The organism is Myxococcus qinghaiensis (genome assembly GCF_024198215.1).
GTDB lineage: Bacteria > Myxococcota > Myxococcia > Myxococcales > Myxococcaceae > Myxococcus > Myxococcus qinghaiensis.
This window is the reverse complement of sequence record NZ_JAKCFA010000017.1, coordinates 170,368-227,322: the sequence shown is the minus strand read 5'-3', so window position 1 is coordinate 227,322 and position 56,955 is coordinate 170,368. Positions and strand designations below refer to the sequence as shown.

Below are 56,955 nucleotides of genomic sequence, written 5' to 3'. Positions count from 1 at the left end.
GGTCAATCTGGTCCGCGCGGCGCAGGGCGTTGTTGATCTTCTTCACCACGGTGGGGACGCTGTCCACCGGGTAGAGGCTCTGGTCCGGGTACATCTGCCCGGCGGAGTTGGCGTCCGCGGCGACCTGCCAGCCGGAGAGGTAGATGGCCTTCAGTCCCGCGCGGACCATCTGCACGGCCTGGTTGCCGGTGAGCGAGCCGAGCGCGTTGATGTAGTCCTCGGTGTGGAGCAGCTCCCACAGCCGCTTCGCGCCGACTTCCGCCAGCGTGTAGCTGATGGGCAGGGTGCCGCGCAGCTTCAGCACGTCCTTGTCGGTGTAGTTGCGGATGATGCCCTCGAAGCGTCGAGCGTGGAGCTTGGCGTGGGGAGTGGCATCCGGGGTCGTCGTGGTGGCGTCGTACATCGCAGGCTCCTCGGTGCGGCGGTGAAGGGTTGAAGAAAGACGAAGGTTCAGCGAGTGGAATCCAGCGCCGCGTAGGCGGGCAGGGTGAGGAAGTCCTCGAAGGTGGAGGCGGTGGACAGGCGCTCGAAGAGCTCGCGGGCGCGCGTGACGTGCTCTGCGCCGTACTTCGCGTTGACGCCTTCCTGGTCCAGGTGGGCCATCTCTTCGCGAAGCAGCGTCTGGAACAGCTCGGGCGTCACCTTGCGGCCGTCGTCGAGCGAGGCGCCATGGTGAATCCACTGCCACACCTGGGCGCGAGAGATTTCGGCGGTGGCCGCGTCCTCCATCAGGTTGTAGAGGGGCACGCAGCCCAGGCCGCCCAGCCACGCGGCGGTGTACTGAATCCCGACGCGGAGATTGTGGCGCAGGCCCTCTTCGGTGCGCGTGCCGGAGGGGACCTTGAGCAGGTCGGCCTCGGTGATGCGGACGTCGTCGCGCTTGTTGGAGAGCTGGTTTGCGCCCTTCATGTTCGCGTCGAAGATGTCGCGTGCGAGCGAGACGAGGCCGGGGTGGGCGACCCACGTCCCGTCGTGGCCGTTCTTCACCTCGCGCAGCTTGTCGGCGCGGACCTTCTCCAGCACGGCCTCGTTGGCGGCGGCGTCACCCTTGATGGGGATGAACGCGGCCATGCCGCCCATGGCGTGGACGTTTCGGCGGTGGCAGGTCTGGATGAGCAGCTGCGAGTAGGCGTTGAGGAACGCCTTGTCCATGGTGACCTGGCCGCGGTCCGGGAGGACGACGCTGGTGTCGGACTGGAGCGTCTTGATGAAGCTGAAGATGTAGTCCCAGCGGCCGCAGTTGAGGCCGGCGGAGTGCTCGCGCAGTTCGTGGAGGATTTCGTCCATCTCGAAGGCGGCGGGGAGCGTCTCGATGAGGACGGTGGCCTTGATGGTGCCGCGCGGGATTCCGAGCGTGTCCTGGGCGAGCAGGAACACGTCGTTCCAGAGGCGGGCCTCCAGGTGGCTCTGCATCTTCGGCAGGTAGAAGTAGGGGCCGGTGCCGCGCGCGAGCTGCTCGCGGACGTTGTGGAAGAAGAAGAGGCCGAAGTCGAAGAGGGAGCCGGAGATGGGCTTGCCGTCGATTTCGACGTGGCGCTCGGGCAGGTGCCAGCCGCGAGGACGCACGAAGAGGACGGCGGGCTTGTCGTTGAGCGCGTAGTGCTTGCCGCCGTCGGCGGTGAAGGAGATGCGGCGGCGGACGGCGTCGCGGAGGTTGAGCTGGCCGCGGACGACGTTGTCCCAGGTGGGGCTGTTGGCGTCCTCGAAGTCCGCCATGAAGACGTTCGCGCCGGAGTTGAGCGCGTTGATGATCATCTTCCGGTCCACGGGGCCGGTGATTTCGACGCGGCGGTCCTGGAGGTCCGGCGGCAGGGGAGCCACCGTCCAGTGGCCGTCCCGGATGGCCTTCGTTTCGGGGAGGAAGTGGGGACGCTCGCCCTTGCGCCAGGATGCCTGGACCGTCTTGCGGCGCTCCAGGAGCGCCTCACGGCGTTCGCCGAAGGCGCGCGCGAGGCGGGCGACGAAGTCGAGGGCGTCCGGGGTGAGGACCTCGGCGTAATCGGGGTGCCACGGACCCTTCACGGCCACGCCAGCGCTGAAGGCCGGGGTCTTCGAAGAGGGGGCATCCGAGGTCATCAAAAACTCCTTGGCATGCTGCGTTGTAAATCACCTTCAACGGGTCGGAAAATGGATCTTCCGAGGGAGGAAGGGAAGTGTCGGTCAATTTGTGCCTGCTCGGCTGTAATGCTGTCAACACCCGCCGGATTAAATCTGTAAATCAACAGACGTGGCGCGGGTTTGGAGGGGAGGGGGCGACGGCCGGGCGGCAGGCAATCAGCGACGCCAGATTGCGTAGGTAGGGATGCGGGCGCCTGGCGCCAAGGGGTTGCCCGCTCTGGGGAGGCAGGACATGGACGCGATGAAGCGGTGCTCGGGATGCGCGGAGGAGATGAGGGCGGAGGCCGCGAAGTGCCCTCGCTGTGGGACGCGGGCGGAGCGGCTTCACCGGGGCGTGGAAGGGCGGGCGTTGACGGGCGTGTGCGCGATGCTGGCTCGCGAGCTGGGCATCGACGTGGCGTGGATCCGCGTGGCGCTCGTCGTCGCCACCTTGTTCTCCGGCGGCACGCTGCCCCTCGTCTATCTGCTGCTCTGGGGCTTCACTCCTTCGTCCCCCGTGGGCCGGGCTCCCTTGCAGCGCTCGATGGAGTGGCTGTCGGGACTCGGGCAGTCCTCTGATGCTCCTCGCATGGAGCGCCGGGTCTGAGGCACGGGACCACGGTGGCGGCGCGGACACGGTGGGCACGGCTCGCGGGCCCCTCGGCTCGGCGCGGGTCCCCCCGTCAGCGGACGGGGCCCCCCACGCCGGCCGTCCCGCTCCCTTGCGTCACGCGGCCTGCGTGCACACCGTCTCGCTCATTTCGGTGAGCACCGAAACGTTCGTCCTCGGCGACCCGTAGAAGCGCCTCACCGCCTCGCACTCCATCCCGGTGTGCACGGCGGCTTGAGGACTCCGGAATGATCGCCGTCATCTTCGAGGCCCGGCTCAACGCGGATGGACAGCGCGAGTACCTGGACCTGGCCGCCGAGCTCCGTCCCCTGCTGGCTCGCATCGAGGGCTTCATCTCCATCGAGCGGTTCCAGAGCCTGTCCTCTCCGGATCGGCTGCTCTCCTTGTCGTTCTGGCGCGACGAGGCCGCCGTCCAGCAATGGCGTGAGCTGGAGGCACACCGCGCCGCCCAGAGCCGGGGCCGGGACTCCGTCTTCGCCGACTACCGCCTTCGTGTGGCCACCGTCGTTCGCGACTATGGACCTCACTCGCGCGAGCAGGCTCCCGACGACAGCCGGCGGGTTCACGGCTGACTCCCGGACTGCTCACGGACCGACGGTCCTCGCTCCTTCCAGGTGCAGAGGGCTCCGGCCTGTTATTCGTGGGCTCACGGACACTTTCCACCAGGAGCCCCGCGCGTGAGCACCCAGAACGTTCGCATCGAGAAGGACACCTTCGGCCCCATCGAAGTCCCCGCCGACCGCCTCTGGGGCGCGCAGACCCAGCGCAGCCTCCAGAACTTCGCCATCTCCACCGAGCGCATGCCCCCCGGCCTCATCCGCGCGCTCGTCCTCGTCAAGAAGGCCGCGGCCCTCGTCAACGTGGAGAACGGCAGCCTGCCTCGCGAGAAGGGCGACGCCATCGTCCGCGCCGCCGATGAAGTCCTCGCCGGCAAGCACGACGCCGAGTTCCCCCTGTCCGTCTGGCAGACCGGCAGCGGCACCCAGACGAACATGAACACCAACGAGGTGCTCGCCAATCGCGCCTCGGAGCTGCTCGGCGGAGAGCGCGGCGAAGGCCGCAAGGTCCACGCCAACGACGACGTCAACAAGGGGCAGAGCTCCAACGACGTCTTCCCCACCGCCATGAGCGTGGCCGCCGCCACCGCCCTCGTCGAGCACGTCATCCCCGAGGTGAAGGCCCTGCGCGACGTCCTCGCCGACAAGTCCCGCGCCTTCATGGACGTGGTGAAGATTGGCCGCACCCACCTCCAGGACGCCACGCCCCTCACCCTGGGCCAGGAGCTGAGCGGCTATGTCGCGCAGCTGGACCTGGCGCGCTCCCACCTGGAGCGGACGCTTCCGCACCTGCATGAGCTCGCGCTGGGCGGCACCGCCGTCGGCACCGGCCTCAATGCTCCCAAGGGCTATGCCGAGCGCGTCGCGAAGGAGATTGCCCGCCTCACCGGCCTTGGCTTCGTCACCGCCCCCAACAAGTTCGAGGCGCTGGCCGCCAACGACGCGCTCGTCCAGGCCCACGGCGCCCTCAAGGGCCTGGCCGCCGTGCTCTTCAAGGTCGCCAACGACATCCGCTGGCTGTCCTCCGGCCCCCGCTCCGGCCTGGGCGAAATCACCATCCCCGAGAACGAGCCCGGCAGCTCCATCATGCCGGGCAAGGTGAACCCCACCCAGAGCGAGGCCCTCACCATGCTCTGCGCCCAGGTCATGGGCAACGACGTCGCCGTCTCCATCGGCGGAGCCTCCGGCAACTTCGAGCTCAACGTCTTCAAGCCCCTCATCATCCACAACCTCCTGCAGAGCTGCCGCCTCCTCGCGGACGGCATGCGCAGCTTCCGGCTCAACTGCGCCGTCGGCATCGAACCCAACCGCGCCCGCATCCAGGAGAACCTGGAGCGCAGCCTCATGCTCGTCACCGCCCTCAACCCCCACATCGGCTACGACAACGCGGCGAAAATCGCGAAGCTGGCCCACAAGGAGGGCAAGACGCTCAAGGAGGTCGCCGTGGCGCTGGGCCTGCTCACCTCCGAGCAGTTCGACCAGTGGGTCCGCCCGGAGAAGATGACCGGCCTGTAGGCACCCCCTGTCCTACACCCCGCCCGGACGCCCCACCGAGGGGCATCCGGGGGGCCTTCCCCCGTCCCAACCGTGGGCCAGCGCACGCTGGGGCAAGAACGAGCGGGCGCGAGCGCGACAGGACGATTAGGGTAGGGGAGCCATGAACGTCCCCTTCGTCATTGAGACCACGCACCGCGGCGAGCGGGCGTATGACCTGTACAGCCGGCTCCTCAAGGACCGCATCATCATGCTGGGCACGCCCGTCAACGACGACGTGGCCAACATCATCGTCGCCCAGCTGCTGTTCCTCGAGTCCGAGGACCCCGACAAGGGCATCAACCTCTACATCAACTCGCCCGGCGGCTCCGTCACGGCCGGCCTCGCCATCTACGACACCATGCAGTACGTGAAGTGTCCGGTGTCCACCATCTGCGTGGGACAGGCCGCCTCCATGGGCGCCCTCCTCCTGCTGGCCGGTGCCAAGGGCAAGCGCTACGCCCTGCCCAACAGCCGCATCATGATTCACCAGCCGCTCGGCGGCGCCCAGGGCCAGGCCACGGACATCGACATCCAGGCCAAGGAAATCCTTCGCCTGCGCAGCTACATCAACGGCCTCATCGTCAAGCACACGGGCCACACCATCGAGCGCATCGAGAAGGACACCGAGCGCGACTACTTCATGAGCGCCGAGGATGCCCGGCAGTACGGCCTCATCGACGAAGTGGTGGAGAAGCAGCGCCTCATCTCGCCGCCGTCGTCCACCCCCGCGAAGTAACAGCGCGTCGCACCTCCCCCCGCTCTCATGGCGGAGCGGGGGCCGGGTGGGCACTTCGAGCCCGCCCGTTGATTCCCGCCACCCGCCGCGCGCAAGTCCCAAGCTGGTGCACCGAGCAGGCGCGAATTCCGCGCGCCGCCGTGCCCGGCCTCTCGGCTGCGGGTGGCATGGCCGATGCCCAAACTTGGACACATGTCCTGGCCTCGCTCGCGCACCCTCCGTCGCCTCCTGCTGCCCTCCGCCCTCCTGGTTGGAGCGGGTTGCGCGGGGCCCACTGGTCGCCCGCCCGTTCCCCCCTCCTCGGCCTCCGTGCAGGCGGAGCTGGGCGAGCGCGACGTCATCCAGGCTGGTGAGGAATACGCCCGCAACAACAGCTTCGTCCTGGCCCAGGCCGGCGAGGCCGTGGAGATCCGCCCCAACCTCTGGCGCATCCGCTTCGGCTTGAAGGACAAGCCTGGCCGGGGCGTGGAGCTGGAGTTCGACGAGATTGCCCGCAGGGTGACGCGCGCCCAGGAGATTGAAATCCTCCCGGGCTCCACCACGACTCCTGAGAACGTCCCCGGCCAGGGCGAGGATGTGCCCGCCGGCGGTCAGGGGCGCGGACCCATCCCCTGACACAGCCGGAGGCCGCCGCTACGGCAGCACGGTGACGCGATTGAGCGCGGGGGCGGGCAAGGGGCTCGCCGCGCTGCTGTGCGCCTTCAGGTAGGCCTCCATCGCGTCGCTGTCCAGGTCGCCACCCAGCCGGTTCGTCCCCTCGGCGAGCAGCTCGAAGCCATCACCCCCACTCGCGAGGTAGTTGTTCGCGGTGACGCGGTAGTTCGCCGCCGGGTCCACCGTCACGCCGTTGATCCGGATGGACGCCGGGTTGACGCGGTTTCCGATGGGCGCCGACGCGCTGAACGCATAGGTGAAGCCCGCCGACGGCAACAGCATGAGGGTGGCTCCCGACGGCCGCCACTGCCACTCCAGCAGTTGCTCGATTTGCGCGCCCGTCAGCGTCAGGGTGACCAGGCTGTTGCCGAACGGCTGTGTGGCGAAGGCCTCGCCGTAGGTGACCTCGCCCTGGGCGATGTCCGCGCGCAGGCCGCCCGGGTTCATGAAGGCCACATGCGCCCCACCCATGTTCGCGGGCTTCGTCGCCTCCAACTGCGAGTCCGCGATGACTGAACCCAGGGTGGACTGGCCCGCGGAATCCGACTGCGATCTGAGCGCCTGTGCCACCCAGCCGATGACCCGGTTGGCCCGCGCCGTGACGAGCCCCTGGTACTTCGTCACCAGCTCCTTCACCGCGCCGACCTCCTGCACGTCGCGAGTGACGATGACGTTGTTCGCTCGCGCCCCCACGACGTCGCCCGTCGCCTTGCTCAACGTCAGGTCGATGTCCGTGACGAGCCGCCCCAACGACGAGGCGCTCGTGACGACCTTGCCATCGATGACGCAGTTGTAGGCTTGATGCGTGTGGCCGCTGACGATGACATCCACCGCGTCGTTGAGGCCCTTGGCGATGCCAACGATGGCACCTGAGATGAGGCCGTCCGCGCCCGAACCCTTGCATTCGTTCACCAGCGCGTTCGGGCTCGGATTGCCGCCCTGGTGCACCACCACGATGATGGCTTCGATGCCCTGCTGCCGCAGCTCTGGCACCAGCGCGTTCACCGTCTGCACTTCGTCCTTGAAGGTGAGCCCCGCCACGCCCGTGGGCGTGACGATTTCCGGCGTGTCCTCCAACGTCATGCCGATGAAGGCCACCTTCACGCCCTCGAACTCGCGCACGTCGTAGCGGGGGAACAGCGTGCGGTCCACGCCCGTGGCCACGTTGGCCGCCAGGAACTTGAACTTCGCGCCCGGGAAGCCATCCCCGTCCAGGCAGCCATCCACCGGGTGGCAGCCGCCCGACTGCATGCGCAACAGCTCCGTGCTGCCCTCGTCGAACTCGTGGTTGCCCACCGCGACCAGGTCCAGGCCGATTAGATTCATCGCCTCGATGGTGGGCTCGTCGTGGAAGAGCGCCGACACCAGCGGCGAGGCGCCGATGAGGTCTCCCGCCGCCACCACCACCGTGTTCGGATTGGTGGCCCGCAGGGCCGCGATGTGCCGGGCGAAGTACGTCACGCCGCCCGCGTTCACCCGCACCGGCCCACCGTCGGGGGCCACGCCCATCAGAATCTGACCTCCGGGTTCCTCGAGCTGTCCGTGGAAGTCATTGAACGCCAGCACCTGCACGCTCACTGTGGTGGGACCCGAGTCGGTCGTCCCCGAGTCGCGCGTCCCCGCGTCGGTCGTCCCAGCGTCGCGCGTCCCAGCGTCGGTTGTCCCCGCGTCGGTCGTCCCCGCGTCGGTCGTCCCCGCGTCGGTCGTCCCAGCGTCCGGGGGCGGCGGCTGGACGGGGTGCTGCTGGCAGCGCTTGTCCTCGCAGACCCACTCCTTGCCCTCGGCCGGTGCGCTGTTGTCGAAGCGGCAGTCGGCGGCGTCCTGGCACTCGTCACCTCCGCAGCCTCCATGGGCGAAGAGGAACATGCCGGTGACAAACGCTCCGGCGAGAAGGAAGACGCTAGGGCGCGCTCCCGTAGGTGGCGAGCGCGGTGTGGCTTGAGGCATCGATGGAACTCCGACGAGCAGGGAGTCGGAACCTACCCTGGTTCGTGGACGATGGCTCGAGTTCATGGCGACACGGTGAAGCTCACGCCCCGACTTCGTCTAGACAGGGGGGCGCGACTGTCGCCCCGCTTCAAGGAACGGGCGGCGGTGCTTCGTTGCCGCACGGCAGCAGCTCCGCGGGGCCGCCGGTGCGCCCCACCAGGATGGCCACCTGTCCGTGCGCGCGACCGAAGCGCTCCGCCTCCGCGCGGGGCAGGCCCGGGACGAAGAGGCTCTGCTCGGACCAGCTGCCGTCCTCCGCCTCGCCGATGGCGGGCGCCACCACCCAGCCCCCCGCGATGAGCTGGGACACCAGCCGCTCCTGCGCGCGCTGGTTCTCGTCCTTGCCGCGAGGGCGGGAACCCGGATTCCAGGCCGTCAGGAAGGCCCACTCCCGATGTCCTCGTGCCGCCAGGGCGGCGTCGAGCGCGGGGTGCAGCCGTCCCACTCGCAGCACCTGCTCCACGCCTTCCGTGGAGCCATGCGGGCGAATGACATACCGCGTCGCCCGGTAGGCTCCCAGCAACCGCTCCTGGTCGAGCTGTCTCATTCGCGCATTCTCGCGTCGCCGACACCCCGCTGTCAGCCCCGGGGGCCGCGGGTTGTGACGAAAAGGTGTCTGGATTGGATATTCCCAGTGAATGTTCAGAACCCCCCAACGTCTGGAGCCCTCGCAACGTTCCAATGAGGGGGCGTTTGGACGTGGGGCAAATCCAGATGATGCGTCGTGCCGTGGTGGCTGTCGCGCTGTGCGCGGGCTTTGTGGGGACCGGCTGTGTTTCGGTGAGTCATGTGCAGACGGCGGACACGCTGGGCGCAGGCAAGTTCCAGTTCGCCATTGAACCGGGTGTCGGAGGCGCCGCTGTCATCGGGGACAGCGAGACGGGTTCGGGGGGCATCTACTATCCACACATCGACCTGGCGGCGCGCTTCGGTGTGACGGAGCGCGTGGACCTGGGCGTGCGCTTCGGCTCGTCGCTGGCCGAGCTCCAGTCGAAGTTCCTGCTCACCAGCCCCGATGACCCGAACCTGGCCATCTCCCTGGCGCCCTCGGTGATGGGTGTCTTCCTGGGCAGCGACGACGACGCGGTGGGCAGCTATGTCAACGTGGCGGTGCCCCTGCTGGTGGGCTTCAAGACGGCGGGTGGGTCGGAGCTGGTGCTGGGGCCTCGGGTGTCCGCGACGCGCATCTCGGGCGGCAGCTCCACCGACAGCGCGGCCGCGAACCTGCTGAGCGTGGGCGCCTCCGTGGGCTACGCGCTGCGGGTCACCGAGGGCTTCCGGCTGATGCCCGAGGTCGGCGTCTCCATTCCTGTCATTGGCGAGTTCAACACCACGGACTCCGAGTCGGAGCTGGGAGCGGGCTTCAACGGAGGCTTCGTCCAGTTCAAGCTGGGCTTCCTCTTCGGCCGCGGTCGTCCCATCAACCGCGACACGCGGGACTACGTCAACGCCAACTCGAACGACGTCGACATCTGACGTCACCGGTGGCCGGTCCATCCGAGCCTTTTCCGCTAGGCTGTGGGGGTCCAGGGGCCGTTGGCCCTGGCGGGAGGCTCGAGATGGATTCGGTGGATGCGCGGCTGGAGCGACTGGAGCGCCGCTGTCGGCGGTTGCAGGGACTCACCTTCGCGGCGCTCGCGCTGGCGGGGGTGGGGCTGGGCACCGCGGCGCTGAAGCCCGCGCCGACGCTGGGTGGAGAGCTGGTGGCCTCGCGCCTGGTGCTCAACGACGCCCAGGGAATGCGTCGGGCCTCGCTGGGGCTGGATGACTCGGGCGCCGCGGGGCTGGTGCTGCATGACGGCCTGGGGCGTCCGCGCGCCTTGCTGGGCGTGGCGGTGGATGGCTCACCCCGGCTGCGCTTCTCCACGGCCGGGGGCGAGTCCCTGGCCGAGCTCACCGTGTACTCGGACGAAGCGCCGCGCCTGACGTTGTCCAAGCCCGGCGGCATCGACCTGTTCGCGGTGGGGCTCCAGGTGGACGGCTCCTCGCGACTGGAGCTGGCGGACGCGGATGGCCGGCCCCGCGCGATTCTGGGCGCGGACGAGCACGGCTCTCCGGGACTGATGCTGGTGGACCGCCGGGGTCAGCCGCGCGTGGAGCTGAAGGTGGGCCCGTCCGACGGGGCCAGCCTGCGCGTGGAGGGCCGCGACGGCGAGGTCTTCCAGGCGCCCGCCGTCCTCCAGTGACGCCGCGTCACTGCCGGGGCGGGACGATTTTGTAACCGCGTTGCAGCAGCGGGTCGAGGCGGTCGGAGATGTCCCACGACTCCACCACCTTGCCGTCGCGCATCCGGTAGAGCGAGTGGCCATTGAGCGCGAGCTGACGGGGCTTGCCCGCCTCGTCCGGGTGCTGCGCATCCGTGCCCTGGGCCTTCCAGTGCACCAGCACCAGGTCTCCGTCCGCCACCACGTGGAGGACGTCGAAGCGCAGGTCCGGGAAGGCCTGGAACGTCGCCTCGGCCTGCTGGCGCACGGCGGCGGGGCCCACGACATTCGTGGGCGCGCCCTGCGAGTGGTCCACGTAGTCCTCGGAGAACAGCTCCGCGACGCGGTCCAGCTTGCGCAGGTTGTAGAGCTCCTCGGTGAGGAGCCGCGCCTGCTGGCGGTTCTGCTCCTCCAGCGCGGCCGCACGCTCCACCGGAGACACGGACGCACACGCGGACAGCAGTCCGAGCATGCAGAGCCACATCGTCGTCGCGAGGCTTTTCATGGCCTGGGAAGCTGCGCAGCCTTGCCCAGGCCGTCAGCCCCCCAGGGCCCGCGAGTGTTCACCTCACGTCACGCCGACAGGTGCCCCAGGCCGATGGGCGAGGCGAGGCAGGCGTCCGGGATGCCAAAGGCATCCACCAGCGCCACCGCGTCCGGCCGCAGCTCCGTGCAGAGCTTCACGACCTCCTTGCGGATGGCCAGGGCCTTGTTGCCTTCCATCAGTCCGTTCTCCTGGAACCAGCCGCTGGAGGACTCCAGGCACGACAGGCCATAGAGGTCGCACAGCCGGCCCAGCACCACCTTGAGCCCCTCGTCCTTCACCGTCGCCACGCCGTGGAGGAACTGCTCCAGCACCACGCGCTCGATGTGCGCGTGCGCCACCGCGACCAGGTGCGCCTGGACCTGGTTGAAGGCGGCGAAGGCCTCCATGCCCGCGGATATCCGCTTGCGCAGCCGCTTCGCCACCGAGGCCAGCAGGTCCTCCTCGCGGTAGCGCAGGAGCCGGAGCTGGTACTCGCTGTCGCGCAGGTGCTCGCTGCCAGTGCGCCGCGCCGCGATGGGGTTGCGGTCCGCCACCGCCGTTGCCCTTTCGGCGATGAGCTTGAGCACCGCGAAGACGCGGTCGTCCTCGAAGCGCTGCCGGTAGTCCGTCAGCAGGCTCTTGGCGACCAGCTGCATCAGCACCGTGTTGTCGCCCTCGAACGTCGTGAAGATGTCCGTGTCCGCCTTCAGCCCCGACAGCCGGTTGGCCTCCAGGTAGCCCTGGCCGCCACACGCCTCGCGCGCCTCCTGGAGCACCGACGTCACGTTCCACGAGGCATACGCCTTGAGGCCCGCCGCCAGCGCCTCCACCTCCATGGAGTCCTCCTCGGTGCGCTTCACGTAGCGCTCCACCAGGTACTCCAGCGCGAAGTCGAGCGCGTACGTCTTCGCCAGGGGCCGGAGCAGGCGCAGTTGGTGCGTCTGGTGGTCCAACAGCCGCACCTCCGGCGCGCCCGGAGGGCCGAACTGCCGGCGCAAATCTCCGTAGCGCACCGCGATGGTGAGCCCGCTCTTGGCCCCGCTCAACGACGCGCACGCCACGCTCACCCGGCCCGCCACCAGCGTGCCCAGCATGGTGAAGAAGCGCCGGCCGTCGCTGGGGATGGAGCTGGTGTACTCGCCCTCGGCGCTCACCTGGCCGAAGCGGTCCAGGAGGTTCTCCCGAGGCACCCGCACGTGGTCGAACCAGATGCGGCCGTTGTCCACGCCGTTGAGCCCCATCTTCCGGCCGCAGTCCTCGATGCGCACCCCGGGCATCAGCTGGCCCCGCGCGTCGCGCAGCGGGACGAGGATGGCGTGCACGCCCAGGCCCTTGCCGCCGACCTCCAACTGCGCGAACACCGTGGCGATGCGGCCGTGGACCGCGGCGTTGCCAATCCACTCCTTGCGCGCGGACTCGGTCGGCGTGTGGACGATGAAGTCGCCGGCCTCCGCGTCGTAGCGCGCCACCGTCTCCACGTCGCGCACGTTGGAGCCGTGGCCCAGCTCGCTCATCGCGAAGCAGCCGGGCAGCTCCAGCGTGGCGACCTTCGGCAGGTACTCGCGGTGGTGCCGCTCCGTGCCGAGGAAGAGGATGCTCGCGCCGAACAGGCCGAAGTGGACGCCCGCCTTCACCACGAGGCTCATGTCGAAGAGCGCCAGCGTCTCGAACGCGGCGATGAAGGCGCCCAGGTCCGCGCCGGCCTCGTCACCCTCCGGGAAGGCGATGTGGCCCAGGCCCTCGTCCGCGAGCTGCTTGAGCCAGGTGAAGGTCTGCTCGCGCTGCTTCGCCGTGTCCAGCGTGGGCTGCTGACGGAAGGCCGGGTCCTCCAGCCACGCGCGCACCTTGGCGCGGACGTCCGGGTACTTGCGGTCCAGCACCGCGCGCAGCGCCTCGGGCGCGAAGGACGTGGGCTCCGTGGGGCCGATGCGGCGCGGCTCGTGCGCGGCGGAGGGGACGAGGGCGCGCACGGCATCCCGGCTGGAGACGCCCAGCACCGCCTCCACCGACGCCAGCGCGCGCACCAGCTCGGGGACGGACGGCGGCAGCTCCTTCGTGCCGGAGACCAGCTCGGCCAGCTTCGCGCCCAGCTCCGCGAGGCTGTCCTGGGCGCTGAGCGACAGGCGCGCGGCGGCGGAGCGGATGTGCTCGCGCACCACCGCCAGCTCGTTCGACGTGGGCGGCAGGAGCGGATCCAACCAGCGCGCGAGCACGGTGGTGGAGCGCAGGTCCAGCCAGGGCTGGGCGCGTGCGGCGGTGCCGAGCATCCGAATCTCCGCGTGCGTCAGCTCCCCGTCCGTCCAGGCCACGTACAGCATGGGCACCAGGGGCGCGAGGCGCGGCAGCGACAGCAGCTCCTTCGCGGTTGGACGAATCTCTTCCACCATGGTCGGTACTCCATCAGGCGAGGGAACGGGCGCAGTGTGGCCAGCATGGCGCCGGGCGGCAATGGAAGAGAGCACTCGGCTGTCGGGCAGGCGGGCAGGCCCCGCATGCCAGGGCAGGAAAGTGTTCCTAGCTTGCCACGTCATGGACGCGTCCCAGGACCAGTCGGAGATCGAGATTCTTCCCCAGCCCGGAGCCCACGGCTTCGACGGCGAGCGGGAGCGCAGCGAGCACGAGATGCACGGCCCCTATGTGTTGCCGCCCGGGCCCCAGGGCTTCTCGTTCTCCCTCTATCAGTCCACGGGCGCCGCGCTGATGCCGGGGCACAAGCTGGAGCTCCTGGACAACGGCGCGGTCTTCGACCGGATGTTGGAGGACATCCGCTCGGCGCGGGAGAGCGTCCACATCATGGTCTACATCTGGCGACCGTGTGACGTGTCGGACCGAATCGTCGCGGCGCTGGTGGAGCGCGCCCGAGCGGGTGTGGCGTGCCGCGTGGTGGTGGACCCGGTGGGCAGCGAGGAGCTCCGCGGCGACAAGGACTTCGACCAGAAGGTGGAGAAGGTCCTCTGCGAGGCCGGCGTGGAGGTGCACTACTACCGGCTGCTCGCGGGCAAGGTGATGGGGCGGCTGTTGGGGCGCACGCACCAGAAGCTGGTCGTCGTCGACGGGCGCATCGCCTACACGGGCGGCTTCGGCTTCTGGAGGGTCTGGGAGGGCAACGGCCAGGCCCCCGAGGAGTGGCGCGACACGAGCGTCCGCGTCGAAGGTCCCTCCGCGCGCGAGATGCAGCTCACCTTCTCGCGGTACTGGCAGGAGGCGGGCGGAGGGCTGCTGCCGCCGAGCACCTTCCCGGAGCCCATGCTCGTGGGCGACGCCGAGGCGTGCTTCGTGGAGAGCTCGGGCAAGCTGGGCATCACCGACGCGGAGCGCATGGTGCGCATGGTCATCGCCGCCGCGCGCGAGCGACTGTGGATTGCCAACGCGTACTTCTCTCCGCCCAACGAGATTCTGGAGCAGCTGGAGGAGAAGTGCCGGCAGGGCGTGGAGATTCGCGTCCTGGGGCCCGGGCCCATCCACGACGTGAAGGTCATCCGCGCCTCGCAGCGCTCCACGTACGAGCGCCTCCTGGACGCGGGCGTGCGCATCTACGAGTACCAGCCGTCGATGATGCACGCGAAGACGATGCTTGTGGATGACTGGCTCGCGGTGGTGGGCTCCACCAACCTGGACTCGCTGTCGCTCAACAAGCTGGGCGAGGGCTCGCTCGTCATCAACGACCCGGAGTTCGTGCGGAAGATGGAGCGCTGCTGGGCCAAGGACCTGCGTGTCTCCAAGGAAATCTCCCTGGAGAACGGCGGCCGCACCAACCCGTGGCGACGGCTGGCGCGCAGGGCCACGCAGCTGGTGGGCCATGACCGCTGACGGTCAGCGTGGGTTCGTCACGCCGACCTGACGGCAGGAGTCGAGCACGGGGCACGTGGAGCACTTGGGCCGCGAGCCCGTGCACACGTGCTTGCCGAAGGGCACCAGCAGGCGATTGAGCTCCACCCAGTACCTGCGCGGGAGCTGCGTCTCCAGGGCCGCCATCGTCGCCTCGGGGGAGCGGGCCTTCACGTAGCCCCAGCGGTTCGTCACGCGGTGCACGTGGATGTCCACGCTGATGGCCTCGTGGCCGCACGCGATGCCGAGCGCCAGGTGCGCGCACTTGGGGCCCACGCCCTTGAAGGACTGGAGCACCTGGGCGTCGCAGGGCAGGGTGCCTCCGAATTCGTCCCGGGTCCGCACGGCGATGGCGTGGAGCTGGTGCGCCTTGGCCTCGTGGAAGGTGACGGGGCGGATGAGCGCGTCGATGTCGCCGGGGCTCATGCGCGCGAGTGCTTCCGGCGTGGAGGCGCGCTCAAGCAATGCGAGCGCCGCGGGCAGGCTCACTTCGTCCAAGGTTCGGATGGAGAGGATGCAGGCGACGAGCTGCTCGAAGAGGCTGTCGTGGCCTCGTGCGGAGAGCGCGAACATCGCCGCGTCCGCGAAGTCGCGCACCGACTCGCGCACGCGCGCCAGCACATCGTCGATGTCGAACGGGATTTTGTCTGGACGCGGCTCGGGCTCGGTGACGACGCCCTGGGGGGGCTTCTCGCGTGCGGTCCGCGAGCTCGTGCTGGACGGGGCCCTGCGATTTCTTCGAGGTGCCGTCGACATCCCTCGCCTCCCTGGGGTTCGAGGGAAGGTGAGGGCCAGATGCCGCGAGGGCTTGTCGGTGCTTCCTGCCCGGTGGTGGGGCGGGGGACGCGTCAGGCGCTCGGCTTCGTGAGGTCCAGCGCGTACCAGTGGTCGCAGCCGAAGTGCCCGGTGCTTCCCATGGGGGCGCAGAGCTTTTCGAAGCCCAGGCGTCGGTAGAGCTTCTGGGCCTGGGTCATCGAAGCGAAGGTCTCCAGGTAGCAGCGCTGGAAGCCCGCCTCCCGGGCGAAGTCGAGGCAGCGGCGCACCATGCGTTCGCCTGCTCCCAGTCCTCGGACCTCGGGCAGGAAGTACATCTTGCGCAGCTCGCACACGCTGGGGTCGCCGCCTTGCAGTGGCGCGATGCCTCCGCCTCCCAGCACCTTGCCCGCGCGCTCCACCACGAAATAGGCGTGGCGAGGGCGCGCGTAGGCGGCGGTCATGGTGTCGACCTCGGCGTCATGCAGCGCGAAGCCAGGGCCATCCGCGCCGAACTCCGGCATCACCGCGCGGATGATGGCGGCGACGTGAGGGTCGTCTTCAGTCTGGATGGGGCGCAGTCGCAGTTCGTCCGTGCTCATGCGGGGATGACGTTTTCATGGAAGGGGGGCCGAGGGCCAGCGGGACCCAGGGGCCTGACGGGTGCGTCGGGGTGCACGCACCTGTTGTGCACCCGGCTGCACAGGTGGCACACGACCGACGCACCCGACGTCGCTGACCCGGTTTCCTCTCGTCGGAGAACCCGGGCATTCTGCGTGGCATGTCCGTTGTAGAGGGGGAACCCCATGTACTGCCCTGACTGCCGACAGGAGCGCCTGGGTCATTTCAGCCAGTGCGCCTTGTGCGGCACGGCGATGACCTCGCGCCCCCGTTCCGAGTTGGAAGCGGAGCTTGCTCACGTCCACTTCCTCCTGTCCGAGCTGACCCGCTGGGATACCTCGGAGGTTCCCCCCAACGTCCGACGCTTCCTCTCGGAGCGCTACGAGCGTCAGTCTCGAATCCTCCTGTCCGTGCTCGCTGAGTCGCCCGCGCCTGTCGCGGGGACGGAGGCGTTGAGTGCCGCGATGGCTTCGCCGGAGATGGCGGGCTCGGCCGAGGCGGCCGCTCGGGCAGGAGCGATGCGCCACGCGGCTTCGGATGTGGCGCGGACGGGCGTCAGCGTTTCGGATGAGGACGTGGCCCGGGCGAGTGTGGCGAGCATCGCGGCTTCGGGCGCGGACGCGGCGCGGGCGACTGCGCTGGGTTTCTCGGCTTCGGGCGCCTCGGTGGAACGCGCGGGCGTGGGGCATCACTCAGTTTCAGGCGCTTCGGGTGTGGATGCGGTGCACGCGGGTGCGACGGGCTTCTCGGCTTCGGGTGCGGACGAGGCTCGGGTCGGTGCGGCGGGCTTCTCTGATTCAGATGCAGACGTGGCCAGGGCGAGTGCTGCTGGCTACCTGGCTTCGGGTGCGGATGTGGCTCGGGCTGAGGCGACGGGCTTCTCCGCCTCGGGTGAGGACGTGGCTCAGGCGGATGCCGCGGGCTATCTGGCCTCGGGTGAGAACGTAACTCGGGCGGATGCGGCGCACCTCTCGGCCTCGGTGCTCTCGGATGAAGAGCTGGCGCGTGCGGATGCGACGACTCGCGCGGCTTCGGATGCCGTGGAGTCCTCCGTCGCCTCACCGCAGGGCGGGGGGCTGAAGGGGTTGGTGGTTTCTCGGGAGGCCGCGGCTCGGGAAGCCGCCGCGGCAGCGAGCGCGGCGCGTGCGGCCTCGGGCGCCTCGGTGGTCAAGGGCGAGGAAGCGGCACGACTGCTGGCGGCCTCCGTGGAGGCGGCCCGGTCCTCACAAGGTGGTGCCGCGTCGGGTGCTCGTGGTCCGGCCTCCGACTCGCGGAAGAGCGCGGAGTCTCAGCAGGCCCGTCAGGGTGCCCAGAACCGGGTCCGGCCTCCGGCGCGGCCCGAGTCCGGAGCGGATGCGCATCCGTTGCCGGAGAATCCCGCGCAGCCTTCGTTCGAGGCACCTCCGCCCCGGAACGCGACGGCGCGACTCGTCGAGGAAGTCTCCACGTGGAGCACGGTGTGGAAGCCGTTCCTCTACGAGCGCATTCCGTGGTTCATCGGTGCCTTCCTCATCCTCTCCAGCACCGTCTATCTGGTCTTCGAGAGCTGGGCGGGAATCTCCTCCGTGCACCGCTCGCTCATCGTCTTCCTCATGACGACGGTCTCCTCCGCCGGCTTCTCCCTCCTGGGCGCGTACCTCGCTCGCAAAGAGGAGCTGCGCGGCGCCGGGCGCATGCTGGGACTCATCGGCTCCGCGTCCGCGCCGCTCGTCGGCATCGCGCTGGGGCCCTTGGAGTTCGGAGAGGCGCTGAATCTCGGGGGCGTCAACACGATGACGCTCATCCCGCTGCTGCTCGGCTGGTCCGTGGGCGCGGCCTTCCTCGTGCGCAAGCCAGCGGATGCGTACGACGCGCCTTCCCGTCCCTTCGTCCAGGTGGCCCTCATCGCGAGCACGCTGATGATGGGGCTGGCGCCGCTGGCCGCGAAGCTCGGGAGCGCCGCGCTGTGGCTGAACATCCTGCCCTGCGTCCTCTTCTTCCTCCTGTCCACCCGGCCCGTGCCGAAGCCGCGCGAGGGCACCGCGCTCACCTTCGCCCTGGGCGCGTCGCTCTACCTGCTCGTCATCTACGCCGTTCGCCTCCACGTGGCGCTCGCCGCGGCCGGGACCCCGCCGGCTGTGAGCGTCTACGCTCCCTTCATCGCGTTCGTCCTCGCCGCCGCGCAGCGCTTCCGCTCGCTGCCTCCCGAGCGCGCGGCGGACCCGCTCGCCCTGGGTGTGGCCTCGCTTCAGGTGATGTGTCTGGTGGCCGCCATCGGCGCGCCGCCGCCCACCTTCTTCATCACCGCCGCCATCCTCACCTGGACGCTGGTGTCCCTGGCGCGCGGAGCCATCGGTCGCCTCCCGTGGGTGTACCCCGCCTATGCGGCGTCCTACTTCGCCTATGCCACCAGCGGGCAGCTCGTTCCGGGGCCCCTGAAGCGCCTGCTCGAGGCGTTCAAGGCCTCCCTGGGCTATCCCGTCGCGGACAAGCTGCCCGTGCAGTATGGCGCCCTGACGGCGCTCCCGTTCGTGCTCGCGGGCGTCGTGCTCGCGGTGTCGCGCCTGTGGCGCGGTGAGCGCACGGGCAATGCGCGGGACATCGCCTTCGCGGAGGTGCTGTTCCGCTCCACCGCCGTGGCGAGCGTCGTCTTCTGCTTCTACGGCATGGCGGGGCCCGACATGCGCCCGGCCTTCTGGAGCGCGCTCGGACTGTCCATCGTGTGTCTGGCCACCGGTCTGCTGGTGGAGCGCTTCTACCTGACGGTCGTCGGGGCGCTGCTGTCGCTGCTGGTGCCGGTGTTGGGCCTCAGCGTGCTCTCGAATCCGGCCACCTCTGTCGTGTCCGGTCTGCTGGCGCTCGCACTCGCGGGTGTCTGCACGGTGTGCACGGCACGGACGCGCGCGTTGCTTTCGCCCATCGTGGGCTTGATGGCCACCGCGGGCTTCTGCCTGGGCCTCTTCAGCGACTTCGGTTTCCTGGGCATGACGGGCGCGGTGCTGTGCTCAGTGAGCATGCTCCTCGTCGCGTGGACGCTCCGGAACGAGTACGCCCTGGCCTATGCCGCCTTGCTGGTGGCGGCCCTCGTTCCGAAGTTCGCGGTCCAGGTGTCCTCCACCGCGATGGCGTTCTCGCTGGTCTTCGTGGCGCTGGCCCTGGCGGTGCTCGCCGAGCGCGGAAGGCTGCTGCGGCAGCTGAGCACGGTGGCCGTCTTCTACGCGCTGTTCGGTTTCGTGGCGGGCGCCATCGGTCAGGTGAGCGGACTGGGCTTGGTAGTGCTCCTCTCCTCGGCGGCCGTCGCCGTGGCGTCGCGCACGCTGCGTGGCGTCCGGCCCCTGGCGGTGGTCCTCGCCGCCTTCGCGCTGCTGCCCGACATCTCGAACTTCTACGCGCCCTGGAACGGGATGATGACGCCGGGGATGTCCCTGGGGTTGTTCATCCTCTGGGGCCTGGGCGCCTCACTCTGCGCGGCGCGCTGGGGACGCAGCGCGAGCACCATCACCGCCGCCTTGGTGACGTGGGTCTTCCCGCTGGTCGCCGTGGAGCAGGCGCGCAGCTCCCAGGAGGGCATGTTCCTGTTCGGCGCGGCGTTCGCGGCCCTGTTCACCGCTCGGGCGATTCCGGCGGGGTTCAGCGTCGCGGTGGCCGCGCTGTACGCGACGATGGGGCTGTATTCGCAGGGGCCGCTGGCGCTGCTGGGGTTGTCCGCCGTGCTGGCGGTGCTGGCCGTGGCGGAGGAGGTTCCGGCGGTGCTGGCCGTGGGCGCGGGCGGAAAGCGCTTCGCGAAGGTGGCCACGCTGGCGTCGGCCCTGGTGCTGGCCATCGTCGTGGTGCGCTGGGACGACGCGCATCCCGCGTGGATGGTCTCGGGCGCCATGCTGCTTCCGCTGCTGTGGACGCGCGCCAACCGTCAGCCCTTCTTCGCCAGCCTCTCGGTGCCGTATGCCTTCGCCGGCTTCCTGGCGATGGGCGGTGCTCCGCCGACCTGGGCGTATGCGCTGCCCCTGGTGTCGCTGGCCGTGGCGCGAGCCGTCGCGCACGTGCCCGCGTTCAGCTCCCTGCTGATGCGCTCCAAGGAGCGGGACGACTCCGACACGCTGTCCATGTGGATGCAGGTGGGCTTCGCCAGCCTCACCTCGCTGATGCTGATGTCGCCGTGGATGGAGCCCGTGCCCGTGTGCTTCCTCACGGCGTCACTGGCGCTGATGCCCGGACCGCGCCCGTTCATGCGCGTGTGTGGCGCCGCGCTCCTGCTGCTCGTCATTCCGGAGGCGCGGCCCGTCGTCACCGTCCTGCTGCTGGCCGTGGCGCTGGCCGAGCACCATGCGCCGTCCACCCTGTGGGCCTTCTTCCGAAGCCCGCCGGATGTCTACCTGCGGCGCGCCGCGGTCATCACCGCGCTGGTCGTCGCGGTGGTGCCGGTGCTGGACGTGCCTTCGCAGCCGCGATTCGTGGGACTGGCGGCCGTCGTGGCGATGTCCGCGTTCCTGCTGTCTCGCCGGTGGCTGCTGGTGCCCGCCGTCTGGGTGCTCGCGCTCGCGACCGTGGGACAGACGCAGGCGCATCGCTTCCTGGAGTGGAGGCCCGAGACGGGGCTCGCCTTCATCGCGGTGGCGCTGGGGGTGGGGCTGTTGTCCGCCGTCTGTCAGGCGGGTGGCGTGCAGCGTGCGCTCAGCGCGGTGGCGTCGAAGCTGACGCCCGGGCTTGAGGGCACCTGGAGCGAGCCCTTGTGGGTGGGAAGCGCCGGAGCGCTGGCGCTGCTGCTCCTGGGGCGTCTGGCGGATGCGGGGCCGGGCGCGCTCTCTCCGCCCGTGGCGGCGGGCGCGGTCCTCACGTCGCTGGTGTTGATGTTCGCCCGCGAGCGGTGGATGGCGAACGTGGCCACCGGGCTGCTCGCGGCCTCGCTGGTCGCAGCGGTGCCGTGGCTGTGGTTGCCCGCCGTCATCAGCGGCGCGGGCCTGGTGCTGTGCGTGAGCGGCATGGTGCTCGACGAGCGAGGGGTTCGCGTCGGGGCCTCGCTGCATCATGGTGGCTGGGTGCTGGCCCTGTTGTCGCTGGCCACGCTCAATGACCTGAAGCACCTGGCGACGCCGCTGTGCTTCCTCTTCGGCCTCGCCTCCGCGTGGACGGTGGTGTGGCGCCGGCGCGAGCGCGAGGTGGTGGGCTGGCTGGCATCGCTCGCCGCGGCGCACGGCGCGCTGATGCACCTGGGCGCGGTGTATTCGTCCGGACGCGGCTCGGAGTTCATCCTCCCGCACTTCGGCGCCGCCAGCGCCGTGCTCGCCGCGCTGGCGCTGTTCGTTGCGGGCGCGAAGCTGCGTCGGGGCGTGGGGCTGGGCTTCACCGTCGTCGCGCTCACCGAGGTCCTTCTCGGGTTGTCGATGCTGGGGGCGACGGGAGACGCGCTGCGCGAGGCGCTGGTGGCCTGCACGGCGCTGGCGGTGCTGTTCGTCGCGCTGGTGCGCCACGCCGCCGTGGCGAAGGACGAGCCGGCGGCGTTCCTCGCCCAGGCCGTGCTCGTGCTGGGCTACCTCTCCGTGCGCCTGTTGGGCATGGGTGCCCACCCGAGCACCGGGGACAGCCTCGCGGCGCTCGTGGGCGGCGCCCTCTTCACGGGCCTCTACTTCTTCGTGCAGCGCGAGGGCTCCAGCCTGGGTGTCTTCAGCAGGCCCGCCCTGTGGGGCGCGTTCCTCTTCCCGCTTGCGGGGTTGTTCTCCGCGCCGTGGAGCGAGCCGCTCCAGGTGGCCGCGCTGCTCGTGGGCCATGCCGCGCACTTCGCCGCGCTCGCGTCGCATCCGACGCGCAGAGGCGTGGCCTCGCTCGCGTCGGTGGTGGCCTTCAACGTGGCGCTCTACCTCGTGTGGCAGGGCACCGGGAACGGTGAGCCGCAATTCTACGTCATCCCCGCGGGCCTCTCGCTGCTCGCGCTGCTGCGCGTGTTCCGAGGCGCCATTGACGAGGACACCTACGCACGGCTGCGCGCGCTGGCCGTCACCGTCATCTACGTGGCGGGGGCGTGGAAGCCGCTGATGTTCAACGATGGCGGCGCCATGCTGCTGTGCGTGTTCCTCTGCGTGGTGGGCGTGGGCTTCGGCATCGCCCTGCGCATCCGCTCCTACGTGTACCTGGGCACCGCGTTCATGGTGACGTGCATCGTGGCGAACCTCGTGCGCTTCGGCATGCGGGACCACCGCATCGCGGCCGCGTCGCTGTTCGTCCTGGGCCTCGTCGTCATCGGCACCATGGTGCTGCTCAGCGCCCACCGCGCCGCACTCCTCCAGAGGTACGCGCGGGTCCGCGCACTGCTGTCCACCTGGGAGGGCTGACACTTCGAGTTCTTGGCGAGACCCCCAAAAACGTGGGATTGAATGCGGCGCCAACTTTCGAAAAGGCCTCCGGTTGTCCCGTCTTCGCCTGCTCGCCACCGTTCCGCTGTGTGCCCTCATCGGCTGTGCCACCGTGCAGTCCCGCGACGTCGGGGCTGCCCTGGAGGGGGTGCCACAGGTGGCGGTGGCTCCCACCGAGCAGGTCGTGGCGGAGCCCTCCGCCGAGCCGTCCGTCACGGTCCTCGCCGAGTCAGAGGGCGCGTCGAATGCCCAGACGCCCCTGGTGAAGTCCGAAGCGCCAGCGGCGCCGAAGGCCGAGGTGGGGCCTCGCGTCGTGGCCACCGTCGTCTCCGAGGAGAAGGAGCGACCGCTGGTGACGGGTGTCATCGCCGCCGCGCTGGAGGCCGTCGCGCTCGTCGTCCCTCCGTCCACGGACCTGGCGGCGGGCTTCTGGGATGCGTACCGCACGCCGATGCAATTGGCGCGGCTCATCGTGACGCGCTCCATGCAGCTCGTCGGTGAGCGCAACCTCGCGAAGGTGAGCCGGGGCATGCCCAATGACTGCTCCGGCTTCGTGCGCCTGGCCTACCTCTCCGCCGGCATCGACCTGGTGGCGCATGGCTTCCAGGCGGGAGAGAACGCCGTGTCCGCCATCTTCCGTCGCGCCACGGAGGGCAAGCGGCTGCATCACCGCGCGCCGCGCCCCGGGGACCTGGTGTTCTTCCGCGAGACGTATGACCGCAACCGCGATGGCCGCCGCAATGACGGGATGACCCACATCGGCGTGGTGGAGGGTGTGGGCGATGACGGCACCGTCACCTTCATCCACCGGGGTAGCAAGGGCGTGGCCCGCAGCCGGATGAATTTGTCGCATCCGGAGAAGCACCAGCTCGCGCAGGGCGGACCCGTGGTGAATGACTTCCTGCGGCCTGCGACGAAGGGTGGACGCGCGTACCTCACGGGCGAGCTGTTCGTGGCCTTCGCGTCTCCCGACGGACTGTAGATTTCCAGTCAGCGCCTCGCACCCCGCGTGGCTTTGAAGCACCGCGCGGTTGATGCGTCATGACGGGCATGAGAATCGCCCTGCTTGTCGGTGGTCTGTTGCTCGCGTCGGGTTGTGTCGTCCACTCGCGCTCACCGCCCCGCCCCGCGCCTTCACGTCCTCCTCCGCGTCCGTCCGCCATGTCCTACAAGGAGGCGGTGGACCGGGGCTTCGGCGAGTGTCGCGCGCGCCGGTTCGACTGTCGGCTCAAGGAGGCGCACCGGACGGGCAACGACGTCTGGAAGGTGAAGTTCTTCGCCTCCGCGCCCGGGGCACAAGGCCATCTGCATCTGGACTACGACGCCTTCTCTCGCAACCTGCTCAAGGTGGACGAGAAGGTGAAGGCGCGGCGTGGTGACCGGCATGATGACGACTGGGATGACGACGACCACCGTCACGGCCATGGCAAGGGGAAGAAGAAGGGCCACGCCCGGCACGACGACTGAGCAGGTGCGGAGCTCGGGCGGTGACTCGCCGCCCGGGCTTCAGCCGCCCTTCTTGTTCAGCGTCTTGATGGCGCGGTCCGCCTCGGACTGGCCGCAGTCGCCAGCCTTGGCATCCTTCAGCTCGGCGAGCCGGATGAGGGCGGGGACAGCGTCCATGTTGCCCAGCGCGCCCAGCCGTCTGGCGGCGAGCTTGCGCACGCCGCAGTCCTTCGACTCCAGGGCCTTGGAGTAGGCCGACACCAGGTCCACGCCGTCCGTCAGCTTTGCGAAGTCCAGGTAGCGCAGCGCGCCCCACTGCTTCGGTGAGTACTCACCCTGGATGAGGTCCCCGAAGTACGGATGCACCCGCTCCTTCGGGAGGTTGGCCAGGAGCTTGCGCAGGTCCTCGTTGTCCAGGCGGCCGAAGTCCTCCGCGAGCCCATCCAGCAGCGAGTCCTCCACCGAGGCGCGGCCCTCCGGGTCCAGCGAGGTGAGCAGGACCCGCTCCTTGTCGTGGTTGCCCAGGGCATGGTGGGTCGCCGCGAGGGCGCGCCGCACCGGGGCCTGCTTCTGCTCCTCGTTCGACGTCTCGTTCAGCAGCGCCAGCGCTTCGTCCTTCTTGCCTTCCTGGAGCAGGGCCATGGCGCGCACGGCGGGGCTGCTCAGATGCAGCACGACGGCCACTCCGCCACTCAGGAGCACCACGGCTCCGAGCACGGCCATCGCCGCGCGCGGCTTCGCACGCGCCAGCACCACCACCTTGCTCACGCCTGTCTTCACACCGGGCGGCACCGTCAGGACCGCGTTGAGGCGGGTCAGGCTCGTGCCCAGCCGCGCCTTGCCCGCGCGCACGGCACTGGAGATGGCGCGCATTCCTCGCGAGAGGGGCGCCATCGCCGCGCGAGTCCGCTGGACCGCTGGAGCCAGGCGCACCGCGAGGGCGTTCTGCTTCTCGAAGCGAGCGCCGAAGGGAGGCCCCTCGGCCGCCTGCTGGCAGCGGTAGAGCTGGAGCTGTTCCTCGCGGCCAGGGAGGGTGATGGAGCCGCAGGGTTCGACTTCCGCCTCGGCGCGGTTGCGCGCCAGGTTCACCGCCTCCGTGAAGGTCACCTGGCCCGCGGCGGCGACGTGCTCCACCGTCTCCAGCACCTCCATGGGCTCGCCCAGCACGGTGTCGGCGGTCAGCAGCACCTCGCCGGCGTGCAGGCACACGCGCACGTGCAGCCGCTCCTCGGCGGGCAGCGCCTCGTTGTGCCGCCACAGCCGGTCCTGCATGGCCATGCCGCACAACACGCCCGCGGTGGGCGAGCGGAACGCCACCAGCAGCGCATCCCCGCGCTTCTGGACGAGCCGTCCCTCGTGCTCCCTCACCAGCGGCATCAGCAGCCGGTCATGCGTCTCCAGCATCCGCGCGTTCTCTTCGTGCGTCTGCCGGCTGGTGCGCTCGGTGAAGCCCTGGATGTCGGTGAGCATCACCGTCAGGTTCTGCGGCTTCACCGTCGACGTGCTGCCGGACAACGTGGGCCGCGTGCCGAAGGCCGCCGTGCCCGTGCGCATGGCCGAGGGCGACGCGCTGTCCATGCCCGGCGAGGACGCCAGTCCGAACGCGGCGGTGCTCTGGCTCGTGCGGCTTGGAAGAGGTGCTGGTGCCGCGTCCGCCGCGCCGAAGACGGACGTGCCGCTGGGGCCCGCGGTGTTCGTCGCTTCTCCCGCGCCGAAGACGGACGTGCCGGAGGGCGTGGTGGTGGTGGCGGGCGCGCCGACGTAGGCGGGAGTCCCCAGGCCGGGCGTGAAGGCGGACAGCGCCGAGTGCGCGGCGGCCAGCGCATCCGCCAGCTCATGCGCGCTCTGGGGCCGCTTCGCCGGGTTCTTCTCCAGCAGGCGCATCACCAGCGACAACAGGCCGATGTAGCGCGTCAGCGAGGGCGCCGCCCTGTCCAGCGGGAGCGGGGCGTGGGAGGCGTGCTGCGCGAGGAAGTGCCGCGCCTGCGGGCCCTCGAAGGGAAGCCGTCCGGACAGCACGCGGTAGATGAGCACGCCGAAGCAGTACAGGTCGCTGCGCGTGTCCACCTTCGCGCCCACCGCCTGCTCCGGCGACAGGTACTCCGGGGTGCCCAGCACCACGCCCACCTGGCTGACGTTGCTCTGCGCGTCCGGCTCCACCAGCCGGGCGATGCCGAAGTCGAGCAGCCGCGCCTGCTCGCCGCGCGCGCCGGGGGAGATGAAGACGTTCTCCGGCTTCAAGTCCCGGTGGATGATGCCTTTGTCGTGGATGGCGGCCAGTCCCTCCGCGAGCTGCTGGAGCAGCGGCAGCGCGCGGCCCGGCGCCATGGGGCCCCGGGTGAGCACGTCGTAGAGGCTCTCGCCTTCCACGAACTCCATCACCAGACAGGCGTGGTCGCCGGATTCGCCGAAGTCGACGATGTGCACCACGGCGGGGTGCTCGACAGCGGAGAGGAGGCGGGCTTCGCGCTTGAAGCGCTCGGCCATGCCGGGCTGCGCGTGGAGGTCGTGGTGAAGGACCTTGATGGCCACCTTGCGGCCCAAGGAGACCTGTTCACCCAGGTACACTTCGCCCATTCCGCCCGAACCCAATGGACGGAGTACTCGGAAGCGACCGTCGAGGACGAGAGAGTCGGGAGCCAGCACGCGGGGCGCATATTGTCCGACTTCGCCCCGGCGCGCATGACGAACAACGCATGCGGCCCTGGGGCCGCCAAGCCCCTCCGGTTGCCCCCCGGGCGGGGGATTGTCATAAATTTCGGGCGCTTGGAGGCCGTGGTAGTTTCCAGGCTCCCGCGATGGCCAACGAGAGCGACTCCCTAAAGCCCACCGCGGCGCCCGATGCGCGCGCCGCTACACCCGAGCTGCGCCTGCTGGACCGCAGGGCGTTCGTGGGCTTCCCGGCGCTCGAAGTCGTCCCCGGGCTGCGCATCTCCGACTTCGCGCTCCAGATTCCGGACGTCAGCTTCCCCTTCAACGTCAGCGCCGGAGCCACGCGTTATCAGCGCAAGAAGCTGCACTTCGGCTTCCTGGAGCTGTCCGTCGACGCGGATCTGGTGACGCGGCGGGTGGCGGAGCTGGCGGGGCGGCTCGCGGGCCTGGAGGAGCTGCGGCTGCACTTCCGTCCCGGCTACCTGGAAGGGCAGGGGCGGCTGCCCGCGCCGGAGCGCACGCCCTTCACGTTCAAGGTGGCCTTCGACGCGGATGGCGAGAAGCTCGCCGTCTATCTCTACGACGTGCGCCTGTACGGGTTCTCTTCCACGCCGTCGGTGCAGGTGCCGGGCCTGTTGTCCGCCGCCGTGGGCGCGCTGGCGCTGGTGCCGGACGTGGAGGTGCGCGGCGCCTCTGGTTTCTCCACGCGCGTGCTGCCCGCGCTGTGTCAGCTCGCGGCGGTGAGCCGTGGCTACAAGATGCCGTCGCTGGACACCGCGCGCCTGTCCGCCGCCGAGGTGTCGAGCACGGGGTTGAAGCTGCGCTTCGCGGCCGGCGGCCTGCCTCCTCCAGCCACTCCGGACGAGGAGCTGCTCCTCACGCTGGAGGGCGCGCGGGCCTTCGCGGACGCCGAGGGACTCATCGCCCAGGGCCGGCTGGCCGAGGCGCGGCAGCAATACCTCCAGGCTGGAGACGCGCAGGAGGCGCACCCTTTCGCCGCCGAGCGGCTGTTGTCGCTGCTGGTGGCGGACCCTCAGGCGCACGAGCTGGCGTTGGATGTGGCCGCCACGCTCCAGCGTCGTCGGGACCGCAGCCCCGCCGCGCTGTGGGGCGAGGCCGTGGTGCGCGAGCGCCGGGGCGAGGGTGCCCGCGCCGCCGAGCGCTACCTGGCGCTGTGCGCGCTGGCGCGTCGCACGTCGGAGGAGGCCGCGGCCTTCTTCTCCGCGGAGGCCGCGGCCCGCTGCTCCCGCGACACCGCGCCCCAGGTGGCGGTGAAGGCGCTGCATGAGCTGCTGGGCCTGAAGCCGGACCACCTGCCTTCGCTGAAGGCGCTGGCGCGTGCGTCGGACCAGGCGCGTGACAGGGCGGGCGCGGTGCGGGCCTACCGCCGTCTGGCGGCGCTCGCGAGAGATCCGCATGAGGCCGCCGACGCGCACGTGCACCTGGCCCGGCTGTGCGCGCAGACCGAGGACGACATCGCCGGAGCGCGCCTGCACTGCGAGGCGGCGCTGCGGCTGTCTCCGGACCAGTCGGATGCGCTGTTGCTGCTGGGTGAGCTGTGCCACCGGGGCGGCGAGCACCTGCGCGCGCTGAAGGCGTTGGACCGGCTGCGCGAAGTGTCCATGGCCCGGCACGAGTTGGACCGCGTGGGCCACGCCGACCTGATGGCCGGTCGCGTGTGGGAAGAGGGCCTGAAGCAGCCCGAGAACGCGCTCCTGCGCTACCGCGAGGCGGTGTCCCTGCTGCCCGGTGAGGCGGAGCCGCTGTTCGCCGCCGCGCGTGTCGCGGAGGGACTGGGCCGGTTGCAGGAGGCGCTCGCGGGCTACCAGCAGGCGCTGGAGCTGGCGGGGCCGGCGCCGCGCTCGGAGGGTGTCCGCCATGCGGCGCACGCCAGCCACCATGCGCTGGCGCGGCTGTACCGCTCCCGTCTGGGAGACCCGGCGCGCGCGCGTGAGCACCTCGAGTCCGCGCTGGCGCTGGACCCTCGCGACGGGGTGGCGCTCGAGGAGCTGATTCCGTACTTCCGCATCACCGGGAAGTCGCTGGAGCTGGCCGACGCGCTGGAGAAGTCCGCCGCGCTCATGGACGAGCCGGCCAGGCGCGCCGCGTCCTGGGCCGAGGCGGGTGAGCTGTATCGCGGTCGACTCCAGCAGCCGGAGAAGGCCGAGCGGCTGTTGCTGCTCGCGCTGGAGGCGGACGCGGACCATCGGCCCGCGCTGGAGTCGCTGCTTGCATTGGCCGAGGCGCGGCGGGATGGGCCGCTGTTGACGCGGTGCCTGTCCGCGCTGGCTCGACTGGCGCCGGACGCGAAGGAGCGCGCGCAGAAGTACCGCCGCCTCGCGGTGGCCGCGCGCGACCTGGCTTTCGATTTGGACCTGGCGGTGCACTCCCTCCAGGAAGTGCTGCGCGCGGAGCCGGATGACCTGCCGGCGCTGGGTGAATTGTGCGCCTTGCAGCGCAAGCGCGCGGACATGGCCGGGCTGGCCGTGGCGCTGGAGGAGCGCGCGCGGGTGGCGGAGGCACAGGGCGACAAGCGCCTCGCGGCGGCGGCGCTGCGAGAGCTGGCTGGGGTGCTGGAGGCCCGCCTGGGCCGCGTGGGTGACGCGCTGGTGTCGCTGGAGAAGGCGGCGCGGCTGGCCCCGGACTCCGCCGTGCTGCTGGACCTGGCGGACCTGTCGCTGCGCTGCGAGCGCCCCGAGCATGCGCGGCGCGCGCTGGAGTCACTGCTGTCCACGCTGCCGCGCACCGCCGCGCCGGAGAAGCTGGCGGACGTGCGCGCCCGGCTCGGTCGCGCGTGCGAGATGCTGGGCGACCGCGAAGGCGCCATCGCCGCGTATGCGCAGGCGCTGCCGCTGCGCCGTCTGGACGACACGCTGGCCGCGCGGCTGGAGTCGCTCTACACAGAGGCCGGCGAGACGCAGGCGCTGGCCGAGCTGTGGGCGGGTCGTGCCCAGGCGCTGATGGGCGCCGACCGCGCCGAGGAGGCCGCTCCGCTGTTCCTCCAGAGTGCTCGCGCCCTGCTGGACCGAGGCGAGAAGGCCGCCGCGCTGTTGCGTTTGACGGCCGCGCTGGAGGCCAGTCCCCAGGGCCCGCTGGCGGCCGAGGTGCTGGAGTCGCTGGCCGAGCTGGAGCTGGAGCGCGGCGAGAAGCTGGAGGCCGCCCGGCTGTACGCGCGCCGCGCCGTGTTGGTGCCGGAGGCCCGCTCCGGCGCGAAGCTGCTCTACCGCGCGTCGTTGCTGGCGGCGGGTACCAGTCGCGAGGAGGCGTTCCTCGCCGAGGCCCTGGAGCGCGACTCGAGTTTCGCGCCCGCGCGTCAGCGTCGCGGTGAGCTGAAGCTGCCCACCGATGCGCGCGCCGCGCTGGAGGACTTCGAGGCGGTGCTGGCGCTGCCTCCGGTGGACGCGGACGCGCCGCGCGAGGCGGAGCGGGTGGCGCTCACGCGCAAGGCCGCCAGTGCCGCCGTGCGCGCGGGCCGGACGGACTCCGCGCGCCGCCTGCTGGCTGAGTACTGCATCCGGGCTCCCGAGGACCTCGACGCCCGCGTGGAGTTGGTCAACCTGCACCGCAAGGCCGGCGCTCGCGAGGCGCTGGCGGACCTGCTGGTGGAGCTGTGGCCGCGCCTGTCCGGCGAGCCCCGGCGCGCGGCCCGTCGCGAGCTGGCGGAGCTGTCCCTCGTCCTCGGCCGTGCTGGCGCGGCGGTGGACTCGCTGCGCAGCCTGCGTCTGGAGGAGCCGCAGGACACCTGGGCGGCGCAGGCGCTGCTCGACTTGCTGCCTCCGCCGGGCACGGGCTCCTCGGACGAGGAAGCCGAGCGCCTGGAGTTGCTGGGCGCGCTGGTGACGTCGGCGACGGGCGAGGACCGCGCCGAGTTGCTCGCGCGTCGTGCCGTGCTCCACCGCGCCACCGGCCGAATCCCCGCCGCGCGCGAGGACTTCTCCGAGGCCGCGAAGCTGTCCCGTCGTCCCGCGGCGCTGTTGCTCGCGTTGGCGGAGCTGGCGCGCGAGTCGGGCGACGAGGCGGGAGAGCTGGAAGTGTGGCGCCGCGCCGTGGTCGCCGATGCCCAATTGGGCACGCGCGCCCGGGAGCGGCTGCTCGCCCTGGCCGTCGTGCTGGCGGAGAAGGACGAGCGGGGGCTCGCGCGCGAGGCCCTGGTCTCCGCCGTGGCGCTGTCCCCGACGGACGCCGAGCGCTGCGACGCGTACTTCGCCCTGGCCGACCTGGCCCACCGCGACGAGCGTCCGGACGACGAAATCTCCGCGCTCGCCGAGGCCGCGCGTCAGGGCCCCACGGCCCGCCGGGTCGAGGCCCTGCTCGCTCGCGCCACGTTGCTCGAAGCGCGCGGGCAGCTCGCGGACGCTCGGGAGAGCCTCAAGGCCGCGCTGGCGCTGGCACCGCGTCATGCGCAGGCCACCGCCTCCTTGCAGCGCGCGCTGCGGGCCCTGGAGGACTGGGCCGCGCTGGCGGAGCTGCTCTCGGCGGAGGCGCCTCATGCTCCTCCGTCCGAGGCGGCGGCGATGTACTCGGAGCTGGCGTCGCTCTACCTGGAGCGCCTGGAGCAGCCGGCTCCCGCCGAAGCGGCGCTGCGCCAGTCACTGCGCTTCGCTCCCGCCGATGCGGACGTGCGACGCCGGCTGGTGTCGCTGGTGGCCGGGCGCGGTGAGCTGCGCGAGGCCGCGGCCCTGCTGGAGACGGCCGCCGAGAGCGCCGCGACGTCCGAGGCCGCTTCGCTGCTGCGCGAGGGCGCCGCGTACGCGCGGGATGCCCAGGACCTGGACCGCGCGCTGAAGCTGGCGCGCAAGGCGCACTCGCTGGTGCCGGCGCGGGGCGCGGAGCTGGCGTCGCTGGCGGAGCTGCTCTACCTGCGCGGCGCGGTGCTGGAGGCCCTGCCGCTCCAGGAGACGCTGGCCTCGACGGCGGACTTCGCGGCGAGTCCCGACGCGGCCGAGTCCACCTGGCTGCGGCTGGCGGAGCTGGCGGAGAGCGCGGGCGAGACGAAGCGCGCGGTGGCGGCGTACCGGAAGCTGCTGCTGGAGCGGCCGTTGTGCGAGCCCGCCGTGCAGCGGCTCTCCTCCCTGCTGGAGAAGGACGACCCGCGCGGCGCGTTCGAGGTGCTCGTCACCCACGCGCGGGCCCTGGCGCCGTCCGAGGACACGGTGCGGCGGCTCGTGGTGCTCGCGGAGAAGGCGCGCGCCGCCCTCGCCGATGCGGGTGTGGCGGCGTCGCTGTTGGCGCGCGCGGCGGAGATGGCGCAGACGCCGCTGCCGCTCCGCCTCCAGCTCGCGTCGCTCTACCGCGACACGGGGCGCTCGCTGGAGTTGCTCGCGGAGCTGCGCCACGTGGCCGCGCTCAGCCTCCAGGTGGGCGACGTGGCCGCGACGCTCGCGGCGTATGACGAAGAGGCGAGACTCGCGGAGGCCACGGGCCGCGCGGACGAGGCGCTCCGGGCGCTGGCGGATGCGCGGGACTTGCTGGAGGCGCGGGGTCGCGCACCCGAGGCCGCCGCGTGCGAGCGTCGGCGTGCGGAGCTGCTGCGCGACGTGAAGCTGGACCTGTCCGCCGCGGAGAGCGCGCTGGACCGCGCCTTCTCGCTGGCGGAGGACCTGGGCACGGCGCGACTGGGCGCGGCGCTCGCGGAGCGCCGGGACGATGCCGACGCCGAGGCCCTTTGGCTGGAGCGCGCGCTGCCCCTGCTGGACGACGCGAAGGAAGCGGCGGCGCTGCGACTGCGGCTGGCGAAGCTTCACCTGGGCGTGCTCTCGGACACGGAGGAGGCCGAGCGCTTCCTGCGCGGAGCGTTGCGGCAGGACCGCTCGCTGGACGAGGCCGAGACGCTGCTGGCCCGACTCCTGGAGCGCGACGGACGGCTGGCGGAGCTGGCCGCCTGGTACGAGGAGTGCGCCGAGGGCGAGGCGGACTCGGAGCGCCGCGCGGCGTTGCTCCAGCGCGCGGCCGTGCTGTACCGCGACAGGGCAGGGCGCCCGGATGCCGCCGCCGCCGCCTTCATCGCCGCGCGGTCCGCTCGACCGGATGACCTGGACCTCACCGCGCAGGCCGCGGAGCTCTTGCACGAGGTGAAGCGCCACGCGGACGCGGCCGAGTTCGATGCCGTGCTGCTGGAGGCCGACCCCTTCCGCGAGCCCGTCTTCTCGCGGCACCGCGCCTTCCTGGAGGAGACGCAGGACGCGCAGTCGCTCGCGGAGTTGATGCTGCGCCGGGCCCAGCGCCAGTCGGATGCCGACGCCGCGGACAGCTACCTCGCCGCCGCTCGGGCCTTCCGCGCGGTGGGTGCTCGCGAGCGCGCGCTGCTGTGCGAGGACCGGGCCTTCGAGCTGAGCCCCGCGAGCGCGGAGGCCTTCGAGCTTGTGCGCGAGCGCGCGGCCGGAGATGTGCGCCGGCTGTCGGAGTTGCTGGCCCTGCGCGCCGCGGCCCTGCCTCCCGAGGAAGCGCTGCCGCTGCTGCGCGAGCGCGCCACCCGACTGCTGGACGCGGGCGAGGCGCTGCTGGCCGCCGAGGCGTTCGACGTGTACCTGTCCAGCTCCGGCGACGACGTGGAGGCGCTGTCCGCGCGCGCCGAGCTCGCCGCCCAGAGTGGAGGCCCCGCCGCCGCGCGCCCGTATGACCGGCGCCTGCTGTCGGCCGGGGGCGAGTCGCTGCCCGTGACGGTGCGCGCGCGGACGTGGCTGCGGCTGGGCCATGCCTCGCTGGGCGCGAACGCGTACCACGACGCGGCGGATGCCTTCGAGTCGGTGGTGTCACTGGAGCCGGAGGGCGAGCGCGGCCGTGAGGCGCTGTCGCTGCTGGCGGAAGTGCACTCGCGCACGGGCAACGCGCCGGGCCTGTACCGGGCGTCGTTGCAGCTCGCGCGGTACGCGGAAGACTCGGCGACGGCGGAGGTGCTGTACCGCCGCGCGGCGGACCTCTTCGATGACCCGAGGGACGCCATCGACGCGCTGCTGCCGCTGGCTCGGCTGCGTCCGGCGGATGCGTCCATCATCGACCGGGCGGTGGCGGGCCTGCGCGCGCTGGGCCGTCACGGCGACCTGCTGGCGGTGTACGAGTCCGGCGCCGAGGCCGCCGGTGGCGTGCGCGCCGCCGAGCTGCTGCTGGCCGCCGCCACCGTGGCCGCCGAGTCGCTCGCGGATGTGGACGCGGCCTGGGAGCTGACCCAGCGCGCGGCCGAGGCCGCTCCCGAGGACGTCACCGCGCTGCGTGCGCTGGTGGCGGGCCTGCGTGAGCGGCGGGAGACGACGCGACTCCTCGATGCGCTGGAGCGGCTGGTGCCGCGCCTGGAGGACGCGGACGAGGCGTCCGTCCTGCGCCTGGAGCTGGCCTCCCTGCTCCGTGACGCGGACCAGACGCCGAAGGCCCGCGAGGCGCTCGAGGCCGTCGTCGAGCGCGGTGCCTCGGGTGCTGGCTACGCCATCGCGCTGGAGGAGCTGGAGAAGCTGCTGGGCGATGTGCCCGCGCGTCGGGCCGAGGTGCAGGTGGCGCGCGCGGAGCTGGTCTCCGGTCGCGAGCGACTGGTGCTCCTCCTGTCCGCGTCTCGGGCCTTCGAGGGCGCGGGCCGGTTGCAGGATGCGCTGAAGGCGGCGAAGGCCGCCGTGGCGACCGAGCCGGACGTGGACGCGGCGATGCGCATCGCCCACCTGCATCGCGCCCTGGGCGAGGCCCCTCGCGCCGCGAAGGCGCTGCTCCAGGCGGCGCGGCTCGCTTCTCCGGAGGAGCGTCCGCCGCTGCTGCTGGAGGCCGCCGACCTCTGGGAGAAGGCGGGCGAGCACGGGGAGGCGCTGGAGGTCATCGAGCGCATCGCCACCGAGGCGCCGGACATCCTCCTGCCTTCGGAGCTGGCGGAGCGCTTCGGTCGGCTGGGCGCCTTCACGCGCGCGCTCCAGGTGGGCTTCGCGCCCGCCATGGCGGCCGGCGAGCTGACGGACGCGCTGGCCATGGCCGCGCAGGCCGGAGACACCGCGCGGACGCGCGAGGCGCTGTGGGCCCTGGTCGCGCAGCCGGACACGGACGCGGCCCATGCCTCCGCGCTCGCGGACGGCCTGCGCGCCGAGCGCGACGCGGAAGGAATGCTGGAGCTGGCGGCCCTCTCCCTCTCGCGGGACGAGGCCTTCGCGGTGTCCCTGCGTGACGAAGTCCTGCGCGCGGCGGATGCCCCGGTGCTCCAGCGCCTGCGGGCCCTGGAAGAGCTGTCGTCCGACGCGAACTTCGGCACCCGCCTCACGCTGCTGTTGCCGGGGTTGGAGAAGCACCCGGAGGCGCTCTCGGAAGCGGTGCTCGGCCGGGTGCGCGTGCTGTCGGATGCCGCGCGGGTGGAAGCGCTGTTGATGGCCGCCGAGGGGTGGACCTCACGTCGCAAGCCGTTGCTGCGTGAGCGCCATGCCCTGGAGCTCAGGCTGGGCCGCTTCGACGCCGCCGCGCGCACGCTGGCGCGGCTCATCGAGGTGGAGGAGGACTCCCGCGTCCGGGCCGCGCTGCACCTGGAGCACGGTGAGCTGCTGCTCAGCCCGCTGGACCAGCCCGACGACGCCCGCGCCGCCTTCGAGCGCGCGCTGGACACGGACGGCACCAGCCTGCCCGCGCTGCGCAACCTGCTCGCGCTGGTGGACGAGGCGAAGGAGCCCGCCGTCTTCGTGTCGCTCGCGGAGCGACTGGCGCTGGAGGAGGGGCCCGACGCGGCCACGCCTCATCGCGAGCGCCTGGCGGATGCCTACGAGGCCCTGGGCCAGGTGGCGGACGCCGTCGCGCAGCTGGAGGCGCTGCCGGAGACCGAGGAGCGGCTGGCCCGCCGCGCGAGGCTGGCGGAGCAGCGCGGCCTCACGGGCGAGGCGCTGCGGCTGCGCGAGCGGCTCACCGACGAACCCGGGATGCTGGAGTCCATCCTCCGGGGCTACCTGGAAGAGCAGCTCGTGTCGCCCGCCGCGCGGCTCGCCGAGCGCCTCTTCGACGCGGGAGTCCTGTCGGCCGAGGTCCTCCGCCTCGCGTGCGAGCGGCTCTCTCCGGTGATTGAGGGCGCGCCGTTCGCCGTGCGCGTCTGGCCGGAGCTCTTGCGCGCCGCTCCGCTGGACGTGGATGGCTGGACGCTCTACGCGGAGGCCCTGCGGCTGCTGGAGCGTCGCGACGTCGCCGAGCGCGCGGATGGCATCGGCGCGGCCCTGTCCTCCAGCACGGCGACGGTGCCCGCGACGACCGTGTCCGCGCTGCCGATGCCCGCGGGCTTCGAGCATCCGCTGCCCCCGAATGCGCTGCCGGTGACGGCCGAGCGCTTCCCGCGACTCTTCTCCGCGCTGCGTCCCATGCTGTCGTCGCTGGGCGGAAGCCACCTGCGGGTGAGCGTGGACCCGTCGGGTGGCGTGGAGGCGTACCTGCTCAATGCGGAGGAGCTGGTGCTGGGCGCGGGCGCGCTCTCGTGCTTCGGCACGGTGGAGCTGGGCTACCTGTGCGCGCTGGCCCTCGTGCTGGGCGCGGACGGCGTGAAGCTGTCGCGTCCCGGCGAGGTGCCCGGCTTCGAGGCGGCGGCGGTGGCGGCCTTCCGAGCGGTCCCCGCCTCGCTCGCCGCGGGGCGCGTCCTGGCGCGGCTGGATGCCGAGGTGCGAGGGAGTGACCCGGCGCGGGTGGATGTGGGCGCGGTACTCGCACGTGGGGGAGCCTTCCGGGCCGTGGCCCTTTCCGTGCTCGACGCCGGGTAGCCGTGTAGCCTCCGCGCCGTATGCGCCTGAAGCACTTCGCCCTCTCCGTCTTCCCCGCCGCCGCGCTCGTGACGGCCATGGCCTGCTTCTCGGACCCCGTGTACCCGGGCAATCAGCTCCTGGGCACCTTCCAGTTCGAGGCGCGGTTGGACCCGGCCAACACCACCTGCGACGCGGCGATGCCGGAGTTCGCGCAGCTCGACGACGGCGGCGTGTTCCGCTTCGAGGGCACGTTCTCCAAGAACGATGACGGTGGCACCGGCTGGTTCACCGTGCAGGGCTTCGACCGCGAGGCGAAGTACGAGGGGCAGCTTGTCGACTCCGCGCTCAAGGCGACGGCGCCGCGCGCCTCCTGCGGCACCGGCTGCAAGGACTCGCAGATTGAGGAGTCGCTCAAGGTCACCCTCTTCAGCGACAGCCAGGCGGGCATCCTCAACCGCAACTGCAACGCGTTCGACGGAGGCATCCCCGACGCCAGCCCGCCGGCCCCCACGGAGAACGGCTACGACGTGTCCCTGGCGTGCGGTTCGCTGACAGATGTCTTCCTGCCGGGCTCCTGTACGTGTACTCCCACGACGTGCAAGACGGCGTACAAGGTGCAGGGAGTCCGGAGGGACTGATGGCGAAGCGTGCGGTGGTGTTGATTTCGGGCGGCCTGGACTCGACGACGTGCGTGGCCATGGCGAAGGCGAAGGGCTTCGAGCCGGTGTGTCTGGCCGTGGCGTATGGCCAGCGGCACGCGGTGGAGCTGGAGCGGGCCCGTGATGTCGCGCGCGCCATGGGCGTGAAGGACTTCCGGGTGGTGAACATCGACCTGCGCCAGATTGGCGGCTCGGCGCTCACCGCGGACATCGACGTGCCCAAGGACCGGCCCGCCGACGAGATGAGCCACGGCATCCCCGTGACGTACGTGCCGGCGCGCAACGCGCTGTTCCTCTCGCTGGCGTTGGGGCTCGCGGAGGTGGTGGGCTCCACGGACATCTACATAGGCGTCAACGCGGTGGACTACAGCGGCTATCCCGACTGCCGGCCGGAGTTCATCCGCTCCTTCGAGCAGATGGCGAACCTGGCCACCAAGGCGGGCGTCGAGGGCGCGAGCTTCACGGTGCACGCGCCGCTGTCCGGACTGACGAAGGCGGACATCATCCGCGAGGGCACGCGCCTGGGCGTGGACTACGGGATGACGCACTCCTGCTACGACCCGGACGCGCAGGGGCTCGCGTGCGGACGCTGTGACAGTTGTGTGCTGCGCAAGAAGGGCTTCGAGGAGGCCGGAGTCCCGGATCCGACGCGCTACACGGTGGGGGCATGAGCATGACGACGCGGCTGGGTTTGGCGGTGGTGCTGGGGCTGTGCGTGGGCGGCGAGGCGCTGGCCCAGGACGCCGGGGCGCAGCAAGCCCCCGCGACGGCGAAGGGGAAGTCGAATGCCGCGACGGGCAAGAGCGCGAAGCCCGGTGACATCGCGCCGCTCGTGGATGCGATGACGGTGGTGGAGGACCTGGCGCTCGACCTGAAGTACGCGACGGCGGACAACTTCCTGAAGAAGCAGGTGTACCCGGACACGGCGCGCTGCCTGCTGCTGCCGGAGTCCGCGCGCAAGCTGAAGGCGGCGGCGGACGCGCTGCGGCCCAAGGGCTACCGGCTCAAGGTCTACGACTGCTACCGGCCCCGCGCGGTGCAGTACGAGATGTGGAAGATCATGCCCGTCCCTGGCTACGTGGCGGACCCGAAGAAGGGCTCCAACCACAACCGGGGTGGGGCGGTGGACCTGACGATGGTGACGCTGGAGGGCAAGGAAGTGGAGATGCCCACGCCCTTCGACACCTTCACTCCGGCGGCGCACCACGGCTACGCGGGTGGCACCGAGGCGTCCCGCCAGCACCGCGAGGTGTTGCGCGAGGCGATGGAGGGCGCGGGCTTCGCTCCCAACCGCATGGAGTGGTGGCACTACGACCTGCCCGATGCGAAGTCCCGGCCGGTGCTGGACGTGCCCTTCGCTCCGGTGAAGTAGCGCCGAGCGTCCAAGGTGCCCTGGCTCCATGATGGAACCGTGATGAAGCCGGGCGCCACCTGCGGCACGCTGGGCTGAAACCGAAGGGAAGGCTCCGCCCGGTGTCCGCGTTGGTCCCACGATGAAGACCGCTCTCCTGCGCTCCCTGTTCGGTGTCCTCCTGTCGTGCCTCGCCACGTCGGCGTCGGCCCAGGGCGGCTCGGGGACGGTGTCGGGCACGGTGCTCCAGGCGCGCGGCCAACCACCTCTCGCGGGAGTGAAGGTCTCCGCCGCGTCCCCGGCCCTTGTGTCGCCGCGCACCGTGCTGACGGACGCGCGGGGGCACTACCAGCTCCCCTCGCTCCCGGCGGGCCTCTACACGCTGCGCTTCGAGAAGGAGTCCTTCCAGGCCGCCACGCGCGCGGACGTGAAGGTGGAGGCGGGCCAGACGCTCACCGTGTCGGTGGAGTTGTCGCCCCTCGCCTCGCCGCTGCCTCCCGCCGTGGCGAGCGGCACTGCGTCCCAGGCCTTCTCGCCGCTGGCGCCGTTCGCCCCGCCGCTGCGGCTGGAGTCGGATGGTGTCGCGTGGATGGTCGTCCCCCGGGCCGGAGACATTCGAGACCGGGCGCCGCCCTGGGCGCTGCCCCAGGTACCGGTGCTCGGCCCAGACGGGGGCATGATGCAGAGCCTCTTCACGCCGGGCAGCAGGCCCCTGCGCGACTCGGACACGCGAGGCCATGGCGTCAATCCGACCATCGACACGGAGGAGGAGCGCATCTCCACGTACACGTTGCAGGTGAGCACGGCGTCGTACGCGCTGACGCGAGGCTACCTGGAGCGCGACTCCCTGCCGGCGGAGGAGGCCGTGCGCGTGGAGGACTTCGTCAACAGCTTCGGGCCGGGCGAGGACGGCGATGTGGTGGGGCCGTTCGCCATCCACGTGGAGGGCTTCCCGTCGCCTGGCCGCAAGGGCTACCACGTCGTGCGCGTGAGCGTGCGGGCCCGCGAGGCCTTCACCGACGTGGGCGTGCAGCTGGAGTTCGACCGGAAGGCCGTGGCCCGCTACCGCCTGGTGGGGTACGAGAACCAGTCCGCCACGCCGGAGCCGTTCGACGATGACGCGGAGCCGGTGCCCGTGCCGCTGGCGGCGGGCGCCTCCGTCACCGCCGTCTACGAGGTGAAGCTGATAGGCCCCGCCATCGCCTTCGGCACGCTGCGCGTCCTCTACGAAGAGGGCGAGAACACCATGTGGCGCCGCGTGCAGAAGCTGCTGCCCTCCAGCGTGCTGCGCTCGTCCGCCACCCGCGTCGCGCCCTCCACGCGGCTGACGTACGTGGCCGCCGCCTTCGCGGAGAAGCTGCGCGGCTCGTACTGGACGCGCACGCTCGACTGGGCGCGGCTCCATGCGCTCTGGCAGGAGATTGGCGAGCCGCTGGCGAGTCGCCCGGACGTGGTGGAGCTGGGCACGCTCATCAAGAAGGCGGGAGCGCTGGACCAGCGCAAGGACCGCTTCGGCCCCCCGGGCTCGCTGTCCAACATGGACCCCGACAACCTCCCGGGCCCCGGAAGGTAGCCGCGAGCATGCTCCGCAGGTTGCTTCCCATGCTCGTTGCCCTCGTGCTCGGCCTCGCCGGCCTTGGCTGGGGGCTGGGCTACCTCCATCGCATCTTCGCCAACGAGCGGGAGGACGCGCGCCTCTCGCTCGACTCCCGACGCGAGGCGCTGGAGCAGTACGCCCGCGCGTCGTTGACGCAGTCACTGCACGACAAGCTGGAGGCGGCGAAGCCCGCCCTGGAGGCCGCGGTGGCGGACCCGCTCGCTCCCGCCACGGGCCTGTACCTGCGCGAGCGCGGCACCCAGGTGCTGCCCCGCCTGGCGCTCCACGACACCGGTGACGTGTCGCCCGCCCGCGAGCGCTATGCGCGGCTGCGTGCGGGCACCGAGGTGGCGGAGGACCTGGAGGACCCGTGGGCGGAGCGGCTCGCACGGACGCGGGCGGTGGAGCTGGCGCTCGCGCGCGGAGACCGTCGGGCCTCCACGGTGGCGTTGATGGCGCTGCTGCAACATCGCTCTCAATACGTGCTCGCCTCCACGCGTGACGTGCCGGGCCTGCTGGTGGTGCTGGAGTCGCTCGCGGAGCGCGGCGACCCGGTGCCGCAGCTCATGCAGGCGCTGGTGCGTGACGGACTGGCGGACGGCAAGGGGGGCCGGTTGGATGGCCTCCAGCGGTTGCTGCTGTCACGCCGCTCGCGCTTCACCCCGGTGGACTTCCAGTTCCTGATGGAGCGGGTGGCCGCGCTGTCCACGAGGGTGGGCGCGCCGGTGGACGACTTCGCGTCGCGCGCCCGAGAGCTGACGGCGAGCCCGCTGCCCCTGCCGGCCTCCCTCCCGAGCCCTGCCCTGGTGCGCGCCGGGTGGTACCTGGAGCCGCGCGGTGGCAACCAGGTGCGCGGCGTGGCGGTGGACGCCACGGAGTTGCTGGCGTCACTCACCCGCGAGATGCGCGAGCGTGGGTTGCTGGACTCAGAGGGCAGCGTGCGACTGCTCGGAGACGCGCCGGTGCTGTCGCTGGAGGCGCTGCCGCTGGCGGTGGCCACGCCCGAGTGGGCCCGGGCGGAGACCGCGCTGGAGCGCCGCTACCGCTTGAAGACGGGCATGGTGGTGCTGTGCGCGGGGCTGGCCCTGGGCATCGCGGCGCTGGCCTTCCTCGCGCAGCACCGCAAGTACCGCTTCCTGGAGCTGAAGAGCGACTTCGTGGCCACCGTGTCGCACGAGCTGCGCACGCCGCTGGCCTCCATCCGCCTGCTCGCGGAGACGCTCGAGTGGAGGCTCGCCGAGGGCACCGACGCCCGCGACTATCCGGCGCGCATCGTCCGCGAGGCGGACGGCCTGGGCTTCCTGGTGGAGAACCTCCTGTCCTTCAACCGCATCGACAAGGGCCGCTGGGTGCCCCGGTTGGAGCCGGTGCGCCTGGACGAAGTCGTGTCGCTCCTGCGCCGGGACTTGGAGTCCTGGTCGAAGGTGCCCGTGGAGCTGGAGGCGGAAGTGGGGGACCTCACGCTGCGAGCCGACGCCCAGCTCTTGCGCCTGCTGCTCTCCAACCTCGCGCGCAACGCCTGCGCCTACAACACGCGCAGCCCCGTGCGTCTGCGCGTGGAGACACTGCCCGGCGGACGCGTGCGCTTCTCCGACAACGGCGTGGGGATTCCTCCGGCGGACTGGGAGCGCGTCTTCGGAGAGTTCGTGCGCCTGCCAGGACAGGGCCGGGAAGTCGCCGGCAGTGGCCTGGGCCTGGCGCTGTGTCGCCGCATCATGCGCCTGCACTCCGGTACCCTTCGCGTGGTGGCCTCCAGTCCCGAGGGCACCACCTTCGAGCTCTCTTTCCCCCCGAACGCGACGCCATGAACCCCACCCAGCCCACCATCCTGCTCGTGGAGGATGACCCGAACCTGCGGCTCGCGCTGCGCGACAGCCTGGAGCACCAGGGCGGCTATGCCGTGGAAGAGGCGGCCACCGTGCGCGAGGCTCGCGAGCACCTGGCGCGACGGACCTTCCAGCTCCTCCTCCTGGACGTCATGTTGCCGGACGGAGATGGCTACACGCTGTGCCGGACGCTGCGCGAGGAGGGCGTCACGTCGCCCGTGTTGATGCTCACCGCGCGCACGCTGGAGGACGACGTCGTGCGCGGCTTCGAGGCGGGTGCGCAGGACTACCTGGGCAAGCCCTATCGCCTGCGCGAGCTGCTGGCCCGGGTGGGTGCGCTGGTGCGCCGCTCGGGCGGCGGTGCTCCGGCGAAGCAGGTTCGCTTCGGCGGCTACCGGATGGACCTGGACCGCCGCAAGGTGGAGACGCCCGAGGGCGCCAACGTGGAGCTGACGCGCACGGAGTTCGACCTGCTCGTCTTCCTGGTGCGCGAGCGTGAGCGCGTGCTGCGCCGCGACGACATCCTGGACGCGGTGTGGGGCCGCGACGTCGTCGTGGACCCGCACACCGTGGACAACTTCGTCTCCAGCCTGAAGAAGAAGCTCGGGTGGAACAGCGCTTCGCGCTTCGCCATCCAGACGGTGCGCGGCGTGGGCTACCGCATGGAAATCGAGGCGCCCTGACGCGTCTCAGCGCAGCGGGTTGTTCCGCATCCGCTGCTCCAGGTCCTCCAGCGCGGCGTGGCGCGGCTCCGCGGTCCGGGCCCGCATCGCCTGGATGAGCGACGCCGTCTCCGGCGCATCCACGCGCAACAGGGCCTGGGTGATGGCCTGCTGGACGTCGCCGGTGTGGTCCACCCAGGCACTGACCAGGGCCTCGGCGGCCACGCGGCGCACGGCGCCTTCCTCCGAGCGGGACTTCGACTGCGAGGTCTTCCACGCCCAGAAGGAGCCGACGTCGCCCAGCGCCACGGCGAGCCGACGCGCCTCCGAGGGCGCCGGATTGAGCGCGAGGGCCTCCGCCAGCGCCTGTGCCATCACCAGCCTGCGACACCGGCCCATGGCCTCGCGCACCGTCTCTCCGCGCGAGCCCTCCTGGCGGGACAGGGTGATGAGCAGCGCCGCGGCCTCAGGGGACTCCAACTTCGCCAGGGCCGTCGCGGCGGCACGGCGCGCGGGGCGCCGGGTCTCCGAGCCTTCCAGCAGGCGCTTCCACAGCGGCAGGAGGCGCGCGTCCCGCAAGTCACCGGTGGCCTCCACCATGCCCACCTGGAGGGCCAGCTTCGCGGAGTCGCGCACGGGCTGCGGCGCCTGCCCCGCGTCGTCGAAGGCGAGCCGCTCCACCATGGGCCACAGCCCCTGTGCGCCCAAGTCGCGGAACAGCGCCGCGGCGGCGGCGAGCGTGCCCCGCTTCCTCGCGTCGAGGACCGTCACCTGGGGGATGACCGCCTCCAGGCGCACGAAGGCTTCCGGCGTCTCCTTGCGCGCGCGCGCCACCTCCTCGCGGAGCGCGCCCAGCCCGTCGTCGGTGCCTGTCTGCGCGTGGGCGGAAGGGGCGGACAGCATCAACAGCAGCGCGGCTCCCAGGCTCCAGGTCAGTGCGCGAATCATCGGCCGCTCTCCCACCACTTCGCTGAAGGCACGTCGCGCGCGCTGTTCGTCGCGCAGTGAATCTCGCCGCCGCCCACGTGGTAGAGGTCCCAGGTGTCCGTCCAGTGCACGCGGATGCCGTGCGGGGCCAGGGCCTCCTCGAGTTGAACCTTGAAGATGTCCTTCCCGTCGATGACGAGCCCATGCGGGTCCGGCGCGATGACCAGCGAGCGCGACACCGACAGGAGGTTCACCGTCCCGGGTTGCAGCGCCGTGGCGCCGTTGGGCGCGCTCTGGAAGAGGAAGGGCACGCGGACAATCTCGCCGTCGGTGAGGCCCGTCTCCGCGCGAAGGATTCGCAGCTGCTCGTCGATTTCGAGCGCCGCCCGCGCGCTGGTGTCCATCACCCCGGCATGGTCCAGCAGCGCTGACACCGTCACCTCCGCGGGGCGGTCGTACAGCCAGCGCCTGTCCTGGAAGAGCTTGGCCTCGCCGTGTCCCTCCTCCAGGGCCTTCATCAACATGCGCCGCGCCTGGGCGGGGTCGGCCACCAGCGCAATCCAGCCGCGCGGTGTATTCGCCGGCAGGAAGCTGAGCGTCTCGTCCACGTGCGCCACCGCGAGCCAGGACGTGTCCACGTACACCACCGGCTGGACGCCCTGCGCATCCAACATCTTCGTGAAGCTGGGGTCGGGCTGGAAGTCAGGCTCGGAGCTGGGGCCCCGGCCGCGCAACATGCGCCCCAGGGGATACTTCACGCCGTCCTTCTCATAGGGAGGAATGACCTCCGTGTTGCCCAAGGAGTTGAGCGTCTGGGATTCGGCGGACAGGCCTGGCTGGTATTGCGACACCGCCGCCTGGTCCCTGCCTCGGAGCCAGTAGACGATGCGGCCCGCCTCGCGCAGCGGAACCCGGGACGAGTTCCAGTTCGTGTTGGCCGCCCGGTAGTTGACCTGGATGACGTGCTGAGCGCCCCGACCCCCCAGCCTGGGCATCGACATGTACGCGGGCTCGAAATAGTCCTGCGCCCACAGGTCATCCACCGCGAACTCGGAGAAGGCCGTGGGCTCACCGGACTCGGCGAGCGCCCCGCCCAACTCCTGCCGGAAGCGCGACGAGTCCTCGTCATCCAGCCGCGACACGTAGACGTTCCGCACCGGCGTCAGGTGGTGGAACATCACCACCGGCGCGACGCGCAGGCGCACCGTGTCCTGGAAGCGCTCCGTCGGCCGGTCCACGTGGTAGATGGTCAGCACCACGTCCGCGTACCCGTCCCACACGTCCGGGTCCCTCACGATGTCCTTCGCCTCGATGGCGATGCTCACGCCCTCCCTCAAGTCCTTCGCGGACAGGGGCAGGAGGTTGGGGATGCGGAACGAGAAGAACTCGTCGCCAATCTGCTTGAACAGGCGCACCTTCTCGCTCGCGGCGCCTCCCACGGAGACGGTGCCCACCGCGTAGTCCGGGGCCTCCGCCCAGCGCTCCACGCGCAGCCGCGCCAGGTCCCACAGGTCCTCGTCTCCGTTGACCTCCGAGTCCGCCGCGTCGTTGCAGGCTTCCAGCACGTCATCGCTCATGGCGGAGGGAGACATGCTGAAGGCACACCGCTTCTGGTCGTCGTCGATGTTGGCCAGGAAGATGGCGCCCCGCTCGGCGGTCCACGTCTCCTCGTCCGCTTCGTCCGCCGCGCTCACCGTGCCATCGCGATTCACGTCCGCGAGCAGGTTCACATGGGGTTCGAAGGGCGCGGTGAGGCGGTCCGAGCTGCCGCTCGTGTCGTTGTCCCAGTTGAAGGCGTCGCAGCCGCTGAGCAGCATCAGCGAGAGCAGCACGCCCAGGGACGCTCTCGCGGGGACGCGCATGTCGGGTGAAGGGCTCATGTAGGTCCGGGTCGATGGTTGACCGGCCTGGTGCCGGGGGGCACCCATCCATCGTTGGAATGCATACGAAAGGTATCCTGGCCCCAGGTTCAAGCAACGATTGGTGAGTCCCGGGGCGGTCCTCGCGCGGCAAGTGATGGTTGACATCGCGAGTGCTTTCGTCGAGGCGGCCCCTGGGGAGGGCAGACGAGCGTCGATGAACGCGGCGTAACTTCGGGGGACTCCGAGGGTTCATGTTCCTGTCATGCGCCTCGTGTCCCTCAGCTCCCTGGCGGTGGTGCTGCTCTCATGTGCGAGCACCCCGCACCCTGTCGCTCGCAGTGAAGCGCCGCCGGATTACGGCCCCGGGGCGGAGGTGCACCTGCTTCAGCGGTGGGCCTTCGGGCCGTCGGAGCGGGACCTGGCGGAGGTCCGCCGGCTGGGCGTGCGGGGCTGGGTGGAGGCGAGGCTCGCGCGGAAGGATGCGTCGGTGTCTCCGGCGTTGGAGGCGAAGCTGCAGGAGTTTCCCACCCTGACGATGTCGATGGGTCAGCTCCTCAGCGACTACCCGGCGAAGAAGGAGCGGGAGCAGGCGCTGCTGGATGGCCGCGAGTTGGAGAGGCCCGCGCGCATCGGCCTGGAGCTGTCCGCCGCCAAGGTGCTCCGGGCGGTGGAGGGGTCCAATCCGCTCGAAGAGGTGCTGGTGGACTTCTGGTTCAACCACTTCAACGTGTCCGCGGACAAAGGCGCGGTGCGGTGGATGGTGACGTCCTACGAGCGCGACGCCATCCGCCCGCATGTCTTCGGACGCTTCAGGGACTTGCTCGAGGCGACGGCGCGCCACCCGGCGATGCTCGTCTATCTGGACAACTGGAGGAGCACTCGCGACGGCATGCCGAAGCTCGGGCAGCGCCTTTCGAGGCGCGGCGTGGCACCGATGATGATGGAGGAGGACGGAGACGGCGATGACGAGCCCGCCGTGTCCGGGCCGAGGCCCGGCCTCAACGAGAACTACGCGCGCGAGCTGCTGGAGCTGCACACGCTGGGCGTGGACGGGGGCTATTCACAGCAGGACGTGCGAGAGGTGGCACGCAGCTTCACGGGGTGGAGCATCCGGCATCCTCGCCGCGCGCCGGAGTTCCTCTTCCGGCGGCGGGCGCACGACCTGGACGCCAAGGAGGTCCTAGGACAGGTCATCCCCGCGCGTGGTGGCGAGGAGGATGGAGAGCGGGTGTTGGACCTGCTCGCGCGTCACCCCGCGACGGCGCGCCACCTCGCGACGAAGCTGGCGCGGCGCTTCGTCTCGGACACGCCGCCGCCGGCGTTGGTGGACCGGTTGGCGAAGGTGTTCCTCGACTCGGAGGGGGATTTGCCCACGATGTACCGAGCGCTCATCGACTCGCCGGAGTTCTGGGCGCCCGAGGCACGGGGGGCGAAGGTGAAGACGCCATTCGAGTTCGTCGTGTCGGCGTTGCGCGCGACGGGGGCCCAGGTGGAGGTGCGTCCCAGGTTGGTGCAGGCGCTGGCGAGGATGGGGGAGCCCCTCTACCGCGCGCCCGCGCCCACGGGCTTTCCGGAAGTGGCTGCGCCGTGGGTGAACAGTGGCGCGCTGGTGGCCCGGCTCAACTTCAGTCTGGATCTGGTGTCGGGGCGACTGCCGGGAGCACGTGTGTCACTGGCGTCACTGGCCACACCGTCGACGCCCACGGCGGAGGCCTGGGTGGACACGCTGGGGCGCGCGCTGTTGGGGACGACGCCCTCGGAAGAGACACGGGCCACGGTGCTCGCGGCGCTGTCCAGGCGCAACGAGGCCGCCAGCGCCGAAGGAGAACCGAGCCCCGTGGATGTGCAGCTCGTCGCCGGGTTGTTGCTCGGCTCTCCGGAGTTCCAGCGGCAATAGATTGCTAAAGACACACGCTCATGAGCCGTGCCCTGTTGCGTTATCGAGACAGAGGACGCACGGCGTCCGGACCGACCCGGGAGCCAGTCCCGCTGGAATGCGGATAGACTTCCCGCCATGGACAGAGTCGCCCTCTTCTTCTGGCTGTGGGTGCTGTTCCTCGCGGTCAACGTGATGTGGGCGCTGGCGCAAGCGGTGGTGGCGAGTGCCTTCGGGGCACGGCCGCTCGCGGTGCGCATCGGCTACGGGCCCCAGTTGGTGGCATGGCGCATGGCGGGCATCGGCTGGAGCCTGCACCCCATCACCCTGGGCAGCTCCGCGTCGTTCGTGCCGGAGGCGGAGGAGGGCTCGACGGAGACGCTCAAGAGTCGGCTGCTCAAGCTGCCACCTCCACTGCATGCGCTGGCCCTGGCCGTGCCCTGGTACGTGCAGATTGGCGTCGCCATGGCGTGCCTGGGGCCCGCGGAGGGCTTCCATCAGTTCACCGAGGGCTTCCCCGCGGTGTTCAACCTCGCCGCGCTGCCGGGCCGCGTGGAGCGCTTCGTCGGGTTGCTCCGTGACGGAGAGCTGGTGCGAGCGTGGGGCATCATGAGCGCGCGGATGGCGTCCCTGAACCTGCTGCCCATTCCTTCACTGGCGGGCGGCTACCTGATGCTCCTGCCCTGGCGTGACAAGTCGCCGACGCCGACGTGGGTGCGCCCGGTCGCCGCCGTCCTGCTCGCCATCTCGCTCGTCTGGGCCGTGTGGGTCGCGTCCCTCTTCGTCAGGGCCATTCTCTAGGCAGGTGTCACGAGGGGGCGCTGGCGGCCGAGCAGCCGGGGTATTTTCGAGGGCATGTCCACGGTCATCGAAACCATCGAGGCACTGAACGCGCGCCTGACGCGCGAGAAGGAGCTTCCTCTCGAATCCGTCCGCATCACTCCGGTCTCCGCGAAGGAGTTGCTCACGCTGGAGCGCGAGCTGGGCAAGCAACTGCCCGCGAGCTACCTCTGGTTCATCACCGAGCACGGCTTGTTCAGCGCGACGGACTTCCAGGGGCAGGAGCGCTCACGGATGCTGAGCCCCTGAGGTGCTGGAGGCGCACGCGTGGTCGAAGGAGTTCATCGACGAGGGCTGCTTCGGCGATGAGAAGGACGAGCTGGAAGCCGCCGTGCTCGAACGCAAGGTGCGCAGCCGGTTCATTCCCTTCCAGTACATCGCCCACTCGAATGTGAACGACTACTTCACCTTCGACCCGGGCGTGCGACGTGACACCGGGCCGCTCATCTTCCAGGCCTACCACGACGACTTCGACCTCGCGGCCTGGCTGCTGGATGAGGCGCCCGATGTCTCGGGCTGCACCTTCGACCTCGAGGAGCACCTGCGTTGGGTCCTTCGCGAATGTCTGGAGGAAGGGAAATGGGGGCGTTCGTAACTTCCAGCGGACTCCGGTGTTGTGTCGCTGGACGGAGCCTCTCTCCACTCGCCGGAGCTTCACGGAACCCATGAGCCTGATGCTGTCCCGACGCCTCCTGCTGCGCGCCCTGGGCCTCTCCGGTGTGGGGCTGGCCTTCGCCCCCTCGCTCTCCAACCGAGCGCTGGCCTCGCCGGCCTCGCGCCGCACCCTGGTGACGGTGTTCCTGCGGGGCGGTGTGGATGGTCTCTCCCTGGTGCCTCCCGTGGAGGACGCGGCCTATCACCGCGCGAGGCCCACGCTGGCGCTGCGCGCGACGGGCGAAGGCGCCGCGCTGAAGCTGTCGGGGCCCTTCGGCCTGCATCCCCGCTTGGAGCCCCTGCTGCCGCTGTGGAACGAAGGCCGCCTCGCGGTGCTGCACGGAGTCGGGCTGCCCACGCCCGTGCGCTCGCACTTCGACGCGCAGGACTTCGTGGAGTCGGGCACACCGGGCCGCAAGTCGACGCCGGACGGTTGGCTCAACCGCGCCCTCATCGCCGAGGAGTCCGCCGCGCCGCTGCGGGCCGTGGCCCTGCAAGCCACGCTGCCTCGCGCGCTGTTCGGTGACGCGGGTGCGCTGGCGATGGGACGTCTGGAGGAGTTTCGCCTCCGCGCGGGAAAGCGGGGCGCCGAGGCGACGCGGGGCTTCGCGGCGCTCTACGCGGGCGCAGTGGACCAGGCGCTGCGGACCACGGGCCAGGGCGCCTTCGATGCGCTCTCCCAACTGGATGAGGAGCACCTGGCGCGGCTGCCCCCCACGTCGGGCGTGGAGTATCCGCGCGGCCCGCTGGGGCAGCGGCTCGGCGATATCGCTCGGCTCATCCGGGGCGACGTGGGCCTGGAAGTGGCGGCGACGGAGATGGGCGGCTGGGACACGCACGCGGCGCAGGGCGCGGCCACGGGCACCTTCGCCAACCGGTGCGCGGAGCTGGCGGGCGCGCTGTCCGCCTTCGCGCGGGACGTGGGCCCGCTGCTGGAGCAGGTGACGGTGGTGGTGCTGACGGAGTTCGGCCGCACGGTGCGGGAGAACGGCAGCCGGGGGACGGACCACGGCGTGGGCAGCGCGATGCTGGTGCTCGGCGGCGGTGTGAAGGGTGGCCGCGTCTACGGGCGCTTCGAGTCGCTCACTCCGGACCGGCTCCAGGATGGCCGGGACGTGCCCGCCTGGACGGACGTGCGCGCTCCGCTGGCCGAGGTGCTGCGTGCCTGCCGTCCTGGCGTGGACCTGACCCGGGTGTTCCCTGGCTTCACCCCGGGCCCGTCGCTGGGTCTCTTCGCGTAGCGCGGGCCAGGATGGGGCAGACTGGAGGGACTCTCATGGTCCGGCCACGTCGCGTGCTCCTCATCGTCCTCTCCGTCTTCGCGGTGGTGTACCTGGGCCTGTGTGTCGCGGCCTTCGCGCTCCAGCGACCCATGCTCTACCCGGCACCGAAGGCCCCCATTCCGCTGCCAGCCCAGCTTGGCTTCCGGCGCCTGCCGCTGACGGGTGAGGCGTACGTGGACGTGCTCCAGCTCCCGGGACCTCCAGGCGCGCCGACGGTGGTGCACTTCCATGGCAACGGCGAACAACTGCTGGACCAGCACGACCTGGGCACGGTGCTGAACCAGAACGGACTGGGCTTCCTGGCCGTCGAGTACCCCGGCTATGGCGCCTCGCCCGGACAGCCCTCGGAGCAGGGCATCTACGCGGCGGCCGAGGCGGCGCTGACGATGTTGCGAGGGCAGGGCGTGACGCCGGAGCACACCGTGCTCAGTGGCCGCAGCCTGGGCACGGGTGTCGCGGTGGAGATGGCGCGCCGGGGACATGGCTCCCGCATCATGCTGGTGGCGCCCTACACCTCCATCCCAGAGGTGGCGGCGCTCGCCTTCCCGTTCCTCCCCGTGTCCTTGCTGGCGAGGGACCGCTTCGACACCACGTCGAAGGCGCCGGACATCACCCTGCCGGTGCTCATCATCCATGGGGAGCAGGACACGCTCATTCCGGTGGAGATGGGGCGCCGGCTGGGCACGCGCTTTCCTCACGCCACCGTGGAGACGGTGCCCGGAGCGGGCCACAACGATGTGCTGGAGCAGTCAGGGCTGGAGCGCGTGCGCCGCATGGCCGTGTTCGCCCTGGGCGGAAGCTGAGGCGGGCCCGGAGCGCGGGTGTCGCTTCCGCGCCCCGAGGGGGTGTCTTCGATTCAGTGGACCTGCGAGGGGGACTCGGTGTCGATGGACACCTCGCGCATCAGCTCCGCGGTCTCCTGCGCGCCCAGCTGCTTCACCAGGTCCGCCTGCGCCACCATGCCGCAGACGGTGCCTTCGTCGTCGAGCACCACCATGCGACGGACCTGGTTCTGCTGCATCAGCTCCAGGCAGTCCTCCAGGCTGGTGTCGCGGTACACAGTGGCGGCGGGGGTGGACATCGCATCGCTCACGTTGAGCATGTAGGGGTCCTTCCCCTTGGCGATGATGCGACAGGTGATGTCGCGGTCGGTGATGACGCCGATGGGTCTGTTGTCCACGTCGATGACGGGCAGGGCCCCGCAGTCGCATTCCACCATCCACCGCGCGGCCTGCTCGATGCCGGTGTCCGGCAGGCAGGTGACGGGGTTCTCGGACATGACTTCTTCGACGTTCATGGCGGCCTCCCGAATCGAATGACTCTCCCTGGGAAGGTGGGCCTCTTCGCGGAAGGCGACAGGGTGCATCCCGAGTGTCCGCCGTTCGGTCGGCCCGGGATGCGGGGGCGTGGTTCGAGGACTGGCCAGCGACGGAGCGAGGGGCCTCAGTCGTGAGGGAGTCGCTGCTCGTACTCGGCTTCGAGTCGCGCGTGCGTGGACCAGAAGCCCCGAGGCTCACGGCCGGAGAGCCGGTCGTCGAGGATGCCCAGGTGCGTGTCCCAGCCGCTGGCGACGCTGACCCTGTCCGTGCGCGTGGTGAGCCGGCGGTGCGTGAGGACGAGCAGCACCTCGGTGCCGCGCTCGCTCAGCTCGAAGGTCACCTCGGAGGGGGCGCCTGTCTGCTCCGCCCAGGTGTAGCTCAGCGCGTGGGGTGGCTCGTAGCGGGTGACATGGCCGATGTGCCGGTGGCCATCGCGCATGACCTCGTAGCGCTTGGGCAGGGGCTCGTGGGAGAGCGTGGAGTGGAGGAAGCGCAGCTCGACGCGGCCTCCCTCGCGCGGCTCCAGCGCTCCCGCGGCCAGCCACTGGCCGCGCTTCTCCGAGTCCGTGAGGAACTCCCAGACGCGCTCGATGGGGCCGGGCAACACGCGCTCCAGGCGCACCGTCTGTGGCTCGGTGACGACTCCGTACTCAGCCATGGTGCGACTCCTGGGTGTCGGGCGCGGCGAGCGCGCGGGTGAGGGCGGTGAGCATGGTGGCCCAGCCCGCCTGCGTGCGGTCGGCGTACTCGGCCCACTTGGAGGACATGACGTGGGTCAGCGTCAGCTCGCAACCGGTGCCCCGGGGGCGGAAGTCCAGACTCACGCGGCTGATGTCCTCCTCCGCCATGACGTCCTCGCGGATGGCCCAGGTGAAGACGAGGCGGCGCGGACGGTCGACCTCCAGGTACGTGCCGATGTGGTCGATGTCCGTCTCCCCCCGACGCACGAGGAAGGAGAACGTGCCGCCCACGCGGGCGTCGACGTGGAGGTGGAGGGCCTGCTCGGCACGGACGCGCGGGCCGAACATCCACTGGCCCAGGAGCTTCGCGTCGACCCAGGCGTCGAAGACGCGCTCGGCGGGCGTGTCGAAGTGGCGGACGAGCTGGACCTGGATGGGGATGGCGGTGCTCATCGCGAGCGTCCTTTCTTGCGAGGGGAGGAGGCGGGAGAGGGTGGGTCTGCTCGAAGGAGCGCCTCCAGGGCGTCCAGGCTCTCGCTCCAGAAGCGCTCGTAGTAGTGGAGCCAGTCGCGCACCTCCGACAGGGGCTTCGCGTCCAGTCGGCACACGTGCATGCGGCCCTTCACCTCGCGGCGCACCAGCCCCGCGCGCTCCAGCACCTTGATGTGCTTGGAGGCGGCGGCCAGGGACATCTGGAAGGGGGCCGCCAGCTCGCCCACGCTGCGCTCGTGCGAGGACAGGCTGCGCAGCATCGCCCGCCGGGTCGGGTCCGACAGCGCGTGGAAGGTATTGTCGAGCTGGGTGGCATGTTGTTCAACCATAAGGTTGAATATAGGCCCGCGCTCGGGACTGTCAACCGGCGAAGCGGAGTCTCCAGGGCGCGGGGAGGCTGGTACGCTTGGCGTGCCTTTCATTCTCGGGAGACGCGCCCATGTCCCATGCCTCGGCACCCGTCATCGGCATCATCGGTGGCAGCGGCCTGTACCAGATTGATGGCTTGAAGGACGTCACCTGGAAGAAGGTGTCGTCTCCCTTTGGCGAGCCATCCGACGAGCTGTGCTTCGGCACGCTGGAGGGGCAGCGCGTCGTCTTCCTGCCGCGCCATGGCCGGGGCCACCGAATCGCCCCGAGCGACATCAACTTCCGGGCGAACGTCGACGCGCTCAAGCGCAGCGGAGTGACGGACCTGTTGTCGTTGTCGGCGGTGGGCAGCCTGCGCGAGGACCTGCCGCCGGGCGTCTTCGTGGTGGTGGACCAGTTCATCGACCGGACCTTCGCTCGGGAGAAGAGCTTCTTCGGCACGGGGCTCGTCGCGCACGTGTCCATGGCGAAGCCGGTGTGCTCACGGCTGGGGGACGCGGTGATGTCCGCGTGCGAGTCGCTGGGCGTGGCCGCGCGACGAGGCGGCACCTACCTGGCCATGGAGGGGCCGCAGTTCTCCTCGCTCGCGGAGAGCCGGCTGTACCGGACGTGGGGCTGTGACGTCATCGGCATGACGAACATGCCGGAGGCGAAGCTCGCCCGGGAAGCGGAGCTCTGTTACGCGACGGTGGCCATGGTGACGGACTTCGACTGCTGGCATCCGGACCATGACGCCGTCACCGTGGACCAGGTGGTGTCCGTGCTGCTGGGCAACGCGGGCAAGGCGCGCGGGCTGGTGAAGCAGGTGACGCCGCTGCTCGGCGGGCACGAGGGGCCCTGTCGTCAGGGCTGTCAGCGCGCCCTGGACCACGCGGTCATCACCGCGCCCGAGGCTCGGGATGCGGCGCTCGCAGAGAAGCTGTCCGCCGTGGCCGGCCGGGTGCTGAGCCGATGAAGGTCCAGGGCAAACCCACCCGCTCCCTCTGGCTGGAGCCCGACGGGCAGGCGGTGGGCATCATCGACCAGACGCGCCTTCCCCATGCCTTCGTCACCGCGCGGCTCGCCACGCTGGAGGAGGCCGCGCATGCCATCCGCGAGATGCGGGTGCGAGGCGCTCCGCTCATCGGCGCCACCGCCGCGTATGGTGTCTGGCTGGCGCTGCGCGAGGACGCGTCCGACGCGGCGCTGAGCCGAGCCCTCTCCGTCCTGGGCGCGACGCGTCCCACCGCCGTCAACCTGCACTGGGCGCTGGAGGAGATGCGCCGGCTGTTGGAACCGCTGCCTGTCTCCGAGCGCGAGGGCGCCGCGAAGAAGCGCGCGGCCGAGCTGTGCGACGAGGACGTGGCCATCAACCGCGCCATGGGAGGACACGGCCTGAAGCTGCTGGAGGCCGCCTGGGAGAAGAAGGGCCGCAAGGGACGGCTGGACGTGCTCACGCACTGCAACGCGGGGTGGCTGGCGACGGTGGATTGGGGCACTGCGCTGTCGCCCATCTACCTGGCGCACGACGCGGGGCTGCCCGTGCATGTCTGGGTGGACGAGACGCGGCCGCGCAACCAGGGCGCGGGGCTGACAGCCTGGGAGCTGGGCCAGCACGGCGTCCCCCACACCGTCATCGCCGACAACGTGGGAGGCCACCTGATGCAACACGGCCAGGTGGACCTCTGCATCGTCGGCACGGACCGCACCACGGCGCACGGCGACGTGGCGAACAAGATTGGCACCTACTTGAAGGCGCTGGCGGCGAAGGACAACGGCGTGCCCTTCTACGTGGCGCTGCCTTCGCCCACCATCGACTGGAGCCTGCGGGACGGCGTGCGGGAGATTCCGATTGAGCAGCGCGACGGCCGGGAGCTGAGCGACGTCACCGGGCGGCTGGCCTCGGGTGAAGTGGCTACGGTGCGCGTGACGCCGGAGGGCAGTCCTTCCGCCAACTACGCGTTCGACGTGACACCGGCGCGGCTGGTGACGGCGCTCATCACCGAGCGGGGCGTGTGTCCCGCCAACGAGGAGGGCCTGCGCTCGCTCTTCCCGGAGCGCGCGAGGGGGGCGCCGTGAGCGGCCGGGATGACCTCGCCTCACGCGAGGCGATGATTGCCACCTGCCGGAAGATGAACGCGTCAGGGCTCAACCAGGGCACGTCCGGCAACCTGAGCCTGCGCGTGGAGGAGGGCTTCCTGCTGACGCCCACCGGCATGGACTACGACGCGCTGGCGCCGGAGGACATCGTCCTCATGCGCCTGGATGGGAGCCACGAGGGATGCAGGCGTCCGTCCTCGGAGTGGCAGCTCCACCGGGACATCCTGGTGGCGCGTCCGGAGGTGGGCGCGGTGCTGCATGCGCACTCCATGTTCTGCACCACGCTGGCGTGTCTGCGCCGGGGCATCCCCGCCTTCCACTACATGGTCTGCGCGGCGGGAGGCGTGGACGTGCGGTGCGCGGCCTATGCGACGTTCGGCACCGACGCGCTGGCGCGTCACGTCCTGGAGGCACTGGAGGGCCGCAAGGCGTGCCTGATGGCGAACCACGGCATGCTCGCGCTGGGGAGCACTCTGGCCGTGGCCTTCAAGCTGGCGGTGGAGGTGGAGACGCTCGCGGCCATGTACTGGCGGGCGCTCCAGGTGGGCGAGCCCGTGCTGCTCGACGACGCGGAGATGGCGCGGGTGCTGGAGAAGTTCAAGACGTACGGGCAGCAGTCGCCGCCCGCGACGTCCTGAAAAGCCTACGCCGCGCGCAGCGTGAGCACAGTCACCTCGGGCGGGACGCCCAGGCGGAAGGGCAGCCAGTGGCCGGTGCCTCCGGACACGTAGAGCTGATGGTCTCCGCGCCGGTAGCGGCCGAGCATGTACTGGAAGGCGAACCAGAACGCGGGCACGCCGAAGAACGCCACCTGGCCGCCGTGGGTGTGGCCGGCGAGGGTGAGCCGGGCACCGCGCTCCGCGGCGTTGTTGAAGAAGTCGGGATGGTGGGACAGGCAGAGGAGGACTTCGTCGGGAGAGGTACCCTGGAAGGCCTTCTCGGCGGACTGGAGCATCCGCTCGGCCTTCACACGGTGGCTGCGGCCGGACATGGGGTAGTCCACGCCGACGACGCGCACGCGCTGGCCGCCGTGCTCCAGGACGTGGGACGAGTCCACCAGCAGCCGCACCGGGCCGCCGCGCGCCTGGGACTGCTCATAGGCCTGGACGACCTCGTCGAGGCCGCGCCAGTGCTCGTGGTTGCCGAGCACCGCCAGCATGCCGTGACGGGCCTTGCACGTCTCCAGCGCGGCCATGGTGCCGTCGAGCTGGTCCAGGTCGTCGATGAGGTCCCCCGTCATCACCTGGAGGTCCACCTGGGCCTCGTTCATCGCCGCCACGGTGTCGCGCAGGTACTGGGTGTCGATGAAGGTGCCGACGTGTACGTCGGTAATCTGGCCGATGCGGAACCCCTCCAGCGCGGGGGGCAGCCCGGGCAGGCGCACCTCCACCGACTTCACGGTGAAGCCCAGGGAGCCGCCCGCGACGCCCGCCGTGCTCGTCCCCGCCGCGAGCAACGGCACCGCGCGCCCCGCGTTGGTGAGCAGGGTGCGGCGGCTCATCCCACCCAGGGCGGGGGGCGGGGTGATGGGGGCAATCACGTCGGAGTCGAGCGGGAGGGAGGGCGCGAGCGCAGCGCCCCTCCGGTCCACCCACCTGCGCAGCAGGGCGATGGGGGAGCCGGTGAGCAGGACGATGATGGCGGAGACGGACCAGCCCACGGCGAACATCCGGAGCGCGGCGGGGACCTCTACCTGGGATCCCGCCAGCAGGGGGACCAGCCACACGACGAGCGAGCCCACCGAGCCGCCCAGCAGCACCCACCGTCGCCAGCCACGCAGCAGGTCTGGCCAGAGCGCCCGCAGCACGCCCCAGGCGCCCACGTAGACCAAGAGGAGAAGCAACGGCCTGACCATCCACACACTCCCACGCGCTGGAGAGCCCGAGTCATAGCGGCGAATCGCCGGCCCCGCCGCACGAAGTGGCTCGATGTAGGAGAGAGGGGCCCCGGGCTCGGCCAGGAGCAGCCGAGCGCCGGGCAGTCCTCCCTACGCGGGAGTCCGAGGCGACATTCCCGTCGAGGGGCGAATCAGCCCCGGGCGCCGGGGCTGGCCATGCGCAGGTGCGCGTGCAGCGTCTCCGTGCGCAGGTAGAGGAACTGGGCATCCCCGAAACCCAGCGCGTCCCCGTCCGTGAGGAGGACCTCCTGCTCCGGGGTGAGCGACGTGGCGTTGACCCACGTCCCGTTCATCGAGCCCACGTCCTTCACGGAGCAGTCCCCGCGCGCCGCGTGCCACTTCAGCGTGG

General features: G+C 71.0%; 44 protein-coding genes (2 of these 44 cut by a window edge). 27 read left to right on the top strand and 17 right to left on the bottom strand.

The window, feature by feature from the left end; translation table 11 throughout:
• On the bottom strand, positions 1-403 hold the 5' portion of the coding sequence (gene aceA / locus LZ199_RS29360; RefSeq protein ID WP_253997087.1) for an isocitrate lyase. The gene continues 884 nt to the left of window position 1, outside the view; the window shows 403 of its 1,287 coding nt (coding positions 1-403); its start codon is at positions 401-403; the stop codon falls past the left edge of the window.
• 47 nt (positions 404-450) lie between these two features.
• Positions 451-2,076: a malate synthase A gene (aceB, locus tag LZ199_RS29355; RefSeq protein ID WP_253997086.1), complete on the bottom strand. Its 1,626-nt coding sequence runs from the start codon at positions 2,074-2,076 to the stop codon at positions 451-453.
• 274 nt (positions 2,077-2,350) lie between these two features.
• On the opposite strand from aceB, the gene LZ199_RS29350 reads away from it, so the two are divergent.
• From LZ199_RS29350 to LZ199_RS29330, 5 genes are all read left to right on the top strand, one after another.
• The gene (locus tag LZ199_RS29350) at positions 2,351-2,704 is read left to right on the top strand and encodes a PspC domain-containing protein (RefSeq protein ID WP_253997085.1); all 354 of its coding nucleotides are present in this window, start codon (positions 2,351-2,353) and stop codon (positions 2,702-2,704) included.
• Positions 2,705-2,955: 251 nt separating this feature from the next.
• Positions 2,956-3,300 (top strand): antibiotic biosynthesis monooxygenase family protein, encoded by a 345-nt coding sequence (locus LZ199_RS29345; protein ID WP_253997084.1) that lies wholly within the window; start codon positions 2,956-2,958, stop codon positions 3,298-3,300.
• Positions 3,301-3,405: 105 nt separating this feature from the next.
• The gene (fumC, locus tag LZ199_RS29340; RefSeq protein ID WP_253997083.1) at positions 3,406-4,800 is read left to right on the top strand and encodes a class II fumarate hydratase; all 1,395 of its coding nucleotides are present in this window, start codon (positions 3,406-3,408) and stop codon (positions 4,798-4,800) included.
• Between the two features lie 142 nt (positions 4,801-4,942).
• A complete protein-coding gene (clpP, locus tag LZ199_RS29335; RefSeq protein ID WP_253997082.1) occupies positions 4,943-5,557 on the top strand; it encodes an ATP-dependent Clp endopeptidase proteolytic subunit ClpP in 615 nt (204 codons plus the stop codon).
• Between the two features lie 192 nt (positions 5,558-5,749).
• Positions 5,750-6,172, top strand: a complete 423-nt coding sequence (locus tag LZ199_RS29330) for a hypothetical protein (protein WP_253997081.1) — start codon at positions 5,750-5,752, stop codon at positions 6,170-6,172.
• 18 nt (positions 6,173-6,190) lie between these two features.
• Here LZ199_RS29330 and LZ199_RS29325 read toward each other — a convergent pair whose 3' ends face one another.
• Entirely contained in the window at positions 6,191-8,158 is a 1,968-nt protein-coding gene (locus tag LZ199_RS29325) for a bifunctional metallophosphatase/5'-nucleotidase (RefSeq protein ID WP_253997080.1), read from the bottom strand.
• A 130-nt stretch (positions 8,159-8,288) separates the two neighbouring features.
• A complete protein-coding gene (locus LZ199_RS29320; RefSeq protein ID WP_253997079.1) occupies positions 8,289-8,747 on the bottom strand; it encodes a DUF3293 domain-containing protein in 459 nt (152 codons plus the stop codon).
• Positions 8,748-8,914: 167 nt separating this feature from the next.
• Here LZ199_RS29320 and LZ199_RS29315 point away from each other — a divergent pair, with 167 nt between their 5' ends.
• Together LZ199_RS29315 and LZ199_RS29310 are read left to right on the top strand one after the other, a co-directional pair.
• Positions 8,915-9,676 (top strand): hypothetical protein, encoded by a 762-nt coding sequence (locus LZ199_RS29315; protein WP_253997078.1) that lies wholly within the window; start codon positions 8,915-8,917, stop codon positions 9,674-9,676.
• An 83-nt stretch (positions 9,677-9,759) separates the two neighbouring features.
• Positions 9,760-10,386, top strand: a complete 627-nt coding sequence (locus LZ199_RS29310) for a hypothetical protein (protein WP_253997077.1) — start codon at positions 9,760-9,762, stop codon at positions 10,384-10,386.
• A gap of 7 nt (positions 10,387-10,393) precedes the next feature.
• On the opposite strand, the gene LZ199_RS29305 is transcribed toward LZ199_RS29310, so the two are convergent.
• Together LZ199_RS29305 and LZ199_RS29300 are read right to left on the bottom strand one after the other, a co-directional pair.
• Complete coding sequence (locus LZ199_RS29305; RefSeq protein ID WP_253997076.1) at positions 10,394-10,909, bottom strand: ester cyclase; 516 nt, start codon at positions 10,907-10,909, stop codon at positions 10,394-10,396.
• 68 nt (positions 10,910-10,977) lie between these two features.
• The gene (locus LZ199_RS29300; RefSeq protein WP_253997075.1) at positions 10,978-13,317 is read right to left on the bottom strand and encodes an acyl-CoA dehydrogenase family protein; all 2,340 of its coding nucleotides are present in this window, start codon (positions 13,315-13,317) and stop codon (positions 10,978-10,980) included.
• A gap of 142 nt (positions 13,318-13,459) precedes the next feature.
• Here LZ199_RS29300 and LZ199_RS29295 point away from each other — a divergent pair, with 142 nt between their 5' ends.
• Positions 13,460-14,740, top strand: coding sequence for a phospholipase D-like domain-containing protein (locus LZ199_RS29295; protein WP_253997074.1), 1,281 nt, complete (start codon positions 13,460-13,462; stop codon positions 14,738-14,740).
• 3 nt (positions 14,741-14,743) lie between these two features.
• Here LZ199_RS29295 and LZ199_RS29290 read toward each other — a convergent pair whose 3' ends face one another.
• Together LZ199_RS29290 and LZ199_RS29285 are read right to left on the bottom strand one after the other, a co-directional pair.
• Positions 14,744-15,514 (bottom strand): endonuclease III domain-containing protein, encoded by a 771-nt coding sequence (locus LZ199_RS29290; protein ID WP_253997073.1) that lies wholly within the window; start codon positions 15,512-15,514, stop codon positions 14,744-14,746.
• Positions 15,515-15,606: 92 nt separating this feature from the next.
• Positions 15,607-16,113 carry a GNAT family N-acetyltransferase gene (locus LZ199_RS29285; protein WP_253997072.1) on the bottom strand — a complete coding sequence of 169 codons (507 nt, stop codon included), beginning with the start codon at positions 16,111-16,113 and terminating at the stop codon, positions 15,607-15,609.
• 204 nt (positions 16,114-16,317) lie between these two features.
• Here LZ199_RS29285 and LZ199_RS29280 point away from each other — a divergent pair, with 204 nt between their 5' ends.
• From LZ199_RS29280 to LZ199_RS29270, 3 genes are all read left to right on the top strand, one after another.
• A complete protein-coding gene (locus tag LZ199_RS29280; RefSeq protein ID WP_253997071.1) occupies positions 16,318-22,437 on the top strand; it encodes a hypothetical protein in 6,120 nt (2,039 codons plus the stop codon).
• Positions 22,438-22,510: 73 nt separating this feature from the next.
• Positions 22,511-23,440: an NlpC/P60 family protein gene (locus tag LZ199_RS29275; RefSeq protein WP_253997070.1), complete on the top strand. Its 930-nt coding sequence runs from the start codon at positions 22,511-22,513 to the stop codon at positions 23,438-23,440.
• 59 nt (positions 23,441-23,499) lie between these two features.
• Complete coding sequence (locus LZ199_RS29270; protein ID WP_253997069.1) at positions 23,500-23,925, top strand: hypothetical protein; 426 nt, start codon at positions 23,500-23,502, stop codon at positions 23,923-23,925.
• Between the two features lie 39 nt (positions 23,926-23,964).
• Here LZ199_RS29270 and LZ199_RS29265 read toward each other — a convergent pair whose 3' ends face one another.
• Positions 23,965-26,481, bottom strand: coding sequence for a protein kinase domain-containing protein (locus tag LZ199_RS29265; RefSeq protein ID WP_253997068.1), 2,517 nt, complete (start codon positions 26,479-26,481; stop codon positions 23,965-23,967).
• 221 nt (positions 26,482-26,702) lie between these two features.
• Between LZ199_RS29265 and LZ199_RS29260 the strand changes: the two genes are divergently transcribed.
• The 7 genes from LZ199_RS29260 to LZ199_RS29230 all read left to right on the top strand — a co-directional run bounded on the left by LZ199_RS29260 (position 26,703) and on the right by LZ199_RS29230 (position 42,349).
• Positions 26,703-36,251: a flagellar hook-length control protein FliK gene (locus LZ199_RS29260; protein ID WP_253997067.1), complete on the top strand. Its 9,549-nt coding sequence runs from the start codon at positions 26,703-26,705 to the stop codon at positions 36,249-36,251.
• A gap of 20 nt (positions 36,252-36,271) precedes the next feature.
• A complete protein-coding gene (locus tag LZ199_RS29255; RefSeq protein ID WP_253997066.1) occupies positions 36,272-36,871 on the top strand; it encodes a hypothetical protein in 600 nt (199 codons plus the stop codon).
• Positions 36,871-37,563: a 7-cyano-7-deazaguanine synthase QueC gene (queC, locus tag LZ199_RS29250; protein ID WP_253997065.1), complete on the top strand. Its 693-nt coding sequence runs from the start codon at positions 36,871-36,873 to the stop codon at positions 37,561-37,563. The genes LZ199_RS29255 and queC overlap by 1 nt, the downstream gene beginning before the upstream one ends.
• A gap of 2 nt (positions 37,564-37,565) precedes the next feature.
• Positions 37,566-38,264 (top strand): M15 family metallopeptidase, encoded by a 699-nt coding sequence (locus LZ199_RS29245; protein ID WP_253997124.1) that lies wholly within the window; start codon positions 37,566-37,568, stop codon positions 38,262-38,264.
• 121 nt (positions 38,265-38,385) lie between these two features.
• A complete protein-coding gene (locus LZ199_RS29240; protein WP_253997064.1) occupies positions 38,386-39,816 on the top strand; it encodes a YfbK domain-containing protein in 1,431 nt (476 codons plus the stop codon).
• Between the two features lie 8 nt (positions 39,817-39,824).
• A complete protein-coding gene (locus LZ199_RS29235; RefSeq protein WP_253997063.1) occupies positions 39,825-41,648 on the top strand; it encodes a sensor histidine kinase in 1,824 nt (607 codons plus the stop codon).
• Positions 41,645-42,349, top strand: coding sequence for a response regulator transcription factor (locus tag LZ199_RS29230; RefSeq protein ID WP_253997062.1), 705 nt, complete (start codon positions 41,645-41,647; stop codon positions 42,347-42,349). Before LZ199_RS29235 ends, LZ199_RS29230 begins: the two co-directional genes overlap by 4 nt.
• 6 nt (positions 42,350-42,355) lie before the next feature.
• On the opposite strand, the gene LZ199_RS29225 is transcribed toward LZ199_RS29230, so the two are convergent.
• Together LZ199_RS29225 and LZ199_RS29220 are read right to left on the bottom strand one after the other, a co-directional pair.
• The gene (locus LZ199_RS29225; RefSeq protein ID WP_253997061.1) at positions 42,356-43,276 is read right to left on the bottom strand and encodes a hypothetical protein; all 921 of its coding nucleotides are present in this window, start codon (positions 43,274-43,276) and stop codon (positions 42,356-42,358) included.
• Positions 43,273-45,135, bottom strand: coding sequence for a protein-arginine deiminase domain-containing protein (locus tag LZ199_RS29220; RefSeq protein WP_253997060.1), 1,863 nt, complete (start codon positions 45,133-45,135; stop codon positions 43,273-43,275). The genes LZ199_RS29225 and LZ199_RS29220 overlap by 4 nt, the downstream gene beginning before the upstream one ends.
• 244 nt (positions 45,136-45,379) lie before the next feature.
• Here LZ199_RS29220 and LZ199_RS29215 point away from each other — a divergent pair, with 244 nt between their 5' ends.
• The 6 genes from LZ199_RS29215 to LZ199_RS29190 all read left to right on the top strand — a co-directional run bounded on the left by LZ199_RS29215 (position 45,380) and on the right by LZ199_RS29190 (position 50,573).
• The gene (locus tag LZ199_RS29215) at positions 45,380-47,014 is read left to right on the top strand and encodes a DUF1800 domain-containing protein (RefSeq protein WP_253997059.1); all 1,635 of its coding nucleotides are present in this window, start codon (positions 45,380-45,382) and stop codon (positions 47,012-47,014) included.
• 117 nt (positions 47,015-47,131) lie between these two features.
• On the top strand, positions 47,132-47,794 hold the full coding sequence (locus tag LZ199_RS29210; RefSeq protein WP_253997058.1) for a hypothetical protein: 663 nt from the start codon (positions 47,132-47,134) through the stop codon (positions 47,792-47,794).
• 54 nt (positions 47,795-47,848) lie between these two features.
• Positions 47,849-48,082, top strand: a complete 234-nt coding sequence (locus LZ199_RS29205; protein ID WP_253997057.1) for an SMI1/KNR4 family protein — start codon at positions 47,849-47,851, stop codon at positions 48,080-48,082.
• Position 48,083: 1 nt separating this feature from the next.
• The gene (locus LZ199_RS29200) at positions 48,084-48,428 is read left to right on the top strand and encodes a hypothetical protein (RefSeq protein ID WP_253997056.1); all 345 of its coding nucleotides are present in this window, start codon (positions 48,084-48,086) and stop codon (positions 48,426-48,428) included.
• Between the two features lie 70 nt (positions 48,429-48,498).
• Positions 48,499-49,728, top strand: a complete 1,230-nt coding sequence (locus LZ199_RS29195; RefSeq protein ID WP_253997055.1) for a DUF1501 domain-containing protein — start codon at positions 48,499-48,501, stop codon at positions 49,726-49,728.
• A gap of 35 nt (positions 49,729-49,763) precedes the next feature.
• Complete coding sequence (locus tag LZ199_RS29190) at positions 49,764-50,573, top strand: alpha/beta hydrolase (RefSeq protein ID WP_253997054.1); 810 nt, start codon at positions 49,764-49,766, stop codon at positions 50,571-50,573.
• 53 nt (positions 50,574-50,626) lie between these two features.
• Here LZ199_RS29190 and LZ199_RS29185 read toward each other — a convergent pair whose 3' ends face one another.
• The 4 genes from LZ199_RS29185 to LZ199_RS29170 form a co-directional block, all read right to left on the bottom strand.
• Positions 50,627-51,067, bottom strand: coding sequence for a CBS domain-containing protein (locus tag LZ199_RS29185; protein ID WP_253997053.1), 441 nt, complete (start codon positions 51,065-51,067; stop codon positions 50,627-50,629).
• Between the two features lie 146 nt (positions 51,068-51,213).
• Entirely contained in the window at positions 51,214-51,747 is a 534-nt protein-coding gene (locus LZ199_RS29180) for an SRPBCC family protein (RefSeq protein WP_253997052.1), read from the bottom strand.
• Positions 51,740-52,222 carry an SRPBCC family protein gene (locus LZ199_RS29175; protein ID WP_253997051.1) on the bottom strand — a complete coding sequence of 161 codons (483 nt, stop codon included), beginning with the start codon at positions 52,220-52,222 and terminating at the stop codon, positions 51,740-51,742. The genes LZ199_RS29180 and LZ199_RS29175 overlap by 8 nt, the downstream gene beginning before the upstream one ends.
• Entirely contained in the window at positions 52,219-52,590 is a 372-nt protein-coding gene (locus LZ199_RS29170) for an ArsR/SmtB family transcription factor (protein ID WP_253997050.1), read from the bottom strand. Before LZ199_RS29170 ends, LZ199_RS29175 begins: the two co-directional genes overlap by 4 nt.
• Before the next feature lie 110 nt (positions 52,591-52,700).
• On the opposite strand from LZ199_RS29170, the gene LZ199_RS29165 reads away from it, so the two are divergent.
• Genes LZ199_RS29165 through LZ199_RS29155 form a run of 3 tightly spaced genes read left to right on the top strand, consistent with a single transcriptional unit; the run spans position 52,701 to position 55,347 of the window.
• Positions 52,701-53,585: an S-methyl-5'-thioadenosine phosphorylase gene (locus LZ199_RS29165; protein WP_253997049.1), complete on the top strand. Its 885-nt coding sequence runs from the start codon at positions 52,701-52,703 to the stop codon at positions 53,583-53,585.
• Positions 53,582-54,688, top strand: a complete 1,107-nt coding sequence (mtnA, locus tag LZ199_RS29160) for an S-methyl-5-thioribose-1-phosphate isomerase (RefSeq protein WP_253997048.1) — start codon at positions 53,582-53,584, stop codon at positions 54,686-54,688. Before LZ199_RS29165 ends, mtnA begins: the two co-directional genes overlap by 4 nt.
• 32 nt (positions 54,689-54,720) lie before the next feature.
• Entirely contained in the window at positions 54,721-55,347 is a 627-nt protein-coding gene (locus tag LZ199_RS29155) for a class II aldolase/adducin family protein (protein ID WP_256569522.1), read from the top strand.
• Between the two features lie 5 nt (positions 55,348-55,352).
• On the opposite strand, the gene LZ199_RS29150 is transcribed toward LZ199_RS29155, so the two are convergent.
• Together LZ199_RS29150 and LZ199_RS29145 are read right to left on the bottom strand one after the other, a co-directional pair.
• Entirely contained in the window at positions 55,353-56,564 is a 1,212-nt protein-coding gene (locus tag LZ199_RS29150) for a metallophosphoesterase (RefSeq protein ID WP_253997046.1), read from the bottom strand.
• A gap of 173 nt (positions 56,565-56,737) precedes the next feature.
• Positions 56,738-56,955 carry the end of an FHA domain-containing protein gene (locus tag LZ199_RS29145; protein WP_253997045.1) on the bottom strand. 319 nt of this gene lie beyond the right edge of the window, so the window shows 218 of its 537 coding nt (coding positions 320-537); its start codon lies beyond the right edge, outside the window; it ends in the stop codon at positions 56,738-56,740.

Excerpts from the sequence above, each read along its gene's own strand:
- LZ199_RS29185 (WP_253997053.1), bottom strand. The coding sequence starts at position 51,067 with ATGAACGTCGAAGAAGTCATGTCCGAGAACCCCGTCACCTGCCTGCCG.
- LZ199_RS29240 (WP_253997064.1), top strand. The coding sequence starts at position 38,386 with ATGAAGACCGCTCTCCTGCGCTCCCTGTTCGGTGTCCTCCTGTCGTGC.
- LZ199_RS29315 (WP_253997078.1), top strand. The coding sequence starts at position 8,915 with ATGATGCGTCGTGCCGTGGTGGCTGTCGCGCTGTGCGCGGGCTTTGTG.
- LZ199_RS29195 (WP_253997055.1), top strand. The coding sequence starts at position 48,499 with ATGAGCCTGATGCTGTCCCGACGCCTCCTGCTGCGCGCCCTGGGCCTC.
- LZ199_RS29265 (WP_253997068.1), bottom strand. The coding sequence starts at position 26,481 with ATGGGCGAAGTGTACCTGGGTGAACAGGTCTCCTTGGGCCGCAAGGTG.
- LZ199_RS29225 (WP_253997061.1), bottom strand. The coding sequence starts at position 43,276 with ATGATTCGCGCACTGACCTGGAGCCTGGGAGCCGCGCTGCTGTTGATG.
- LZ199_RS29260 (WP_253997067.1), top strand. The coding sequence starts at position 26,703 with ATGGCCAACGAGAGCGACTCCCTAAAGCCCACCGCGGCGCCCGATGCG.
- mtnA (WP_253997048.1), top strand. The coding sequence starts at position 53,582 with ATGAAGGTCCAGGGCAAACCCACCCGCTCCCTCTGGCTGGAGCCCGAC.
- LZ199_RS29165 (WP_253997049.1), top strand. The coding sequence starts at position 52,701 with ATGTCCCATGCCTCGGCACCCGTCATCGGCATCATCGGTGGCAGCGGC.
- LZ199_RS29170 (WP_253997050.1), bottom strand. The coding sequence starts at position 52,590 with ATGGTTGAACAACATGCCACCCAGCTCGACAATACCTTCCACGCGCTG.
- LZ199_RS29320 (WP_253997079.1), bottom strand. The coding sequence starts at position 8,747 with ATGAGACAGCTCGACCAGGAGCGGTTGCTGGGAGCCTACCGGGCGACG.
- LZ199_RS29290 (WP_253997073.1), bottom strand. The coding sequence starts at position 15,514 with ATGTCGACGGCACCTCGAAGAAATCGCAGGGCCCCGTCCAGCACGAGC.
- LZ199_RS29305 (WP_253997076.1), bottom strand. The coding sequence starts at position 10,909 with ATGAAAAGCCTCGCGACGACGATGTGGCTCTGCATGCTCGGACTGCTG.
- LZ199_RS29245 (WP_253997124.1), top strand. The coding sequence starts at position 37,566 with ATGACGACGCGGCTGGGTTTGGCGGTGGTGCTGGGGCTGTGCGTGGGC.
- LZ199_RS29280 (WP_253997071.1), top strand. The coding sequence starts at position 16,318 with ATGTACTGCCCTGACTGCCGACAGGAGCGCCTGGGTCATTTCAGCCAG.
- LZ199_RS29345 (WP_253997084.1), top strand. The coding sequence starts at position 2,956 with ATGATCGCCGTCATCTTCGAGGCCCGGCTCAACGCGGATGGACAGCGC.
- LZ199_RS29175 (WP_253997051.1), bottom strand. The coding sequence starts at position 52,222 with ATGAGCACCGCCATCCCCATCCAGGTCCAGCTCGTCCGCCACTTCGAC.
- LZ199_RS29310 (WP_253997077.1), top strand. The coding sequence starts at position 9,760 with ATGGATTCGGTGGATGCGCGGCTGGAGCGACTGGAGCGCCGCTGTCGG.
- LZ199_RS29155 (WP_256569522.1), top strand. The coding sequence starts at position 54,721 with ATGATTGCCACCTGCCGGAAGATGAACGCGTCAGGGCTCAACCAGGGC.
- LZ199_RS29350 (WP_253997085.1), top strand. The coding sequence starts at position 2,351 with ATGGACGCGATGAAGCGGTGCTCGGGATGCGCGGAGGAGATGAGGGCG.
- LZ199_RS29255 (WP_253997066.1), top strand. The coding sequence starts at position 36,272 with ATGCGCCTGAAGCACTTCGCCCTCTCCGTCTTCCCCGCCGCCGCGCTC.
- LZ199_RS29285 (WP_253997072.1), bottom strand. The coding sequence starts at position 16,113 with ATGAGCACGGACGAACTGCGACTGCGCCCCATCCAGACTGAAGACGAC.
- clpP (WP_253997082.1), top strand. The coding sequence starts at position 4,943 with ATGAACGTCCCCTTCGTCATTGAGACCACGCACCGCGGCGAGCGGGCG.
- LZ199_RS29190 (WP_253997054.1), top strand. The coding sequence starts at position 49,764 with ATGGTCCGGCCACGTCGCGTGCTCCTCATCGTCCTCTCCGTCTTCGCG.
- LZ199_RS29270 (WP_253997069.1), top strand. The coding sequence starts at position 23,500 with ATGACGGGCATGAGAATCGCCCTGCTTGTCGGTGGTCTGTTGCTCGCG.
- LZ199_RS29230 (WP_253997062.1), top strand. The coding sequence starts at position 41,645 with ATGAACCCCACCCAGCCCACCATCCTGCTCGTGGAGGATGACCCGAAC.
- LZ199_RS29205 (WP_253997057.1), top strand. The coding sequence starts at position 47,849 with ATGTCCACGGTCATCGAAACCATCGAGGCACTGAACGCGCGCCTGACG.
- LZ199_RS29180 (WP_253997052.1), bottom strand. The coding sequence starts at position 51,747 with ATGGCTGAGTACGGAGTCGTCACCGAGCCACAGACGGTGCGCCTGGAG.
- LZ199_RS29150 (WP_253997046.1), bottom strand. The coding sequence starts at position 56,564 with ATGGTCAGGCCGTTGCTTCTCCTCTTGGTCTACGTGGGCGCCTGGGGC.
- LZ199_RS29295 (WP_253997074.1), top strand. The coding sequence starts at position 13,460 with ATGGACGCGTCCCAGGACCAGTCGGAGATCGAGATTCTTCCCCAGCCC.
- LZ199_RS29325 (WP_253997080.1), bottom strand. The coding sequence starts at position 8,158 with ATGCCTCAAGCCACACCGCGCTCGCCACCTACGGGAGCGCGCCCTAGC.
- LZ199_RS29300 (WP_253997075.1), bottom strand. The coding sequence starts at position 13,317 with ATGGTGGAAGAGATTCGTCCAACCGCGAAGGAGCTGCTGTCGCTGCCG.
- LZ199_RS29330 (WP_253997081.1), top strand. The coding sequence starts at position 5,750 with ATGTCCTGGCCTCGCTCGCGCACCCTCCGTCGCCTCCTGCTGCCCTCC.
- aceB (WP_253997086.1), bottom strand. The coding sequence starts at position 2,076 with ATGACCTCGGATGCCCCCTCTTCGAAGACCCCGGCCTTCAGCGCTGGC.
- queC (WP_253997065.1), top strand. The coding sequence starts at position 36,871 with ATGGCGAAGCGTGCGGTGGTGTTGATTTCGGGCGGCCTGGACTCGACG.
- LZ199_RS29220 (WP_253997060.1), bottom strand. The coding sequence starts at position 45,135 with ATGAGCCCTTCACCCGACATGCGCGTCCCCGCGAGAGCGTCCCTGGGC.
- LZ199_RS29215 (WP_253997059.1), top strand. The coding sequence starts at position 45,380 with ATGCGCCTCGTGTCCCTCAGCTCCCTGGCGGTGGTGCTGCTCTCATGT.
- LZ199_RS29210 (WP_253997058.1), top strand. The coding sequence starts at position 47,132 with ATGGACAGAGTCGCCCTCTTCTTCTGGCTGTGGGTGCTGTTCCTCGCG.
- LZ199_RS29235 (WP_253997063.1), top strand. The coding sequence starts at position 39,825 with ATGCTCCGCAGGTTGCTTCCCATGCTCGTTGCCCTCGTGCTCGGCCTC.